Consider the following 54,966-nt stretch of genomic DNA (forward strand, 5'->3'; position numbering starts at 1 on the left):
GAGTATTAGGATAGGCGACCGTAATAAAATAAGCGATGAGCAGTACGTGCAGAGCGTTTACCACCGGGTTGAGAAGGCGCTCCGCCCAAAACATAACCGCTGGGCGTACTTGGGCGAGACACCAATGAAGATAAAGCGGCAAGGCCGCACACACGGCGTCGTTGAGCAGCCTCGGAATACGAACAAAAAGTCGATTGCGATTGGCCTGAATGGCTCGAATGAGGAAGGTATGCACCGTGTGGTCCGTTCCTATCGCTGCGCCAAGGAACGATTGCCGGGCCGCCATGCCGAAAGCCAAACCTACGACGATAATGAGCGCGAGCCCTGTTGATGTGACTGCCATCATCCGTATCGGCCTAGCACAAACATTCGCAGCAATGCGATGTCATTGGGGTAGAACAGCTTCAAGAGCGGCGCGCTCAGGGAAACTGACTAAAACTCCAAAATCTTTCTTCTGAAAGACCACCATGCTGCCGAGGGCAACGGACGAAGCACCCCCTTCACGCACTGCACACCCTATGTGTTCGACGCTCCCCCCACCGCCATGCGCTATCACGGGAATGGAAACGGCATCGCTCACCCGTCTTATCAAATCAAGATCAAAGCCTGCCCAAGTTCCTTCGCGATCAACAGACGTAAGCAATATCTCCCCTGCGCCGCGTCGCTCCATCTCAATCGCCCATGCCACTGGGTCAACAAGCTGTTGTCGCCGCCCGCCGTGCGTTACGACCTTTTCACGACGGAAGATCGTACGCTTCACGTCAATTGAGGCAACAACCGCTTGAGTTCCGTAAACTCTTGCAATCTCGTTGATAAGTTGGGGCTGCTCGAATGCGGCGCTATTAATGACTACTTTTTCGAACCCTGTCTCAAATATGCGAGCCGCATCCTCAAAGTTGTGAATCCCGCCCCCGTAAGAGAGCGGCATGAAACATTCGGTAGCAATCTCCGCTAAGAGCGCAAAATTAGGCCCTCTCCGCTCGCGAGTTGCACTGATATCGAGAAAGGCCAACTCGTCGACCTCCAGCTCGTTGAAGATACGAACGGTATTGCAAGGGTCACCCACATAGGTGAAACGATCGAAGCGGATCGTTTTCACCAGGCTCTCGCCACGCAGCAGCAGGACGGGAATGATTCTTGTCCGAAGCATGTTAGAGGCTCGCAAAATTGGTCAGGAACTGCAATCCAAAGCGATGGCTCTTTTCAGGATGAAACTGCGCTCCATAGATATTCCCACGATGAATCGCCGCATCAAAATCGATGCCGTAGGTCGTCCGCAGTAAGGAGTGCCTAGGGTCCTCGACATGAACCGCATAGCTGTGGACGAAGTAAAAGCGTGAATTCAGCGGCAAGTCAGCGATCAATGGACCATGGCCTGTGGACCGAACGACGTTCCATCCCATATGAGGGACCTTGAGCCCATCTACTGCGGGAATGCGGCGTGCATGGCCCGCTATCCAGCCCAATCCAGGCAAATTCCCTTCCTCGCTGCCATTTGTAAGGAGCTGCATTCCCAGGCAGATGCCAAGTATAGGTGTGCCCTGAGAAGCCTGCTCGTCGAGAACGTCCCGGAAGCCATTCTCGTTAATCCGCTTCATCGCATTGTCAAAAGCACCAACACCCGGAAGCAACAGCTTTTCGGCGGACGCAATTTGCGACAGGTCGGACGTCACATGAGAAAGAACGCCAGCCCTTTTAAACATGTTACGAATAGAGCCTAGATTTCCAATCCCGTAGTCAACTATGGTGATCATCAAGCAACCTTCGCAGGGAAACAATATTTTATATAGAAGCTCGTTGGAACAAGGTTAGCTTTTGCAAGCAATGCAAACAAAGGCCGGAATCTCTCGAACCTTCTCTTATAAGTTGAGAATTCCCACCACGAACGCGGCGGCTCATCCATCTTCATTTTATACTCTTCTTCAGATAGCCCGAGCCTTTTCTGAAAATAAGAAAGGAGCTCGTCCTCAACCACCGGAGGGCTGTTATATTCAACCCAAGCTTCTTCCCTATCTAGCACACCTTCTCGAGCGAGGGCGGCCAGAGTATTATTACGCATATCTGTGGTAAACTTAGTGGGAAGATATATCCCGTGCAGAAAGGCTGTCATCCGATTCTCGAGATGATGCCCACCATAATATTTCCAGCCAAACCGCTGTTCCAAAAATGAACGGGCGTTCTCCTTGGAATAGTCGAGATACCAAAAAGGGCGTATTTTCCGAATGCGCGCAGCGGTCGTCCACCAGATCATTCTTAGAAAAGTCATCAACGGATATGATCTCATCGGCCGACGGCCAAATCGGGTATGAATAGATCGTATATACTTCCCGTCGAAATAATTTCGTCCAACCGGTGTGATCCCCTCAGTAACGAAAGAATGACCCTCAAGAACGTACTTGACGCCATATTTCCATGCAGCGCGATACATGGTTTCCGCTAACGCCAAGTCGGTTGAAGCTTCTATTTCAGCTACGCCGGCGGTAAAGAAAGACAGGAAGATATCATCTGCCTCTTTATTGTCGACCACGTGAGTATACAGATCTACATCCAGAGCGCTCAGGACTTTCCTGATGTTCTCCGTCGCGATGGCCGAGTTCCATGTATTATCATAGTGGACAGCAAGCGGACGCAGCCCCCACTCTTTGGCGAGGTAAACCATATAGGAGGAGTCGGTGCCACCGCTCACTCCAATGACGCAATCATATGGCTTGCCCCGCCCGGCGGCCTTAATTTCGTCGATAATCTCCTGGAGCTTTGCTTCGCCAGCTGGGGATGCAGTGCCGAATTCCTGCTTCAACCGGTCCACCTGATGGCAGTAATTGCACACGCCATACTCATCGAACTCGATGCCGTTAACGCGTTCGTCGTAGATGCAGCGCGAGCACACGCGCACTTCCGCCTCGTCAATAGAAGAAGAAAGCAACATCCCTTAATCCTGAAGCCTGAATGGAACACCAAAGCCGCGCCCTCCTGAGGGCACGTCACGATTGACGAAGCTCATAGCGCCCACGACGGAATCGTCACCGATTGACGTGCCCATCTGCACGACCGAATTCGGACCGATATAGACTCCATTCCCAATCTGCGTGGATCGTTTTTCAACCGGCGCTTCCCCGCGGCTGGTGGACCAGGCAACCGTGTGGTGGGAATAGATTTGGACGCCCGCTGATATGGAACAATGATCCCCAATCTCCAGTCCACCGGAACCATCAAGAACGACGTTTGGGCCAATCCAAGTATTTCGCCCAACCTTAACATCGCCTAAAATCAAGACATTATTATAGCAGGATGTCCCCTCACCAAATCCATAGAATCTTGCTGTCTCCCAGCGGTCAGACAGGAGGTCAGGAATGGATACGTGACGGTTGAACTTCGTGCGCATGGACGCGCGAAGGCTATTGATCAGATCCTGTAACAGACGGAGCTGAGATCTCGTCGTCATTTCCGACGGCCCCTCGCTCATGCTCGAATCGTTTTAATCGAACTGGCTATCCGTTCGGCGACAATGTCGACCGGCACGCCCTCGTAGCAAGGAAGGGTAATGGTCCTAGCATCGAGGTGTAACGCCGTGGGCTGAACATCGGCATAGCGATGCCGAAAATAGGTGGTGCCGCTTAAGCAGTAGGTTCCCAACGTCGCCTCTACCTCGAAATCTTTCAGGGAGTGCACGAGGGCGTCTCGATCAACGGTTTCGGGTACACGGAAAACCAGCGATTGAACATTATATCGCACATCCCTTCCAACATCCTGCGGAATGAAGCCGAGAGGCATTAGGTGTTCGATGTAGGACGCGCGGACCGCAGACCTCCTGTCGATGACTTCATCCATACGCGTAAGTTGCTTGCGCCCCATGATGGCCTGCAATTCAGGAAGTCGGAAATTATAGCCATAGTCCACAAAATCGAGACCCAAGCCCTGCGTCCCCTTCGCACCGTGGGCGAGCTTGACACGGAGCCATTCGGCCCAGTCATCTCGACGGGTGGTGATAGCGCCCCCTTCACCTGTGCTGAGCAATTTGCGCGGATGGAAGCTAAAACAGGTTAGGTCGGCGATCGCACCGCACTTTTGCCCAGCTTCCATACTGCCGATTGCGCAAGCGGCATCCTCGATCAACGGTATACCGCGACGCTCACAAATGGCCTTGATTTGATGCAACCCCGTGGGATTTCCGAGTGCATCCACAAAAATGACCGCCTTGGTTCGTTCGTTGATCTTGGCTTCAAGATCATCCGGTCGCATATTGAACGTTGCCAGATCGACATCGATGAAAACGGGGTGAGCGCCGACATCTTCGACGACATTGGCCGTAGCGGGAAATGAGAAGTCGGAAACCGCCACTTCGTCCCCGGGGCTGATCTTAAGGAGGCGAAGGCAGACCCACAGCGCCGTCGTTGCCGAAGTAGCAAAAAAAGCATGCTTGGCGCCGACATACTCGGCGAACTCCGCAGAGAAGGCCTCAACGTTCCGGCCGCGCGTGAAAATACCGCTTTCAAAGACTTCGCGGAAATCCTGCTCCATGTCCTCGTAACGGAGATATGGCTTCATCAAGCGGATCACGCCCACTGCTCCTTCCGCGCCAAGTCTCTATAATAGTCTAAGGTGCGGCTTAGACCGGCCTCGAACGGCGTCAGCGTATAATCGATAAGTTGGCGCACCTTCGCATTGCTGGCGTTGTGGCACAGCACGTCCGATGGGCGAGCGGGGCGCCGGAGAATTTCCCCGTCATAGCCAAGTTCCTTCGAAATCCTGTCAACCAGCTCCTTAATCGTTATCTGGTTGTCGGTCGAAATATTGACCGTTTCGCCGGCCGGCAGTCGCTCGTGCAGCTTCAGGACCGCATCCACTGTATCACTTACATAGATGAAGTCGCGGCTTTGCTGCCCATCCCCATGGATTTCGGGCTTTCCGCCAGTCAGCACACGCTTGGCTGTAATCGGGATTATTCCGGCCAGCAGTCCGTTATGATTTTGCCTGGGGCCATAATTGTTGAATGGCCGGACAATATAGGCGTCGACATCGAACATCCTGACATAACTTTCCACCGCCAGATCGGCAGCGGCCTTTCCGGCCGCATAAGTTGTAGTCGGACTACGCGGATGCTCTTCATCCATGGGCTCGTACACTGCAGTGCCGTATACTTCCGATGTCGAGAAATGACAGAGTGTATGGAACTTCCCCCGCCGTTGTAATTCGAGCAAATTGAGCGCTACCGTCACATTAGTTGAGAAAGCATTCGACGGGTTATGAAATGAATAATTGAGCGCCTTAGTCGCACAATTAAACACCGTGCCCACGTCATGCATCTCAAAGATGTAATCAAGACTCGTGGTTAGCTCTGCATCATCGCGATAAAAAACAACCCGGCCGGTCCCCCGTGCTGCGGCAAGATTCTCTTCAGCTCCGACGAATAGGTTGTCGATCACGACAACTTCTCGGGCACCTTCGGAAAGCAATCGATCGACGAGGTGACTTCCGATAAAGCCAGCGCCACCAGTAACCAAAACACATTGTCCAGAAATAGGATCACGACTCGTCATGAGAGCACCGCCTGTTGAACCTGGTGGCAAATTTCCGCAGCCCGGAGCCCATCCGTTTCATCAGGACCCTGAGCCTGACCCGTGCGGCACATAGTCACGAATGCCTGAAGCTCGTTAAGCAGTGCTTCCTGCTGTCGCACTTCAATCGTCTGCTCAATGGCTGTGATCGTGAATGGACCACCATCCTTCTGCCGAATCTCCGATTGCCGGCTGATCACCAATTCTTTTCTGACCAGCTCACAGTCAATGAACATGTCGACGCATGTCGCCTGAATAGATCGCATCTTCTTATCGGTGATGCGGCTGGCTTGCACTCGCGAGAAGCGGCCATTCCCATGCGTTAATAGCGCAGAAGCGAAATTGATCATTTCACCTTCGGCTAACCCGTGGGCCGAAACATCCACCACAGGTCCATTAAGGTGCAGCGCCAAGTCAATGTCATGGATCATTAGATCTGTGACGACATCTACATCGGTGATACGCGCGCTCAACTTATTTGTTCTTGTAAAATCAACACTGACCACGCCAGCGGATTCACCAAGCACACTTTTTAGCTGCTGCACAGCCGGGTTGAATCGTTCAATGAAGCCAATCTGGACCCTCAGCCCTTCGTCCGCCGCATACGTGGCGAGGGCCTGGGTCTCCGCCAAACTATGGGCCAGGGGCTTCTCGACAAAGATATTCTGCACCTTTGACGCAACAAGACGAAGATAGTCGCCGTGAGTAATGGTCGGCGTACAGATCACCACTGCATCGACAAGATCCAGAAGCGAATCAAGATCTGACCCCGTTTTCACCCCATTTTGCAGTGCCAGCTGCGCAGCTGCGGCACCGTCGAGATCGTAGACGAAGGCAAGATCCGTATCTTTCATCAAGGAAAGAACCCGCAGATGATTCTGCCCCATCTTCCCAAGGCCAATTAGCCCTATCTTTACAGGAGGCAGCGTCACAAAAACTCTCCTGCCACCTTGTTGCCAGCTTGATCAATCCGCGCAACTGGCCGGGCGGGGCTACCCATCACAAGTGTCAAAGGCGGAACATCTTTTGTCACGACGCTCCCTGCGGCCACCATTGCATATTCCCCGATTGTAAGGCCGCAAACGATGGTCGCATTAGCGCCGATGCTACACCCCTTGCCAAGGTGCGTCTGAGTTATCTGCCAGTCATCATTGAAGGCACGTGGCACCTTGTCATTGGTGAAAGCGGCATTGGGGCCCACAAAAACATCATCTTCTATCGTGACGCCATTATAAATGGACACGCCATTCTGTATCTTGCAGCGGGAGCCGATCCTGACTCCGTGATCAATATAGCTGTCCTTGGATAGGATGCAGCCGTCACCGATCACTGCGCCCTCTCTCACCTGGACATTCATCCATACTTTCGTACCGCTGCCAATTTCCGCATCAGGAGACACCACTGCCGTTGGATGAATGTAGATATCGGACACCTTAAACCTCCACGCTTGCGATGGATTCAAGGACATAGGCGATCTCCGCCTCAGTGATGTACGGAAAGAGCGGCAAGTTCAGTACCTGGCTACAAAGAAGCTCCGCCTGCCCCCCTCCATAATGGGCCTTAAGATAAGCACGTGCGCCGGGCTGTGAGGACATGGTGCCAGGATAGATATTGCCAAAGCCGACGCCCCGCTTCCGAAGCCGAGCTTCAACCGCAGCCTTGCGCTCCGCATTCTCTATCAAGCAGACGTTGCAGTAGCCATTTTCGGTGTAGCCGGCAGGAACGGCCATAACATCGATCCCAAATGCGGGCAGCTCATTGCGATACCGATCCGCAGCCCGCCGGCGGGAAGCAATCCGCGCATCCAATTTATCCAGGGAAAGATTCAAAAAAGCCGCCTGGAGCGTATCCAAACGAGAATTCCAACCGACATCCCCGTAACCATAGTGAGCAGTCCGACCATGATTGCCGAGGCGGCGAACGGTGTCGGCCAGCTGCGCATCGCGCGTGAATACGGCTCCAGCATCACCGGCAGCTCCAAGTACCTTGGCCGGGTAAAAGGATGTGGTGGCGATATGCGCGCCCTGTAGAACAGGCTCGTCGTCGAGAAAGGCGCCGAAACATTGCGCTCCATCTTCCAAAAGAGCCACACCAGCACGCTCGCAGAGCTCACGAAGAGCGCGCAAGTGCTTTGCCCCCCAACCATAAAGATGGACTGCAATCACTGCCTTAAGGCGCTCCTCACGAAGTGAGTCTTCCAGAGCATTAAGATCCATTCCGCCATCGGCAAGGCAAATATCGACGGTAATGGGCGTAGCACCCACATTCACGACTGCCTCGAACGTAGCCCAGAACGTGGCATTTGGAATAGCTACCGTATCGCCTGGACCAACTCCCAATGCCCTTAGCGCAAGCTGAAGGGCGTCCGTTCCATTCGCACAACTGACGACGTTTGCAGCCCCACTACGGAGACTCAGCCGGTCTTCGAGAGCCGCAACCTCAGGCCCGCCGATGAACTGGGCGGCGGCACTCAGGGTGGTGACCTTATCGATCCAACTTTCCAGGAAACCCGGTTCGAAGCGGGCGATGTCGATAAACGGCACCTTCATGAATTTTCCTATCTGATGAACCACTTTAATGAAGCGGTGAATGTTGATCTTCGACCAAGATGGGTGCCTAAAGCCTCAAATCCGAAGCTGACCCAGGAAGCGTATATTTGAGATCGTATAGAACATGGTCTTGTTTGCCATAATTTCGAATGGCCTCCCCACCCATGTCCACAAATTGACGATGCGCGACAGCCAAAACAATGCCATCGTAGGAGCCTATTTCTGGCTCAACAAGCGGCGTTATGCCATATTCTTCCCGTGCCTCATGCTCACTTACCCAAGGGTCGAACACCTCGACCTCTACGCCAAATTCCTTAAGCTCCCAAATGATGTCCACTACGCGCGTGTTCCGAAGATCCGGGCAGTTTTCTTTAAAGGCAAGCCCCATGATCAAAACCCTGGAACCATCAACGGGGATCTTCCGCTTCAGCATCGCCTTTACAAGCTGACTGGCTACGTAGGCACCCATACCGTCGTTCAGCCGGCGCCCCGCCAAGATTATTTCTGGATGGTAGCCAAGGGATTGGGCCTTATGCGTAAGGTAATAGGGGTCGATTCCGATGCAATGCCCGCCCACGAGGCCAGGACGAAAAGGAAGGAAGTTCCATTTCGTACCGGCGGCGAGCAGGACCTGCTCAGTGTCTATTTTCATCCGATTAAAGATGATTGCCAATTCATTGACGAGTGCGATGTTTAGGTCCCGCTGAGTATTCTCGATTACCTTGGCCGCCTCCGCGACCCGGATCGACTGCGTCTTGTACGTACCCGCCGTAATTATCCGAGCATACAGCGCGTCGATAAAATCCGCCACCTCGGGCGTCGAGCCCGACGTCACCTTAAGAATATTAGGCAACCGATGTTCCCGATCGCCGGGATTGATACGTTCGGGGCTGTAGCCGACGAAGAAATCCTCATTGAAGATTAGACCCGAGGCTCGTTCGAGGACAGGGACACAATCGTCCTCCGTGGCACCGGGGTAAACGGTCGATTCATAAACGACGATGTCGCCGCGCTTCAACACCTTACCCACTGTTTCGGAAGCGCGAAGGAGCGGCCCCAGGTCTGGTCGCTTATGGGCATCTATCGGCGTGGGAACCGTCACGATAAAAACGTTGCAGCATGCTATGTCGGCCACATCGGCCGTGTAGGTCAGATGCGCCGATAATCTAAGCTCGGCGCTGTCCAGTTCACATGTTTTGTCCCAACCTTCTCGCAACTCTGCGATGCGTTTCTCTTGGATGTCAAAGCCAACAACTGGAAGTTGCTTTCCAAACTCGACAGCCAGAGGCAAGCCGACATAACCGAGGCCAATGACGGCGAGCTTCACTTCATTCACCGAGCGCATGGAAACTAGTCCCCCAATAACTATCTTGTCTCGCATCGTGAGTTCAGCTCATTGATCCGGCATGTGGCGCGCATGCCTAGACGAGTGGGGCTCCATCCTCCAGACGATTTTTGTAGTATACTCATATTGCATCCACTCTGAGGCGCGCTCGTTACCGTGACGCTCCCCAGGAATGGTGTTCAGGGCTGTCGATTGACATCTTGGCTGGTCGACTTCTAGCCGGACCTATCGCGCTCCAGCATAACCTGAGCGCGTTAAAGTTTATGATAGTCGCGATACCAGCTAACAAACTTGGCAACACCTTCCCGATAGTTCGTATGGGGCGCGTAGCCGGTCAAACGCTTCAATAAAGTAGCATTGGCCCATGTGGCAGGAACGTCCCCCTTCTGCATGGGCATGTAGTTTCGCGCCGCCGGCATACCAACTTCCGCCTCAATCGCGTCGATGAAATCGAGCAGGCGCACCTTATCCGAGTTGCCAATGTTGACGATCCGAAATGGGGCGACCGGGCTCAGACTGTCGCCTTCCTCAATTTCCTCTGCCGAGACGGGCCGCACGGGAGGCGTATCGATCAACAACTCGATCGCTCGAACCAAGTCTTCTACGTAGGTGAAATCCCGCCATAACTCACCGTGATTATAAATATCTATCGGCTGCCCCTTCAAGATAGCTTCCACGAACCTGAAAAGGGCCATATCCGGCCTACCCCAAGGTCCGTAAACCGTAAAAAACCGAAACATGGTAGTCGGCAAATTCCACAGGTGCGCATAGGCATGCGCCATCGACTCATTTGCCTTTTTTGTTGCTGCATAAATGGTCAGCTGTGTATCTGCCTTCTCTGTTTCCTGAAAAGGCATCTCTTCGTTGGCACCATAGACCGATGAGGTGGATGCCATGAGAAGGTGCGACACCGAATGCTGCCGCGCGGCTTCCATGACATTGAGAGTGCCAATTATATTGCTGTCCAGATAAGCGCGGGGATTTTCTAAGCTGTACCGAACTCCGGCTTGGGCGGCGAGGTGAACAATCACGTCAGGTTGAAAGCTATCCACGGCATCTGTGACGGATCTACCATCTTCAAGCATACCGATTTGCGCTTGAAAAAGAGGGTGAGCTGCTAACATTTCGTGGCGACGGCGCTTTAGATTGACGTCGTAATAGTCCGTCATGCCGTCGTATCCATACACGGCCGATCCACCCTTGAGAAGAAGATCAGCGAGATGATATCCGATGAATCCAGCACTTCCCGTGACAAAAACTCGTGCCATATTTATTTTCCGCACTTATACTAGATATGCAGCGAGGCAGAAATGCCGCGCTACTTACTGAGCCTCAGCTCATCTACAGTGAATTCCAAGCCTTGCCCTGCGTCACCGCCTACAGCGTGAAGCTGAATGAGTTGCACCTTACAATCCTTGGGAACCGAGAATCTTTCTTCAGAAACTTGTCGGATGGTATGTGTAGAGCTCACCCAAAGAGAATTAAACGCTCCATTTCTATTACACTTAAGTTCCCAGTAGCTTTCCGAGAATTCTTCGGCCTCAACGATCGACCTTCTCGTTGTGAGTTTATATGCGCCTGCAGCAAGTGATAAATAGCGTTGCAGGACGATCCCACGTTCACCGGCGTTGGCAAAGATGCGAATTTTCAAGTCACTGCCAGACCCATCAGCCTCAAATATAGCCCCGCTCCCCGCGGAGCTATTCGGTGTCCAAGAAATGAGGCCATATCGGGGGTCTGTGGTAGACTTCGAGAAGGGCACCCGCGTCGGCAGGTCAGATTGTCCTTCGGCGATTTGGCCTAGGAGGCGCCGAGCTACCTCGGGCTCGTTCTGTTCCATGAGCCCGCCTAGTAGATTGGGCCCGAGCTTATCCATCAGTTGCCGATCTCGCCCTGCTTCGGCCGCGACAATTAGCTTTGCTATTGGTCGAAGGTCAGCCGATTTACGCCGCATTGCAAAATCCAGAAATTCCGGGATCCATTCCGCCTGCTGCCGCACATAGGGTGCAAGTGCGCTCCTTATCGCATCGATGGTGATAGCTTGTGATAGAATAGGGAAGAGTAGAGAATAGCTCTCATCCTTGGTTCTTAGAACCTTGTCATAGTGCCTAAGAGCCAGTTCGTGATCGGATGCCTGGACCGCCTGCTCGATCAAGAAGAATTGCGTTAACATATCCCGGCGTGAAACTCTCTCGGAAAGGTGGGCAAGAGAGGATGCCTTTTCCGGACTGCCCGAAAGTTCGGCGTGGAGGGCGAGCATTCGAAGCGCAGAAGGCGTCAACGGCTCGCGCTCTAAGGCGTCGCGAGCAACATCTAGGATGGCCGGTTGTGCGGCCAGCTTGGGAGATCGGCGTGTCTCGCGCTCCATTATCACGAGCGAGGCCAGCGGATCCCCGGTCATCTGCTCGACGAGTGCGGGGTTTCTGCTGCGAAGGACAGTCGAAGTTGCCGACCATCCGGCCATGCCCGCAAGCCCCAGACAAGCCACGGCAAGTCCGATTAGGCCGAAGATGCGTTTTGGCGTTAGCTTACGTCGGTTGTTCGCGCGGAACTCACGCCTCTTCATCTCTATTCCCGTAACCATAGCCGTATCCGTAACCGTAGCTGACCTGCCTTTGGCTGACCTTGGTCACAATTACGCCATACACCCGGGCCTGAACTTGATGAAGCCTAGCGAGTACCGACCTAAGCCCTCTAACGGGCACCCCGCCCGCCTCAACTACGAATACGCAACCTTCTACAGCGCGGCTAAGCAGGGGAGCATCTGCAAGACCCATTACAGGCGCACTATCGATGATAACATGGTCATAGACCTCTTGGAGATGCTTGACGAACGACACTATCCGTTCTCCGCTAAGCAACTCGGCAGCACTCGGAGGAGTAGGACCAGCAGTCATTATCTCCAAGCCGCTATGCTTCGTGGGAAGCACCATGCCTTTCCAATCTTCATCGCCAACAAGATAATTGCTGAGACCGCGATCATTCGAGTGCCCAAAGAAATGGTGGACTGACGGGGATCGCATATCAGCATCAATCAACAATACCTTCTTTCCAGTACGGCCCAATACGCTTGCAAGGGCGAGTGATGATGTCGTTTTCCCCTCCGCCGGCCGTGAACTCGTGACGAGTAGCGAGCGGGGGAATCCATGCTCGGTGGAAAAGGCCAGATTGGATTGAACGCTCAAATATGCCTCGACCATCTCTGACTTGACGTCGGAAAGCACTTCGCTGGCAGACTCGTACTCGAACTGGGGAACGGCCCCCAAGAACGGAACGTGGAGCAATGTCGTCGCGCTAGAGGGATCCTTTAGCCCTTCATCAATCTGCTCGAGCGCCAGAACAACTACAAACGCCAATGCAAGACCGCCAACCAGGGCCAGAGCTAAATTGATCATGAGCTTTGGCGAGGATGGAACATCTGGAATCCTCGCGGTATCAACCACGGATATATTGCTAAGCGCTACGCCTGCAACGCCAATTTCTTTGTACCGCTGGAGAAGACTATCAAATAGCTCTCGGTTGGTATCCGCCTCACGTTGGAATATGTTGTACTGAATTGCATCACGTTGCTGCTGGTTCAACTGCACCTTCAGCTGCTCCACCTCTTGGCGCAAGGTTGCCTCACGTCGAGCAGCGTCGGAATATGCCCTTGCACGACCAGCAGGCAGGCGCGCCTCCTCGCGCGCGATGCTCGCGTCCAATGTGCGGATTTGCTCCGCCAACGCCTGTGCGGTTGGATATTCAGGCTCATATTGCACGAGTGATTTCGCGTACTCCGCTGCCGCCTCAGCCCGTTTCTGCCGCAGGCCGGCCAGCGCAGGGTTTGAAATCCCGCCATCGGCCGCCCCGGCAGCACCGCCCAGACGGCTGGCGGCCTCGATCCGCTCGGCCGTTGCCTTGCCCAGCTCGGCGTTAAGCGTCTGGAGATCAGCCGCGACGAGGGTTTGCTCGGCGCCTATCCGGCCGTCTGGCCCCTGTTGGCGGCCAAGACTCACGATACCCTTCTCGGTAGCGTATCGTACCACGGCACGCTCAGATGCCTCAAGGCGGCCCCCGAGTGTGGCCAGACGCTCTTCCAAAAACTTTCTTGCGTTGGCGGTGGACGCAAATCGTCGATCGATTGTGGCTTCGATGAACTGCTGGGTCCAAGTATTGGCGATCTCGGCCGAAAGACCAGGGGAGGCACTGGTATAGCGAACATCAACCAAGCGCGAGCGAGTGATCGGGCTGATAGTTACGTGATCGAGTAGCAAGTCAACGGCAAGGGCCTCTCTTTTAGCACGCTCGGCCTGACTAAGAGTCTGCCGACGATCGCTATCGAAAAATATGCCCCGATCCGGGTCGACCCCGTGCGCATCGAAAAAGCCGTCATTTGTTGCAAGACGCAATTGCTTTGCTACGCGCTCTGCCAAGGATCGAGCAGATAGCAGCGAGTATTGAGTTTGATAGAACTCATCGTCTTGACCGGCTTGAGGCGACTCTAGCCCTTCCACCTTTGTGACATTCTGCTGCTCGCGGCTAATCTCAATCCGAGCCGTGGCCGTGTATACCGGAGTGGTCAGCAGAGTGGTTAAAAGGCCGATCGCGAGAGCGCCGACAAAGATCGTCAATACCGCCCATTTACGACGATATATAATGTTCCAATACTGAACGAGCATTGGAGGAGCTCCGCCCTCCCCGGCGGCAACACCCTCACCGATCGAGGCCTCCGACGCAACGGCGCCATTAGCTTTGACGATTTCATGTATCATCAAGATAGTACTCTTTCGTGGGTGTTTGATCAGTTTGTTAACGCCACAACTAGCGGCGTCGAGATTACAGGAATAATCTGCAGGAGATCCCGGAACATTCTACGTGCTCGAGATTCTCCTACCACTATTACATCATTGGCAAAAATGTCCGGATCATCGTAGATGCCGCGTCGTATGGCGTCCAGATTGTACAGCGCCGCATATTTACGCCCACCCGCGGTTCTGAACACGACAACCTCGTTAACAGCGGCGTCATCCGTCAACCCCTCCGCTCGCGCCATCGCCTTTAGCAGGCTCATACGATTGACGACGGGGTATAAGCCCGGCTTATTTACCTCGCCTTCCACAGATACAACCTGACTGACTGTTTCCGTTAGATTGACCGTAACCTGAGGTGCTCGGACATGATTTTGCCTAAGCGCCGCCTCCAGGATCAATGAAAGCTCCTGTGGGGACTTGCCTGCCGCCCGAACTGCACCTGCAAACGGAAAAGATATTCTTCCCGCCCCATCAACTTGCAGCTCTTTGTCACTTAGCTCGCTGATGCCCAATACATCAATTGAGAGCTTATCGTAGGGACCTATGACAACCTCTCCCGCCCGGCTGAGAAAGTCCGTGCTCTGGGGCGCCGGCAACTGCGCGCTGTTTACGACCTCCACGCTCGACGTAAGGTCATTGGTTCCAGGTCGGCTAAGCGGCCCAATGGAGGGTGAGCCGCAGCTAGCGCTCATACAGCACATTGCCAACAAAACTGCCCGCTTCATCATCTTAGTCTCAACCACTTATTCTGTGCGACGAAGCTACGCCTCCGACGCTTTCCTCGGCTTCGCTCGTTCGTCTAATAGGGTCGCCGCGGAGCCACACGACGAATAATGTTGCCGCGCATGCCACGCTCGGCACACGAAGCGGATAGTCGAAGATGCTAGCAAGGCCAACCAATAAAACAAGGACGGAACCAAGGCGCTGATATGCCAATCCCCGAGTAAGCGGGCGAGAGCGGCACCAGCACTTGATTGTGGGTACTAACCAAGCAATGAAAGCCGCCAATATCAATGCTAATGCCAATGCACCCCCGCCAAGGAAAAATTCCAACCAGTCATTATGCGCGTGATTCAGATAAGTCGAAGTGAGCAAAGCATCCGCCTCATCAATCTTGTAGCTTTCAACAAACGCTCCCAAACCCGACCCCACAGGAAAATACTTCGAAGCCATATCGGCTATCGGCCCCCAAATCTGAAAACGGGTGTCGTCGAAAACGTCAGGGGCCAGAACGCGGAGCAACGCGTCAGCTCGACCTTGCGATACCGCAACGATCATAATTCCCAGAAGGCTCAAAATTCCGAATATAAGCGGAGCATAGCGCCTCGTCCGCGGCAGGCCGCGACCGTCAGCCGAGGCGAGCAATAGAGGTATCGATACCAGGCCGATCATTCCCATCACCAACCCAGATCGCGAGCCGGTCAGCAGGATGAGGACCACGAATATTGCACCAACTGCGGCGACCACCATCGTACGCAAAACCGACAGCCCGAGAAATTTGCCGAACTTTGCATACACAGCGAGCATGGGAATTAGGCAGGCCAGTAATAGGCCGTGGTGATTCCGGTTAGCGAAAAGCCCAACCGCCCAACCATAATTTGTGACCCTGTGGAAATAGAAAGGGCCTTGCTCGGGGCCAATCGTCTGAAGCAGCCCCAGCGCGGCAGAAAGCAGACCAATTCCTATCAATCCAGGCAAGAGAGCGAACCGCTCTTCGCGATTTAGCTGTATAGCTAGGAGCAACACCCCAAGTGGAACGAACAAAGCAAACAGGGAATTTAAAGTTGCCGATGGAGCCATGCTTATTGGTCTCCAGACCCCACCCAAGGACACTGCATGATCAATGTCTGCAATCAGCGTACGACCCGGAAGATGCTGCCAGACCTCGGGAGGGAGCGGAACAAGGTGCAACGCAGTCAAAAAGAACAGGGCCGCAAAAAGACTGAATATCAGGGCATTGTCTCTAAAATGCTCTAGTCGAATAGATGCCAGGCCAATCGCGCAGACAATGATCGAAAGAGGGCGCAATATTATTAGAGACATCGAGTCAGCGCGACTACTTCCACCTAGGACGAAGACGATCATAATATAGATCAGCAGAACCCAGAACGCGCGCGTCTGCGGGAAAACTTTTGCTAGGCGGATTGGCACCAACGACCCCGATACGAATGCAATTAGGATAAGAAGGGGCGGAGGTGGTGCCCCCCCTAGCCGCTTCTGTCGCGTCAGAGAATTAGAGTCAAATACCTTAGCGCCTTATCGCTGCCATACCCGCCTTAAGTGTTTAGATACCAACGCCGCTCTTCCTCGAGCGCAACTGCGGTTAGGCGCCCACTCGCCCACGCTCCTGTATCGATTCCGATCCGGTTGGATTGCTCATCGACATATTGGCAGACACTGTGGCCGTGCACGACCATCAATCCATGGGATTCTCGATGTTCCAAAAATTCTCGGCGAATCCAACGAAGATCACTTTGCCTCTGAGACGTAAGCGGGACATGCGGCCGCAATCCCGCGTGAACGAACACGTATTCATTGCTAACGTGCCAATCTTCAAAGGCCTCGATAAAATTGATATGATTTTCGGGTATGTATTTCGCTAGAAGAATTAGCAAATCCCCAAGATCTGCATGATCATACTCCTCGGGTGTTACCCCGTAACTTAGCAGGGTTTCGCGCCCCCCCACCCTGTTTAAGACACTCGCCGCACGCCTGTCCCCGCGGTATGCCTTGATGAACAATTCCTCATGATTTCCCTTAAGAAAAATGATTTTATACTTGGAATTTGCCAGTGCCATGGCCCGCTCTATCACCCGTCGAGAGTCGGGGCCGCGGTCAATAAGGTCGCCGAGAAAGATTATTTTGGTTTGAGCGAGTAAACGGCCGTTGTTATCCTGCTCAATCTTTTGCAGCAATTTCTCGAGTAAATCTAATCGGCCATGCACGTCACCGATCGCATAAATGCGCTCGCCAGTTTCGACCGAAGGCAAAGCACGTGCTCCAGCACGAATTTTCCGCAAGCGATTCAGGATCATCGATTTACCATGTTGAAGCCTTAACAGACCCCTTTTTTAAAGCTCACGGAATCATGCATTGAATTGCGCATATCTACGCTCGCCGCTATGCTCATCACTACGAAATGAATTCGCCTTCTCACCGCCTGAGAAATCTGGCCGTCAAATGTCATAGACATTCAAAACTTAGCCAGGATTTTGAGTTTCCCTTTACCCGGCGGTTTTGCAAGGGCTTTCCAAGGGATCAGAGGATCCTGAACAGCCATATCTGCAGGGTGAAGGCTCCATCCCTCACGTTCGAGCATGCGACATGCTGGCAATGAGGGCAGAACATAGCCCGACAGCAATTTTTGAATTGCTGTTTTGGTATAACGCGAAGCCAAATAAATGACAGCTCCCTACAGAAGTGGTGCTCGATCAACGTTTTCGATACTAGGATAAAGTATAGACTAGCCTATGCTTCTCGACGCATTGCAACGCCTCCGCATGAAAATACCATCTGAACAAAATCTATAAGATAAGCGAATTTATACATCAGGGCAGGTGCCCCTGATCCATATCAGCGCTTTCTACAAATGGTGCCTAGGGACGGGATCGAACCGCCGACACTGCGATTTTCAGTCGCATGCTCTACCAACTGAGCTACCTAGGCATGTCCGGCGAAGCGGAAGCCGCGCCTATAGAGGGCGGCGGCGGCGGCTGTCCAGCTTATTTATCGCTGAAATCGTCTATCCCCGGATCAGCGGCGGGGCCGGGAACGCGATAGCCCTCGCCGAGCCATTTGAGGAGATCGCGATCCTTGCAGCCGCGGCTGCAGAATGGCGTGTGGTCTGACGCTTCGGGCTTGCCGCAAAGGGGGCAGTCGGTGCGGCGTTGGCTAGAGGGGGCGGCAGTGGACATGGCCCGCCGATATGGCGAGGCCGGGCTCCGCGCGCAAGACGACCGGAGCACCGGTTCTAGCCACCAGCGCCTCCGTCCAGGCGGGATGGACTTCAAGGCAGGCGATGACGGCCGGGTGAGCGCTGATTTCGCGCGGGCCCGTCCCTTCCGATCGTTCGGCGCGGCGGAGGAGTGCGCGGGCGGCCGCAGAAACAGGATCGCCCTGTAAAAGCTCGGGGATGGACGGGCGTTCGCGGCGTCGGATGATCTGGATGAAGCCGAAGCCGTTCATCGCGGTGCGTTCGAAAGGCTGGGACAGTTCCGCATCCAGAGCCGCTGTCACAGCCTGACGGTCCGCCTTGGCGGCCAGGGTCGGGAGATCGATGCCGATGGAGCCCGTAACGCTCATACGCCGTATGGCGCGCCCGGCAGCGGCTGCACCAGCGATGGCGAGTTCGCGCGGCGAGACGGGCCCATCGACGTCGAACAGGGTCATTGCGGGCGTAAGGCTCATGCGCAGGCCGCCGCCGCGGAAGGCGATTTCGCCGGTTGCCGCTTCCTCGAGGAGCTCGGACCAGCCCGCATCCTCGAACCGGTCTGTACGCTCAGCTGCATGCATCCGGACGGTGTGGCCCGCCGCGATAAGGCGGTCTCGTAGGGCGGGGCCACGACGAGGCGGATCCTCGGTGACGCGGACGCGAGGACGCTTGGCGCGGCCTTTTTCGGGTAGTGCTTCCCGACTGATTTCGACGCGGAGGGCGGCACCTTCGGTCAGCTTGGGAGGAAGCGGTTCGAGCAGGGCTTCCGCGCCGCCCTCCAATGTGACGAGGCCGCGCCGGCACGGAATAAGGATTGCGGCGAGGCGGGCAGGAAGGACGGTGCCGGTGGTGAGCGTGCCTTCCAGTTCGATCGCCGCCTCGACGATCACGCCGCCTTCGATCCGCACGGCGCGGCTTTCACCGATGCCGGCTTCGACGCACCACTCAGCCAAATGGATATCCGGCCGCTTCGAGCAGCGCGCGGGTTTCGAACAGGGGAAGGCCGACCACCCCCGAATGGCTGCCGCTCAGTGAGCGGATCAGGGCTTCGGCGCGGCCCTGGATCGCATAGCCCCCCGCTTTGCCCAGCCCCTCGCCGCACGCGACATAAAGGTCGATTTCCGCCGCGGACAGGCGCTTGAAGGTGACGATCGTGTCGGCAAGGCGGGTGCGGGCCCGCCCTTCGCGATCGATAACGCAAATGGCGGACAGGGCGCGATGGCGGCGGCCGGACAGAAGCCCGAGCAGATTGCGCTGGGTCTCTTCCGTTTCGGCAGGCGGCAATATGCGGCGGCCAAGCGCGATCGTGGTGTCGCCAGCGATAACGATCGTGCCCGGATCATGCGGAACGGCGCGCGCTTTCTCCTCGGCCAGGCGCAGGGCGTAGGCGCGGGGCAGCTCGCCCTTCAAGGGGCTTTCGTCGATATCGGGGCTATGGACGGCATCCGGCACGACGCCGATCCGCGCGAGCAGATCGAGGCGTCTCTGACTGGACGAAGCGAGGATGAGCCGCACGGGCCTTCCTCGCTTATTTGAAGCGGTAGGTAATCCGACCCTTGGTCAGATCATAAGGGGTGAGTTCGACGAGCACCTCGTCGCCCACGAGCACGCGAATGCGGTTCTTGCGCATCTTGCCCGCGGTGTGACCGAGAATTTCATGATCATTCTCAAGCTTCACACGGAACATGGCGTTGGGGAGAAGCTCCACAACCTGCCCGCGCATTTCCAGAAGTTCTTCCTTGGCCATTCAAATCCTGACGTGAAAAGGTTTGCGCGCCCTTAGCGTTTCAAGCGGCAAAATGAAACCCCGCCCGAATTGCTCCGGGCGGGGTGACATCAACTTCGGCTATCGAGATCAACCGCCGTGACCTGCCAATGCGGCGAGCAGCAGCAGTGCGACGATGTTGGTGATCTTGATCATCGGATTGACCGCCGGGCCCGCCGTGTCCTTGTAGGGATCGCCGACCGTGTCGCCGGTGACGGCGGCCTTGTGGGCTTCCGAGCCCTTGCCGCCATAATTGCCGTCCTCGATATATTTCTTGGCATTATCCCAGGCGCCGCCGCCGCTCGTCATCGACAGAGCGACGAAGAGGCCGGAGACGATGACGCCAAGGAGAAGGGCGCCAAGGGCCGCAAAGCCGTTGGCCTGGCCCGCCGTCGCGGTGATGACGTAATAGACGACGATCGGGGCCAGTACGGGGAGCAGCGATGGGATGATCATTTCCTTGATCGCCGCCTTTGTCACCAGGTCCACCGTCCGCGCATAATTGGGGCGGCTGGTGCCCTGCATGATGCCGGGATTGTCGCGGAACTGGCCGCGTACTTCTTCCACCACCGCGCCGCCTGCCCGGCCGACGGCGGTCATGCCCATGGCTCCGAAGAGATAGGGGAGAAGCGCGCCCAGCAGCAGGCCGACGATGACGTACGGATTGCTCAGGCTGAAATCGACCGCGACGCCCGGGAAATAGAGACCGAGATCGGTCGTATAGGCGCCGAACAGCACGAGCGCCGCCAAGCCCGCCGAACCGATCGCATAGCCCTTCGTGACCGCCTTGGTGGTGTTGCCGACTGCGTCCAGCGCATCGGTGCGGACGCGAACGGCATCCTCAAGACCCGCCATTTCGGCGATGCCGCCCGCATTGTCGGTGACAGGCCCGTAGGCGTCGAGGGCCACGACCATACCCGCAAGCGCCAGCATCGCGGTGGCAGCGAAGCCGATGCCGATCAGGCCGGCGAGCTGATAGGCAATGACGATGCCGACACAGATGACGAGCGTCGGAAGCGCCGTCGCTTCCAGGCTGATGGCGAGGCCCTGGATCACATTGGTGCCGTGGCCCGTCTGCGAAGCCTTGGCGATCGATTTGACCGGACGGTAATTGGTGCCGGTATAATATTCGGTGATCCAGACGATGAGGGCGGTGACGCCAAGGCCGACGAGCATCGCATAGAAGAGATCCCAGCCGGTAAAGCCGCCTGCCCCGGCCGCGACCTGCGGCTCGACGTCGAAGCCGGCGGCTTCCTGCGGTCCGCCGATCACAGCGTTCATGTCGCCAAGCGTCCATTGCGTGACGAGGAACAATGCCGGGATGGACAGGATCGCGGTGGTCCAAAAGCCCTTGTAGAGCGCGCCCATAATCGATTCGTTGCGGCCAAGGCGCACCATATAGGTGCCGATGATCGAAGTGATGATGCAGACGCCGCCGATGATAAGCGGCAGCGACATGAGGCTGAGAATATTCGCCGCGCCGCTGCCGACGAGAAGCGCGACGAGCACCATGGTCGCGCCGACGGTGACGACATAGGTTTCGAAAAGGTCGGCGGCCATGCCGGCGCAATCGCCGACATTGTCGCCGACATTGTCCGCGATAACGGCCGGGTTGCGGGGATCATCCTCCGGAATGCCCGCTTCCACCTTGCCGACGAGGTCGGCGCCGACGTCCGCGGCTTTGGTGAAGATACCGCCGCCGAGACGCGCGAAGATGGAGATGAGCGAAGCGCCAAAAGCGAGGGCGACGAGCGCGTCCACGACTTCACGGCTTTCCGGCGCCGCGCCGCCATCCACCAGCACGTAGAAGAAGATGGCGATGGCGAGGAGCGCGAGGCCCGCGACCAACATGCCGGTGATGGCGCCAGCGCGAAAGGCGACGGTCAGGCCCTTTTGCAGGCTCGTCCGTGCAGCTTCGGCGGTGCGCACGTTAGCGCGTACCGAAATGTTCATGCCGATATAGCCAGCGACGCCGGACAAGAGCGCGCCGATCACGAAGCCGATCGCTTCGGTGCCGCCGAGGAAGAAGAAGACAAGCGCCGCGACGACGACGCCGACCACGGCGATGGCGGTATATTGGCGGCCGAGATAGGCCTTGGCGCCTTCCTGAATGGCACCGGCGATTTCGATCATCCGTTCATTGCCGGCGGGCGCGGACAAGACCTGCCGCGACGTCACAAAGCCATAGAGTACGGCAATGATGCCGCAAACGATGGCGACTAGCACAACCTCCATAAAGCCTTCCTTCCCCTATTATCCGGGCAGGATTGAACTCATTTTGTCGTTGGGCATGCCCGGTATAGGCCAAGGTGTAACAGCGGAAAGGCAGGTTGCAAGCCGCGAGGTTCAGGCGCCGTGTTCGTAACCGAGACGGTCGGGCAGCGGCATATCTTCGCCATCATCTTGCAGGACAAGACCCGATCCTTCGCAGACCTTGCCGATCATGGTGATGGGAAGGCCGAGATCGGCGGCAATCGCTTCGATGCTGTCCCGCGCAGACGGTGGCGCCGCGAAGAGCAGTTCATAATCATCGCCCGCCTGTGCGGCATAGATCCGCGCCGACCGGTCCGCACCATTCATGCTGAGATAGGCGGCTGACAGAGGAACCTGGGCGAGATCGATCAGCAGCCTGGCCTTGCTGGCTTGCCCCATACGAAACGCATCGATCAGCAGGCCGTCCGACACATCCATCATCGCATGGACAATCGGCGCGAGCCTCTGCCCCGCCGCCAATCGAGGCTGCGGGCGGCGATAGCGCTCGGCGAGAAGAGCGGGCCCTTCCCGTTCGCCCCGCGCAACGGCGAGCCCCGCGCCTGCATCGCCGATCGTGCCCGTTACGAAGAGAAGATCGCCGGGCCGGGCACCGGAGCGCGCGGGCGCCGCATTGCTTTCCCCGATCGCGGTCAGCCCCAAAACCCGCGCCGAACCGGACGGCACCGCCACGGTATCGCCGCCCAGCAAAGGCGCGTCGAAAGCCGTCGCCGCCTCAGCCAACCCGCCGATGAAGGCGCGATCCCATTCCGCATCGCCGGACAGGCAATAGCCGGTCAGCAACCCAACGGGCCGCGCACCCTTCGCCGCAAGATCGGAAAGGTTCACCGCGACCAACTTCCACGCAATGTCGGCGGGCGGATCGGTGGGGAGGTAGTGGACGCCCTCCACGACCATGTCGTGGGTCAAGACAAGGTGCCTGCCCCCGATTTCCAACACTGCCGCATCGTCGAAAAGCCCGCGCGCGGCGGAATGGAAGGAGATCGACCGCAAGGATTGAATAAAGTCGCGTTCTAAAGCCCTCCCCCTCGATGGGGGAGGGTTGGGTGGGGGTGATGCCGGGCGTAGAGCGGCGGAGATCGTCGTGGCCACACCTGTCCTGTTCCCAAGCACCTCATTGTTCCAGAAGCGAAGAACACGATAGCCCTCAGCTTCGATCACACGCGTGCGTTCGGCATCCACTTCGTCCGAATGCTGCCCACCATCTACTTCCACAACCAGCTTTGCCCGATGACTGGCGAAGTCTGCAATATAATGCCGGATAGGGACCTGCCGTCGAAATCGCTGCTCAGGGAAATCCTCCCGCAGCAAGCGCCACATGGCCTTCTCAGCTTCTGTGGGATTGCAGCGAAGTTCTCGCGACCTCTTCGTCACCTCTGATGGAGGATGATTTTTCACAGGGGCACCTTACGCCAACCATCACCCCCACCCAACCCTCCCCCATCGAGGGGGAGGGCGATAGGCGTAGGGCACTTAGCCCCTCACATCCTTCGCGATCGCGTCGAGGAGGCCGTTCACGAAGGCGGACTCCTTTTTGTCGTAGAAAGCGTGTGCAACATCGACATATTCGGAAATGACGCTGCCGGTGGGCACGTCGATGCGGGCGGCAAGTTCATAGGCGCCGGCGCGGAGGATCTGGCGCATGGGCTTGTCGAGGCGGGAGAGGCTCCAGCCGTCCGCGAGGCGCTTTTCGATCATCGCGTCCAACTCTTCGCGGCGCGCGTCGACGCCGGTCACGACATCGTCGAAGAAGTCCACCTCCGCATCGGTATATTCGACCTCCTCGATCGTCGCGCCGAGCCGATGTTGGTGGAATTCGTGGAGCAGAGTGCGGAGCGGCGTCTTCTCCATTTCCAGCTGATAAAGGGCCTGCACGGCGGCAAGCCGGGCGGCGGAGCGGGATTTCGAACGGGCGGGAGTCGCGGACATGGGCGCGGCATAAAGATGTGATGCGAAAAACGCCACACCCCCCGCCCGTCATTCCGGCGCAAACCGGAATCTCTTCGAGGCATAGGCGTCTTTTCGTCATGAGATCCCGGCTTTCGCCGGGATGACGTCGGGGGCCGTTCATTCCGTGTTCGCTCTCGCCTTGTCACTTAGCCTCGGCTAGCGTCCGATCCATGCCGAAACTCTTGCCCTTTCTCGCGCTGCTCGCGCTCGCTGCCCCGGTCGAGGCGCAGCCGGGCGCGCCTTTGCTCGCCTTGCAGGCCATGGATCAACGCGTCGCCACCATCGGCCATCGCATCGCCATCGCCAATCGCGAAATCTGCCCGAAGGTGGAGCCGGTGCCCGGCTTTTCGGTTCACGTCCTCGATCAATATGATCGCAAGGCGCGGAAGATCGTCGCCGCAACCTTCGGCTTCACCGACACGCCCGTCATACTTCTCGTCGCGCCGGGCTCCGCCGCCGAGCGTGCGGGGCTGAAGGTCGGCGATCAGATTGCGGCGATGGGCGGGCAATCACTCGCCGCGCCGCCTTCCAAGAAGCGCGGCTATGCGCGGGTGAAGGCTTTCGAGGAACGGCTGGAAAGCCTGCTCGCGGCTGGCCCCGTGGCGCTCACCATCGTTCGGGGCGGTCAAAGCGAACCAGTCACCCTTGAGCCCGAAACCGGCTGTGCATCGCGCGTGCAGCTCATCCCGGCCCGGCGCCTCAACGCGGCGGCGGACGGCACTTATGCGCAGCTCACCACCGGCATCGTCGAATTCACCAAGAATGACGACGAGCTCGCAATTATCGTCGCGCATGAAATGGCGCACAATATTCTCGATCACCGCGCCCGGCTCGACGCGCAGAACGTCTCGCGGGGGCTGCTCAAGGTGATCGACGGCAGCGCGGGCAAGATCAAGGTGACGGAGGAAGAGGCCGATTATCTCGCCCTCTATCTGATGGCCCGCGCCGGCTTCGACATCGGTGCCGCGCCCGGCTTCTGGGACCGTTATGGCCGCGCGATGGGTCCGGGCTTCCTGTCCGACGGCACCCATCCCGGCCGCGGCGCGCGGATGAAGGGCGCGCGGGCCGCGATCGTCGAGATTCAAGCCAAGCAAGCGGCTGGATTGCCGCTCACCCCGGAACTGCCGGTTATCTTCCCTTAAATCTTATCGTCATTGCGAGAAGCGAAGCGACGAAGCAATCCAGCGGCACCGGTCTGGATTGCTTCGCTCACGCTCGCCATGACGACGAGTGGATCAGGGATAGCTGACCGTCATCGGCACTTCGGGAAGCGGGATGCGATCCTCGGCATCGTCTGGCACCAGCGGAAAACGCTCGGCCTTCCAGTCCTGACGCGCCTGGCGGATGCGCTCCCGGTCGGAAGACACGAAATTCCACCATACGTGACGCGGCCCATCCATCGTCGCACCGCCGCAGAGCATCACGCGCCCGCCTCTTTCAGAGCGGAGCGACGCGCTGATGCCGGGCCGCAAGACATATAATGTTTGAGGAGCGAGCGGCATTCCATCGAGGTTCGCCTCGCCTTCCGCGAGATAAAGCGCACGTTCGTCGGCGGCGGGATCGATCGGGATCGCGCCGCCTGCTCCCAGGGCGATGTCGGCATAGATGGTTTCGCTGTGGCATGTGACCGGCGCGGTGCGACCCCACAGGCTTCCCATCACGATGCGGGCCTGGACGCAGCTATCCTCAATGATCGGCAAGGCGTCCTTCGCGACATGTTCGAAAGCCGGATCCATTTCCTCCTTCGCCTGCGGAAGGGCGAGCCAGGTCTGGATGCCCGACAGTTCCGGTCCGCCCGGGCGAACGGACGCTGGCGAGCGTTCGGAATGGACGATGCCCTTTCCCGCCGTCATCAGATTAACCGCGCCCGGCTCGATCGTGCGGAAGGTGCCGAGCGAATCCCGGTGATCCATCGCGCCCGCGAACAGATAAGTGACGGTGGCGAGATTGATGTGCGGATGCGGACGGACGTCGACCCCTTGGCCCGGCGGCAGATGCGCGGGGCCCATCTGATCGAAGAAGATGAACGGCCCCACCATTGTCCGCTCCTTATGCGGCAGGGTGCGATGCACCTTGAACCCGCCGAGATCGTGGGTGGTGGGGAGGAGAGTCTGGAGAATGAGATCGTCGGTCATGGCGGGGCTCCGTTTCACCACCACTTTATCCCCCACCCCACTGATCGTCACCCTGAACTTGTTTCAGGGTCCATGTCGAAGACAGTCATGTTGTCCGCAGTATGGATGCTGAAACAAGCTGAGCATGACGGGCGGGGTTATTCGCCGGGCGCCCGCGCCTTGATTGCAAGCGCATGGACGCGCTCCTTCAACAACTCGGCAAGCGCCTGATTGACGAGGCGCTGGCGCTGGACGCGGTTTAGCCCCTCGAAACGCGTTGAGACGATCTCCACGGTGAAATGGCTCTCGCCGCGCGGATCGTGCCCGGCATGGCCGCGATGCTGTTCGCTGTCGTCCCGGACGATGAGGTGCGACGGGTCGAGGCTTTCCTCGAGGCGCTTCGTGATTTCTGCGGCAACGGGGCCGGTGAAAGTGTCTGACATATTCCCCATATAGGCCGTTTGCTTGGCGAAAGGCAGCAGGGTTTTGAGCGACGGACGGGTAAGGCACACGCGATTCCACGGGCGGATGGAAACGGATGGCCGCGCCTGCTCCGCGCCGGGCTGCCGGGAACCGGGCGAGTTTCGCGCGCCGGCCGGCCGCGGCGCCAATTTCGACGGCCCGGGCGCATGGCGCTGGCTCTGCCTCGACCATGTCCGGGCATTCAACAGCGGTTACAATTATTTCGAAGGCATGAGCACCGACGAGATCGAGGCGGCACAGACGCCTTATGGCGGCTGGGACCGCGAAACCCGCGCCTTCGCGACGGCGGGCACCACGCCCCCGCCCAAATGGGCCGACTTTGCCGATCCGCTCGACGCCATCGGCGCCCGCTTCAAACGCCGCACGGGTGATCGCAAGGACGGCAAGGAATTGAGCGAGCAGGACCGGAAATCGCTGCGTGTTCTGGGCCTCGACGTCGACGCCGACCGCAAGGCGCTCCGCCAGCGCTACACGGAGCTCGTCCACAAATTCCATCCCGATCGCAATGGCGGCGACCGCAGTCACGAACGCGCGTTGCAGGCGGTGATCGAAGCCTATCAGCAGCTGAAAGGCCGACCTGCTTTTGCGTGAGTCAAAAACGTCATCCTGAACTTGTTTCAGGATCGATTTTGTCGGTAACGCGACGTCATCGGCATGGATGCCGAAACAAGTTCAGCATGACGGGAAAGGTTAGCCTCTGGCCATGCCTTCCGCGATCTCCGCGAGCTGGCTTATCACCTGTCCCCAACCGGCCTCGAACCCCATCTTCTGATGCTGCTCCACCGCCTCTTCCGTCCAATGCCGCGCCGCCACCTTGTAGCGCGTCTTGCCAGTCCCTGCGTCCTCGAACGTGCAGATTCCGACCATGAACGGTCCCTGCGGCATCCAGCCCGCCTTGAATGCGTCGGTGAAGACGATCCGTTCATTCGGCGTCACTTCCAGGAACACGCCGTCCCCTTCCGACGTCTCGCCATTCGGCCCGGTCATCACCACGGCCGAGCGGCCGCCGGCGCGGAAATCCTGCTCGATCACCCGGGTCGTCCAAGGCCTGGGCGCGAACCATTCTTCCAACCGCTCTGTCCAGGCGCGGTAGACGATCTCGCGCGGGGCATCGATGATGCGGGTGATCGACAATTCCAATCCGTTCGTATCGGTCATCTTGCGGATATCCTTAATCGCGGTCCGGTGCGCCGGGCGGGAAGAGGTCACGATAGGGCCGCGCCTCATCCACCGCTCGGGCGAAAGCAGGCCGAGCCAGCAATCTCGCGCGATAGGATTTGAGATTTCCGCAAGCCTCCGGGATCGGATGCACCCAATCGGCATAGAAGAGCGAGGGCGCGGCGGCACAATCGGCAAGGGTGAAGGCTTCACCCGCCCCCCACTCCCGGCCATCGAGCCGCTGGTCGAGCCAGGCATAGCTCCGGTCGAGCAGCGCCTTTGCCTCCGCGACGTTGATGGGATCGCGATCCGCTTCGAGCCGGATGAAATCGGCGACGATACGCTGCATCGGCGTCATCACATAATTGTCGAAGACGCGGTCCATCATGCGAATCTCGAGCGCGGCCTCGCGGTCTTCCGGCACGAAGCGCACCGGCCCGGCATGATGAAGATCGAGATATTCGACGATCACGCTCGCTTCGGCGACCATGCGACCATCGTCCACCAGCATCGGAAACTTGCCGATCGGCCAGAGCGCCGCGAAGCGCGCGCCATTGTCCGGCTCGTCCGGCCCGAGCGCGCGATAGTCGAACGGCGTGCCATTCTCGTAAAGAGCGGTCAGAACCTTCTGGCAGTAGGAGGAAAAAGGGTGGGCGAAGAGTTCAAGCGCCATGTGCCGCCGCCTCCAGCGCCGCGATGTCGAGCTTCTTCATGCCCATCATCGCCTTGAAGGCGCGCTGAGAACGGGAGGGGTCGGGATCCCCCAGCAATTCGTTCATTCGCTTTGGAACGATCTGCCACGAAAAGCCGTATCTGTCCTTCACCCAGCCGCATTGCTCCGATTCCGGAACCGCCGACAGCGCGCCCCACAGCCTGTCCACTTCCGCTTGGTCGTCGCACATGATTTGGAGGGACACGGCCTCGTTGGGCGTGAAATAGGGACCGCCGTTGAGCGCGGTGTAAGACTGACCGGCCAGGGTGAATTCCACCATCAGCACGTCGCCTTGTTTCCCCGCCGGATAATCGTCCGGCGCGCGATGAACCTTATCGATCCGGCTGTCGGGGAGAAGGGAGACATAGAATTTCGCCGCTTCCTCGGCCTGCTTGTCGAACCACAGGCAGGGAATGATCTTGTCGCTCATGCCGTCTCTCCTTTGAAATTCGGGCGCATCCCGACCAAGGCGAACATCGCGCCTCGCGGATCCTTGGCCTGAACGATCCACGCGCCGCCAGGCACTTCGACCGGCCCCATCAGGATCGTGCCGCCGCCCGCCTTGATCCGATCGATCCCGGCATCGACGTCGGGGACGGAGAAATAGAAGAGCCAGGCTGGATGCGGCATGTTGGGATTGTTCATCATCGCGCCGGTTGCCTGCGCCCCGCCGGTCGCGAAGAGCTGGTATGTCCCCATCGCGCCCATGTCCATCGCCTCATCCTTCGTCCAACCATAATGGCCCGAATAGAAGGTGAAGGCCTTCTCCCAATCGATCGTGTGAAGCTCGTTCCAGCCCACATGGCCGGGCGCCATGAAGGGCGCGGGATCGGCATTGCCGTCCGATCCTGCGAAGAGGACGAAAACCGCGCCTTGCGGGTCGGCGACGACCGCGAAACGGCCGATGCCGGGAATGTCGGCGGCGCTCTTGTGAACCGTCCCGCGATCCCGTTCCAGCCGCGCCGCTTCCTCGTCCACATCGTCGACGCCGACATAGCCGAGCCAGACCGGCTCCATTCCGGCGCCTTCGGGCGGGAAGGGCATGACGCCGCCCATCGCCCGGCCGTTCGCGGAAAGGACGACGTAGCGGGGCCCACCCATGTCCATTTCCTCATATGTCCAGCCGACCACGTCGCCGTAGAAGCCGAGCGCGCCGTCCACGTCGGTGGTGACAAGCTCATGCCAGATGAATTGGCCCGCCATAACGCCTCTCCTTATTGATCGACGAGTGTCGAACAGCCGCCATAGATCATGCGTTTGCCATCGAACGGCATTGGCTTGTCGCCCTGCATGCCGGGGTCTTCCATCACTTTCTTCCAGCCCGCGTCCCGCGCTTCTTTGTCCGGCCATTCGATCCAGGAATAAGCGATGGTCTCGCCATCCTGTGCTTCGATTGCTTTCTTATAGTCGGTGACCTTGCCGTCCATGATGTCGTCGCCAAACGTCTCCACGACGCGGGTGGCGCCATAGCGCAGGAACATGTCGGAGTTCTTTTCGGCCAGGTCGCGATAGGCGTCCTCGCTTCCGGCCGGAACCGGAGCGATGAAGCCGTCGATATAGCCGCCCTTGCCCGCCTCACCCTTGTCGAGGATCGGCGAAAAGCCCGACCAGATCATCCGCACCCCGTCGAAGGGCATGTCGGACATGTTCTGCATGGCGGGATGTTCCATCATGTTCTTGTTGGCAGCGTCGCGCACGTCCTTCGACGGATATTCGATGAAGGAGAAAAGGACGGTTTCATCCTCTTTCGCCTGCACCGCCCGCTTGAAATCGGTCTGCTTGCCATCCGGTACATCGTCGCCCCAGCCTTCGTAGAGACGGGTGGCGCCGAGATCCTTGAACATGGCCGAAGCGTCTTCGGCATGCTTCTTATAAGCGTCCTTGTTGGCGTTGGGGACGGGGGTCAAAAAGCCTTCGATATAGGTCATCGTCTCTCTCCCTTTTCCGGCCTCGGGGCTCAGGCTGCGGGTTCCGCCGTCGCCCGGGCGATCATGTCCTGCGTGAAATACATCATCTGCCAGCCGTGGCCGTCCGGATCCTCGAACGCGCGTTCGTACATGAAGCCGTGGTCAGTCGGGCCGTCGAGATGGCGCCCGCCCGCTGCCAGGGCCGCCTCGCCGATCCGGTCGACATCCTCGCGATTGTCCACCGTCAGGCAAAGCAAGGCCTGGCTGGTTTCCCGCGCGTCGGCGATGCGCTTCGACGTAAACTGGCGATATTTGTCGTGTGTCAGCAGCATCACGTAGATGGCGTCGGAAAACACCATCCCGCACGCCGTCTCATCGGAAAAATTCGGGTTCTTTCTCGCGCCCAGTGCTTCGTAGAAAGCAACCGATTTGTGCAGATCGGCGACCGGCAAATTCACGAAAATCATCTTCGTCACCGGATTTCTCCCTTTTTCCGACTCGATGGTTGCAGCCTAAGTCCACGAGTCATATATTACAACTATGGAGTTAGAAAAGATAACCGAAAGTAAATCCTCTCGCCGCCGATACAATGACGCGTGCGGCGCGGCGCATGCGCTGGACATCGTGGGCGAGCGTTGGGCTCTGCTCGTCATCCGCGAGCTTATGTTCGGTCCAAAGCGATTCAGCGACATTCGGGCCAGCCTGCCCGGAATCAGCGCCAATGTGTTGACGCAGCGGCTGGAAGGGCTTGAGACATTTGGTGTCCTCACCCGCAAACGCCTGCCGCCGCCTGCATCTGCCTGGGCCTATGAACTGACGCCGTGGGGTTATCAGGCCGAGCCGATCTTTCAGGTGTTCGGCCGTTGGGGCGCATCATCGCCCCTCCACGATCCGACGCTCCCTTTAAGCGCCGCATCGATCCTCCTCTCCTTCCGCACCATGATCGATGCGAACCGAGCCGAAGGGTTTTCCGCGCGGATCGGCTTCACCATTGGGCAGGAAGATTTCGTCGCGACTGTCGCGGATGGCGAAATTTCCATCGTCCGCGAAGAGGTGCGGGATGTCGCCGCTCACTTCATCGGCCGGGCCGAAGCCCTCGCCGCTGCCGCTTATGGCGCCGTTCCTCTCGAGACCTTGGAGCAGGACGGCGCGCTCCGCGTTGAAGGGGATAGAGCGCTTGCACGCGGCTTCCTCACCCTCTTCGTGCTTCCGGACAAAGCGGGCTGAAGGATTGCGGGATAAAGGCTGACGTTCTACCGAGCGGCGAGACGCCAAAGGCCAGGATTTCCGATGACCGACATCCCGAACGTGAACCCCGACAGCCGCGCGACCACGGTGATGGACGCACCCGACAAGATCGTGAAGGTGCGCGATTTGTTCGGCGTCGACACGGACATGGAGGTTCCGGCCTTTTCGGAAGCCGACGAACGGGTGCCGGATATCGATCCCACCTATGTCTTCGATCCCGATACCACGCTCGCCATCGTCGCGGGCTTCGCCAAAAACCGCCGCGTCATGGTGCAGGGCTATCACGGCACCGGCAAGTCGAGCCATATCGAACAGGTCGCCGCCCGGCTCAACTGGCCGCTCATCCGCATCAACCTCGACGCGCATATCAGTCGCATCGACCTGATCGGCCGCGACGCCATCGTGCTGAAGGACGGGCAGCAGGTGACGGAGTTCAAGGAAGGCCTCCTCCCCTGGGCGCTGCAGACGCCGACCGCCCTTGTTTTCGACGAATATGATGCGGGCCGTCCGGACGTGATGTTCGTCATCCAGCGCGTGCTGGAAACGGAAGGGAAACTGACCCTCCTCGACCAGAATCGCGTGATCCGCCCCAACCCCTGGTTCCGCTTGTTCGCGACGACCAACACGGTCGGCCTTGGCGACACGAGCGGCCTTTATCATGGCATCCAGCAGATCAACCAGGCGCAGATGGACCGCTGGAACATCGTCGTCACGCTGAACTATCTCCCGGCCGAGACCGAGGCGCGCATCGTCCTCGCCAAATCTGGCGAATACGACCATGAAGGCGGTCGCCAGGAAGTCGAACGGATGATCAAGGTCGCGGACTTGACGCGCCAGGGCTTCGTCAACGGCGACATCTCCACCGTCATGAGCCCGCGCACCGTCATCAGCTGGGCCCAGAATGCCCTACTCTTCGGCGACGTCGGTTTCGCCTTCCGCCTATCCTTCCTCAACAAATGCGACGAAGCCGAACGCCCGCTGGTCGCCGAATATTATCAACGCGTGTTTGGAAAAGATCTCCCCGAGAGCATCGTGGGACGCGCGGGATGATCCCGTCCCGTCGCCTCCTAGCCCTCCCCCTGGATGGGGGAGGGTTGGGTGGGGGTGATGGTCGGCGCAGGGCAGCAATCTTCCCCGGCATCACCCCACCCCAACCCCTCCTCATCGAGGGGAGGGGCTTTAAGATCGAAGGGCTGGGCTAAAATATGCCCCAGGACAACAATCCCCTCGAAACCTTCCGCCAGGCGCTGGCCGGCGCCTCGCGCGCCCTCGCGCATGAGCCGGAGCTGGAGTTAAGCTTCACCGCGGACGGATCCGGCGCGTCGGGCAAGACCGTGCGCGTACCCGTCCCCAGCCGCACCCTCCCGGCGCGCGATGTCGCCGAAGCGCGGGGTTATGCGGACGCCGCGGCACTCAAGCTCCGCCACCATGACGTCATCCTCCACAGCAGGAACGCCCCTGCCGACGACATCGCCCGCGCCGTCTTCGACGCCGCCGAGCAGGCCCGGGTCGAGGCCCTAGGCGCCCGCGCAATGGAGGGGATCCGCGCCAATCTCGCCAGCGCATTGGACCTCAAGGTCCGCACCGATCCCATCACCCGCGCCCGCAGCAAGGCTGAAGTGCCGCTGGCTACCGCCGTCCAGCTCCTTGTCCGCGAACGCCTGACCGGCGACGCGCCTCCCCAAGCCGCGCGCGAGGGGCTGAAGCTCGTTTCCGACTGGATCGAGGAGAAAGCGGGCGCCGATCTCGACGCGCTGGGCCTCGCTCTCGACGATCAGGCCGCCTTTGCCAGCCTCGCCACCAAGATGCTCCGCGACCTCGAACTCATTGAGGCCGAGCCCGAATCCGAGCGCCCCGAAGAGGAAGGCGAGGAGGACGAGGAAGGCGACACCTCTGAAACCGGCGAAGGCGAGGAAGAGGAAGAAGACGAATCCGGCGGCGGCGAGGGCCAGTCGGAAATACGCGGCGAGCCGGAAAAGGGCGAAGAGGAAGAGAGCGAAACCGATTGGTCCGAAGAGGACATGTCGGAAGCCGCCGAGGGCATGGCCGAGGATGCGGAGGAAGGCATGATGCCCGTCCGTCCCAACCGCCAGCTGTCGGATCTCACGCCGCAATTCGATTATCAGGTCTATACCGACCGCTTCGACGAGATGGTCGAGGCCACCGAGCTTTGCGACGAGGAGGAGCTAACGCGCCTCCGGTCCTATCTCGACCAACAGCTCGTCCACCTGCAGGGCGCGGTGACCAAGCTCGCCAACCGGCTCCAGCGCCGCCTGATGGCGCAGCAGGCCCGCTCCTGGGATTTCGACCAGGAAGAGGGGCTGCTCGACGCCGCCCGCCTCGCCCGCGTGGTCATCAACCCCGCACAGAGCCTGTCCTACAAGATCGAGCGCGATACCGAGTTCAAGGACACGGTCGTCAGCCTGCTCATCGACAATAGCGGTTCGATGCGCGGCCGCCCCATTTCGATCGCCGCCATCTCCGCCGACATCCTCGCCCGCACGCTCGAACGTTGCGGCGTGAAGGTGGAGATATTGGGCTTCACCACCCGCGCGTGGAAAGGCGGCCAGTCCCGCGAGAAATGGCTGAGCCAAGGCCGCCCGCCATTGCCTGGCCGCCTCAACGACCTGCGCCACATTCTCTACAAGAAAGCCGACGAACCCTGGCGCCGCGCGCGCAAGAATCTCGGCCTGATGATGCGCGAGGGGCTCTTAAAGGAAAATATCGACGGCGAAGCTCTGCTCTGGGCCCATAACCGCCTGCTCGCCAGGGCCGAAGAACGCCGCATTCTCATGGTCATTTCGGACGGGGCCCCGGTCGACGATTCAACCTTGTCGGTGAACAGCGGCACCTATCTCGAGCGCCATCTGCGCCAGGTCATCGGCTGGATCGAAAGCCGCTCGCCCGTCGAGCTCGCCGCGATCGGCATCGGCCATGACGTCACCCGCTATTACGAGCGCGCCGTCACCATCATGGATGCCGAACAATTGGGCGGGACGATGATCGAACAGCTGGCGGGATTGTTCGACGCTCGCACATAGCCGTCACCCTGAACTTGGTTCAGGGTCCATGCCTTTAGCCGTGGAGCTGTCACCGGAATGGATGCTGAAACAAGTTCAGCATGACGGATAAATGGCCCGAATACATTTGGGGCCGGCGTTCCAGTGCGGAACGCCAGCCCCTCCCTCGCTACGCGACTCGAGGGATACTTTTAGCAGCGGTTACCGCCGCTATTTTTGTCGATCGCGCGGCCGGCGAGGGCGCCCGCGGCGCCGCCGATGATCGCGCCGACCGCCCGGTCGCCACGCCCGGCAACCTCATGTCCAAGAAGGCCGCCCGCAATCGCGCCGACGATAGTGCCGGTCGTGCCCTTGTCGCAGCGCTGGCTGTTATAGCGGCCCTGATAGCTGCGGTTGGCATAGCGGCGATCGTAGCCACCGTAACGGTCGTTGCGGCTATAGCGGTCATAGCGGTCGCCACGGTATGACTGGCTGTAATAGCCATTGTCGTAATAGCCCCTACGCGGTGCCGCTTCGGCGGCCGCCGGAAGGGCGGTGAAAGCGGTCGCGGCGGCGAGGACTCCGAGGGTCATCTTCTTGAACATGTTACGCACTCCTGAAAACTCGATACAGGCACCGGGATGCCCGGCACGTCCCCCTTTTGCGCTGATTCGCTTGAGCCATGTCTGAATGCGCCCGTCAGGGATCGTTAATCGTGGTTAACGACTTTCCCCGGGCAGTCAGGCGGGCGCGCTTAATTCTCCCGCTCCTTGCCCTGCCGCTGTTGGCAAGCTTCATCCAGCCGCCGCTTTATGGCGATGAACTCCTTCCCCGCGCCGCACGGCTCAGCGTCACGTCCGTCACGCTCGATGAGGACAATCCCACTCGAAGGCGCATTGGCCGATTGCTCTTCCTGAATGGCTGGGCGATCCGCAGCAACGACCGGCGCTTTGGCGGCCTTTCCGCTCTGCATGTTGAGAACGGCATTGCGCTGGCGCTGAGCGATTCAGGCGACCTCATCCGCTTCCGCCTAGACGACATGACGACGGCAACGATCCACCCGCTGGCCGCAGGGCCCGGCGCTTCGTTCACCAAGCACATGCGGGACAGCGAATCCCTCGTCATTGGCGAAGGGCGCCTGTGGATCGGCTTTGAACGCTATAATGAAGTCTGGGCCTATGCCCGCGACACGCTTGTCCCGCTATCGAAGGCCGCGCCGCAAGCTATGGCGGAATGGGGCCGAAATGCGGGCGCCGAGGCCATGGCCCGCCTGCCAGGCGGCCGCTTTCTGATTTTGGAAGAGGCCGAGGTGAGGGACGAAAAGGGCGTCGCGGCGGCGCTGTTTGACGGCGATCCCGCAGGTCCGGCGACGAAAGCCCGAACATTGCGCTACCGCCCGCCCGCCGGATACCGGCCCGTGGACGCCGCCGCTTTGGCGGATGGCCGTATCCTGATCCTCAATCGCCGCTTCACATTGTTCGGTGGTTTCACCGCGAAACTGGTCGCCGCGCGAATCGCGGGAAACGATGTGATGATCGAGGAAGATCTGGCGTACTTCGCCCCGCCGGTTACCACCGACAATTATGAGGCGCTGGGCGTCACACACGAAAACGGACGCCAGATCCTGTGGCTGGCGTCCGACGATAATTTCAATCCGCTGCAGCGGACTTTGATCCTGAAGTTCGCTCTGGAACCCTGAAAGGTGCGCTGGCGGACAAGGTGCCCGCCAGTTCGCAAGAATCAGGCCGCGGCCTTCGCCTTCTTGGCGATTTCGCGCTTCAGGCGCTGTGCCTTCAGGCTCAGCTTTTCGTCCGACGTCTTGGTCAGCCAATTGTCGAGGCCGCCAACATGTTCGACCGAACGCAGGCCGTTCATCGACACGCGAAGCTTCACGCCGCGCTCCAGCGAATCCGACATCAAGGTCACCGTCTGCAGATTCGGCAGGAAGGTGCGCTTCGTCTTGTTGTTGGCGTGGGAAACATTGTGGCCCACCTGCCGGCCCTTGCCGGTCAGCTCGCAAATACGCGACATGATCGAATCTCTTCTTTTGGGTTGGGGATAATGTCCCCGTTAAAGCGTGCGCCGATAACGGGCGGGGCGGATTTCGTCAACCGTCCCCGCCGTTTCGCCGGATGCAGTAATCGTTCCGCCCGTGCAACCCTTCGCCGCCGACTTTCGTTGTCCCGCGCATAATCCCGACCCAAATGGAGGAAAACATGCGCAAAGTCCTGGTTCTCTTGGCGATCGTTGTCATCGTCGCGATCGTTCTGTTCGCCACCGGTTTCTGGAAAGTCGATCAGACGAAGGAAGGCGCACTGCCGGACGTAAACATCAGCGCGGAAGGCGGCCAGCTTCCCGCTTTCGACGTCGATTCGAAGGAAGTCGTTGTCGGCACCACCGAAACCAATGTCGAAGTGCCGAAGATCGAAACCAAGACCGAGACGGTTGAAGTGCCGACCGTCGGCGTCAAGGACAATGGCGAAGAATAAGACGTCCGCCACTTCGAAGAAGGCCGCGTTGTCCATGAGGGCCAGCGCGGCCTTTTCATATCGCCTAGCGATTCCCCCTCGCGATTCGTACGCTTAAGCTTTTCCGCGCGACTCTCGCCCGTTAGGGAGGCTGATGCCTTCCACCAACCGTTCCTCCGCACTCCGCGCCTTTCTCAAAAATGAGGCTGCGGGCGGCATCCTGCTCATCGCCGCTGCCGCGCTGGCGCTGATCGTCGCGAACAGCCCGCTTGGCGAGGCCTATCACCACATGCTTCACGCGCCCTTGGGCCCCGAACTGACGCCGAAGCTCGGGCCGATGACCTTGCATCTGTGGATCAATGACGGGCTAATGGCGATCTTCTTCCTGCTCGTCGGGCTCGAGATCAAACGCGAATTCCTCGACGGCCACCTCGCCACCTGGGAAGAAAGACGCCTGCCGATCGTCGCGGCGGCGAGCGGCATGGCTGTACCCGCTTTGCTCTACCTTCTGTTCGCGGGATCCGATCCCGAGCTCGTCGGAGGTTGGGCGATACCAGCCGCCACGGACATCGCCTTCGCCATCGGTGTTCTTGCTCTCCTTGGCAGCCGCGCACCCGCGTCGCTGAAGCTATTCCTCACCACTGTGGCCATAGTCGACGATATGGGTGCGGTCGCGATCATCGCGCTCGCTTATACCGCCTCCATCAACACGCTCGCGCTTGGCGCCGCCGCCGCGATCTTTCTCATCCTCTATGTAATGGGGAAAAGCGGTGTCCGCGCCCTGACGCCCTATCTCATCGGCGCCGCGGCTCTCTGGTATGCAATTCTGCTCTCCGGCGTCCACGCGACGATTGCGGGCGTGCTCGCCGCCATCGTCATCCCGATCGTGCCGAGCCCCGCCGCGCCCGATGCCGCCGGTTCGCCGCTCCACCGCCTCGAACATGCCTTGAGCCCTTGGGTCGCCTTTCTGATCGTTCCCTTGTTCGGTTTCGCCAATACGGGCGTGTCGCTCTTCGGCCTCGGATTTGACGATCTGTTCGCGCCGCTGCCGCTCGGCATCGCGGCGGGCCTCTTCCTCGGCAAGCAGCTTGGTGTGTTCGGCGCGATCCTGCTCTGCGTGAAAACCGGCGTCGCTCCCAAGCTCAACGGGGCAAGCTGGCTCCAGATTTACGGCGTCTGCATCCTCTGCGGCATCGGCTTCACGATGAGCCTGTTCATCGGTGCGCTCGCCTTCCCGGGCCAGCCGCAGCTCGTGGAGGAGGCGAAAATCGGCATTCTCGCAGGCTCCCTTCTTTCCGCCCTTGCCGGTTTCGCGATTCTGCGCTTTGCTCCGCGTCCGAAACGGCCCGCCGATATCGGCCCCATCACGCAGGACCGCTCTTTATGAAGCTCTCCGCTTTTCTCCTGTCTTTTGTCTTCCTTGCCGCCTGCGTGTCGAGTGACGGCGCACATCACAGCCTTGACGAGATCGCCGCCGATTACGTCCAGATGACGCTGGAAATCGGCGAGCGCGAACCCGGCTATGTCGACGCTTATTATGGGCCCAAGGAATGGCAGGATGCCGCCAAGGCAGCGCCCCGCTCGCTCGCCGATCTGGCAGAGGAAGCCAGCCGCCTCACCGGCCGCATCAACAGCCTCGACACCAAAGGCCTCGATACGATGAGCCTTAGACGCCGCGATTTTCTCCTCGCACAATTGACCGCCGCCACGACGCGGCTTCGCATGCTGCAGGGCGAGAAGCTCTCCTTCGCCGAAGAAGCGAAGGGGCTGTTCGGCGTCGCGCCGGAATTGAAGGAACTCTCCGCCTACGATTCCGTCCTCGCCCGCATCGAAACCCTCGTCCCCGGCACCGGCCCGCTCGCCGAGCGCGTCGATGCCTTTCAGGATCGCTTCACGATTCCCAAGGACCGGTTGCGGCCTGTCTTGGATGCCGCCATCGCCGAATGCCGCCGCCGCACGGCGCAGCATATCGCCATGCCCGCCGACGAGAGCTTCAGGATGGAATTCGTGACCGGCAAGAGCTGGTCTGGCTATAATTATTATCAGGGCAACGCCCACAGCCTCATCCAGATCAATACCGACCTGCCGATCCGCATCAGCCGCGCCGTCGATCTTGGCTGTCACGAAGGCTATCCCGGCCACCATGCATTGAACATGCTACTCGAACAGCGGCTGACAAAGGAGAAGGGCTGGATCGAATTCAGCGTCTATCCGCTTTATTCGCCACAATCTTTGATCGCCGAAGGGTCCGCCAATTACGGCATCGACCTCGCTTTCCCGGGCGCCGAGCGCGTCTCTTATGAAGCGGACTTTCTCTATCCGCTCGCGGGCCTGCCCACTGCGGACGCCGCCAAATATCTGGAACTGCTCCACGCCATCAACGACCTGTCAGGCGCCCGCTTCACCATCGCCCGCGATTTCCTCGAAGGCCGCATCCACCGCGCCAAGGCAGTCGAACTCACCCAGAAATATCAGCTCGTCTCAAAAGCCCGCGCTGAGCAGTCGATCGACTTCACCAGCCAATATCGCAGCTACGTGATCAATTACGGCCTCGGCCAGGACATGGTCCGCGCCTATGTCGAAGCCGCCGGTCCAAGCCCGGAAGCCCGCTGGAAACGGATGGAACAGGTCATCTCCGAACCCACCCTGCCCAGCGACCTGCTGAGGCGGTAAGGACTTAAGAGGTTCCGTTCGCCTGAGTAGCCGTTGAGCCTGCCGAAGCGGCGTATCGAAGGGCCTGAGCTCGCTTCGATACGCGCCTTCGACAAGCTCAGGCCCTACTCAGCACGAACGGACTGGATATCTTCAATCCCCGTTGCGGGGCATCATAACTTATCCGTCAGCTCCGGCACGATCTTGAACAGATCACCCACCAAACCGATGTCCGCGACCTGGAAGATCGGTGCGTCCTCATCCTTGTTGATCGCGACGATCGTCTTGGAATCCTTGATGCCCGCAAGGTGCTGGATCGCGCCGGAAATGCCGATGGCGATATAGACTTCCGGGGCGACGATCTTGCCGGTTTGGCCAACCTGATAGTCGTTCGGCACATAGCCCGCATCCACCGCCGCGCGGCTTGCGCCGACCGCGGCGCCGAGCTTGTCGGCGAGCGGCTCGATATATTCGTGGAAGGCTTCGCCCGACCCAAGCGCGCGGCCGCCCGACACGATGATCTTCGCGCTGGTCAGTTCCGGCCGCTCGTTCGCCGACACTTCCGCGCCGACGAAGGAGGAGAGCCCCGTGTCGCCAGTCGCGGAAACCGCCTCGACAACGCCCGAACCGCCTTCCGCAGCCGCCTTTTCAAAGGCAGTGCCGCGCACCGTGATCACCTTCTTCGCGTCAGACGACTGAACGGTCGCGATGGCGTTGCCCGCATAAATGGGCCGCGTGAAGGTATCGGCACTTTCGACCGACAGGATATCGGAAATCTGCATGACGTCGAGCAGAGCGGCGACGCGCGGCGCGATATTCTTGCCGGTCGTCGTCGCGGGCGCGACGAACGCATCGTGGCTCGCCATCAGATCGACGGCGAGCGGCGCGACATTTTCGGCCAGGCCATGCGCATAAGCCGCATCGTCCGCGACATGCACCTTCTGCACGCCCGCGATCTTCGCGGCTTGCTCGGCAACGCCGCCGACATTCTGGCCCGCGACGAGCAGGTGCACTTCGCCCAATTTCGAAGCGGCGGTGACGGCGGCGAGGGTGGCGTCCTTCACTTGGCCATTGTCATGTTCGACAAGAACTAGCGTCTTCATGCCACCACTCCCAGCGTCTTGAGTTTGCCGATCAATTCGTCGACCGATCCCACCTTCACCCCCGCCTGGCGCTTGGCCGGCTCGACCACCTTCAGCGTCTTCAAACGCGGCGCGGTGTCGACGCCGTAATCGGCGGGCGCCTTGGTCGCCAGTGGCTTCGACTTCGCCTTCATGATGTTCGGCAGCGAGGCATAACGCGGCTCGTTCAAACGCAGGTCGGTGGTGACCACCGCCGGGACGTTCAATTTCACCGTCTCAAGCCCGCCATCGACTTCGCGGGTCACGTTGACGCTGTCGCCATTCACCTCGACCTTGGAAGCGAATGTGCCCTGGCCCCAGCCGAGCAAAGCAGCGAGCATCTGGCCGGTCTGGTTCGAATCATCGTCGATCGCCTGCTTGCCCATGATGACGAGGCCGGGCGCTTCTTCCTCGACCACCTTCTTCAGGATCTTGGCGACAGCGAGCGGCTCCACCTCATCGTCGGTCTGGACCAGAATCGCGCGGTCGGCACCCATGGCGAGCGCGGTGCGGAGCGTCTCCTGCGCCTTGGCCGGGCCGATCGAAACGACGACGATCTCGGTCGCGGCGCCCTTTTCCTTCAGGCGGATGGCTTCCTCGACGGCGATTTCGTCGAACGGGTTCATGCTCATCTTGACGTTGGCAAGATCGACGCCCGTTCCATCCGCCTTCACGCGCGGCTTCACATTATAGTCGATGACCCGCTTCACGGGGACCAGCAGCTTCATGCTCTTTCCTCTCCATCCTCCGTTCGCCTGAGCTTATCGAAGGGCTGCCCTTCACTTTCCAGCGCTGGAAAAAGGACAGGGCTTCGACAGGCTCAGCCCGAACGGCAAAGGTTTTCGACAGCCCTTGCCTCGACCTTTACGTTAACGTCAAGCCCTCGTCGTCATTCCGGCGAAAGCCGGAATCTCGGAACGAGAACGCACTTCTTCGTCACGAGACCCCGGCTTGCGCCGGGGTGACAAGAAAAATCAGGCCGCCTTCACCTGCGCGACGATCTTCTGCGCGGCATCGCCCAGATCGTTGGCCGCGACGATCGGCAGGCCGCTCTCGGCGAGGATGCGCTTGCCTTCCTCGACGTTCGTGCCTTCCAGACGCACGACCAAGGGCACGCCAAGATTCACTTCCTTCGCCGCGGCGATGATGCCTTCAGCGATGATGTCGCAGCGCATGATGCCGCCGAAGATGTTGACGAGGATGCCCTTCACCGCCGGATCAGAGAGGATGATCTTGAACGCCGCCGTCACCTTTTCCTTGTTGGCGCCGCCGCCGACGTCGAGGAAGTTGGCCGGGAAAGCGCCATTCAGCTTGATGATGTCCATCGTCGCCATGGCGAGGCCAGCGCCATTCACCATGCAGCCGATATCGCCGTCCAATTTGATGTAAGCCAGGTCGTATTTGGACGCCTCGACTTCCATCGGATCTTCTTCGGTGAGGTCGCGAAGCTCGGCCAAATCCTTGTGGCGGAACATCGCGTTCGAATCGAAGCCGACCTTGGCGTCGAGCACCATCAGCTCGTTCTTGTCGGTTACCGCGAGCGGATTGATCTCGATCTGCGAGGCGTCCGTGCCGATGAAGGCATTGTAAAGACCCTGCAGCACCTTCGCCGCCTGCTTGGCGAGATCGCCGTCCAGCTTCAGCGCAGCGGCCACGGCGCGCCCATGATGCGGCATCAGGCCGGTCGCAGGGTCGATGGTGATCGTCGTGATCTTTTCCGGCGTGTTGTGCGCGACATCCTCGATGTCCATGCCGCCTTCGGTCGAGGCGACGACGGCGATGCGGCCGGTCGCGCGGTCGACGAGGAGGGCGAGATAATATTCCTTGGCGATGTCGACACCGTCAGTGACGTAGAGGCGCTGCACCTGCTTGCCTTCCGCGCCGGTCTGGATGGTGACGAGCGTGTTGCCGAGCATTTCGGAAGCCGCGTGGCGCACTTCATCCTCGGTGCGGGCGAGGCGGACGCCGCCCTTCGCATCCGGGCCCAATTCCTTGAACTTGCCCTTGCCGCGGCCGCCGGCATGGATTTGCGCCTTCACCACATAAAGCGGCCCGGGCAGCTTCTTCGAAGCCTCGACGGCTTCCTCGACGCTCATCGCGGCAAAGCCCTGCGGCACGGCGACGCCGAACTTGGCGAGCAATTCCTTGGCCTGATATTCATGGATATTCATGGAAAGGCAGTCCCTTCGGCAAAGAGTTTGCGCGCCCTAAAGCACAGACGGCCCCGCTTTGGAAGGGTTGCGCGGCGAAGAGCCTTCTAAGCAGCCCGACGCTTTGCTATGGAACAAGGCGTGAACGACGCACTACCCCTTCGCAAGATTATCCATGTCGACATGGACGCTTTCTATGCGTCGGTCGAACAGCGCGATAATCCGGCGCTTCGCGGCAAGCCTTTGGCCGTGGGCGGCATGCATCGCGGCGTCGTCGCCGCGGCATCTTACGAAGCGCGCACGTTCGGCGTCCGCTCGGCCATGCCGTCCGTCACCGCCCTTCGCAAATGTCCGGACCTCATCTTCGTCAAACCCCGTTTCGACGCCTATCGTGAGGTATCGGGGCAAATTCGCGCCATCTTCCTCGATTATACGCCGCAAGTCGAACCGCTCAGCCTCGACGAAGCCTATCTCGACGTGACGGAGGATTTGAAGGGCATCGGCATCGCGACCGAAATCGCCAAGGAAATCCGCGCGCGCATCAGGCAGGAAACCGGCCTCACCGCGTCGGCGGGCGTCTCCTACAACAAGTTCCTCGCCAAATTGGCGTCGGATCAGAACAAGCCCGACGGCCTCTGCATCATTCCGCCCGCCAAGGGCCCCGCCTTCGTCGCCTCGCTTCCGGTCAGCCGCTTCCACGGCGTGGGGCCCAAGACGGCGGCGAAGATGGCGCGGCTCGGCATCGAAACTGGCGCCGACCTGCGCGACTGCACCCGCGAGTTCCTCTCGGAGAATTTCGGCAGCAGCGCGGATTATTATTACGATCTCGCGCGCGGTATCTGCCACCGTCAGGTCCGCGCGAACCGCGAGCGCAAGTCGATCGGCGCCGAAGACACATTCTTCGCGGACCTGGCCGAAGAAGCCGAGATGGTCGCCGAACTCGATCGCATCAGTCAGACTGTCTGGCGCCGCATCGGCGAAAAAGGCGACATCTCCGGCCGCACCGTGACGCTGAAGGTCAAATATCAGGATTTCCAGATCGTCACCCGCGCCAAGAGCCTCGACCGCCCGGTCAGCGACCGCGAGGAATTCCTCGCCATCGGCTGCGCTTTGCTGCGCACCCTGCTGCCCGTACCCAAGGGTGTGCGGCTGTTGGGGCTGACCCTCTCCAATTTGGGCGAGGCTGAACCCGCACCCGGCATTGCGGAACCAGCCCTACCTCTCTAACCCGCCCGTTACCCCGGCGAAAGCCGGGGTCTCATGACGAAAAGGCGCCCCGTCTCCACGAGATTCCGGCTTCCGCCGGAATGACGATCAGTTCGGGCTATAACCCCAGGCCCCAGGCGGCACCGCAACGGGCTTGGTCAAGTCGAACTCGACCCGAAAGAACCGCCCCTCCGGCCTCCGCAGTTCATAAGCGAAAGTTCGTCCCGGATGGACCTCCATCGCCCAGACATTGGTGACGGACGCCGGAATACTCCCCGCCACGAACATCTCCTTGGAGAAAGGATCGGCCGGAAACTCCTGCCGATCCACCATGCCCCCGCTTACCGTGTCGCCGCCATATTGAGTGAGCTTGTCCTCGCTCCCATCCTCATGCCGATGGTCGTGCTTCAGCCGCAGGCCGGTTTCCGTCCGCGACACCACCCAGGTGCGCGACCGGTCTTCGCCGACATGGAAGGGGATGCGCACCACATCCGCTTTGCAGTCCCGCACATGCATGACGAGCGCCTTGCCCGCAAAAGCATCGTCGCCGCTCGCCGCCGGACTGACGATCCGCCCCTCATAAGCCTTGCCGCAAAGGGCGGAGAGGGCCTCGACAAACTGGTCGGCGGGCTGCGGCGCCGCCCTTAAGGCGGAGAAGGCGAGGGCGGAGAGGCCCAGGATCATCATGCTCATGGCCCGACGCTAGCGCTTCCATCAGGTGCCGCCAAGCCGCCGCCGATTCCGCTTCCGCTCGAATGGCGATCGGAGTAGAAGGCGCGCTTCCCCGGGGGACCGCTGACGCAGCGGTTGAGAGGAGGGCCGCAGCCCTCGACCCGTAGAACCTGATCCGGCTCAAACCGGCGTAGGGAGCGGAGTGCGGCCATCATCCCCGTGCTCCCTCCAATGGAGAGGAGATATTACGATGGCCGACGTCAACGCGCGCACCGAACTCAAGGTCACTACCGGCCCCATGCGCGGCAGCCGCAAGATTTACGTGGGCGAGCATCGCGTCGCCATGCGCGAGATCGATCTCGAACCCTCTTCAGGCGAGCCGCCTTTGCGCGTCTACGACTGCTCCGGCCCCTACACAGATCCCGCCGCCAGCATCGACATCATGGCCGGCCTGCCTGAGCTTCGCCGCGACTGGATCCGTGCGCGCGGCGATGTCGAGGAAGTCGCCCAGCGCGAAGTCCGCCCCGAGGATAACGGCCAGCTCGGCCCCGACCGCTCCGGCGGCGTCCAGCCCTTCCCCAACGTCCGCAAGCAGGTTCTGCGCGCCAAGCCGGGCATGAACGTCACCCAGATGCACTATGCCAAGCGCGGCATCATCACCCCCGAAATGGAATATGTCGCGATCCGTGAAAATCTTGGCCGCGAGCAACTGCGCGAACACATACGCGACGGCCAGGATTTCGGCGCCGCGATCCCGGACTATGTCACCCCCGAATTCGTCCGCGATGAAATCGCCCGCGGCCGCGCGATCATCCCCAACAATATCAACCACCCGGAATCCGAGCCGATGGCGATCGGCCGCAATTTCCTGGTGAAGATCAACGCCAATATCGGCAACAGTGCCGTCGCATCCGACGTCGCGTCCGAAGTCGACAAGATGGTCTGGGCGATCCGCTGGGGCGCGGACACGGTGATGGACCTCTCCACCGGCCGCAACATCCACGACACGCGCGAATGGATATTGCGCAATTCGCCCGTCCCGATCGGCACCGTCCCGATCTATCAGGCGCTGGAAAAGGTCGGCGGCATCGCGGAAGACCTCACCTGGGACATCTTCCGCGACACGCTCATCGAGCAGGCCGAACAGGGCGTCGACTATTTCACCATCCACGCCGGCGTCCGCCTTCCCTACGTGCCGATGACCGCGAAGCGCGTGACCGGCATCGTCTCGCGCGGCGGATCGATCATGGCCAAATGGTGCCTCGCCCACCACAAGGAAAGCTTCCTCTACGAGAGGTTCGACGAAATCTGCGAGATCATGAAGGCCTATGACATCGCCTTCAGTCTCGGCGACGGCCTCCGCCCCGGCAGCATCGCCGACGCGAATGACGAAGCCCAGTTCGCCGAACTCGCCACCCTTGGCGAGCTCACCCAAATCGCCTGGAAACACGACTGCCAGGTGATGATCGAAGGCCCCGGCCACGTGCCGATGCACAAGATCAAGGCGAATATGGACAAACAATTGGAGGCGTGCGGCGAGGCTCCCTTCTACACGCTCGGGCCGCTCACCACCGACATCGCGCCGGGCTATGATCACATCACCAGCGCGATCGGCGCGGCGATGATCGGCTGGTTCGGCACCGCCATGCTCTGCTACGTGACGCCGAAGGAGCATTTGGGCCTCCCCGACCGCGACGACGTGAAGGTCGGCGTCGTCACCTACAAGCTCGCCGCCCACGCCGCCGATCTGGCCAAGGGCCACCCGGCGGCCAAAATGCGCGACGACGCCCTAAGCCGCGCCCGCTTCGAATTCCGCTGGCGCGACCAGTTCAACCTCAGCCTCGATCCCGACACCGCCGAACAATATCACGACCAGACTCTTCCGGCCGAAGGCGCCAAGACCGCCCACTTCTGCTCCATGTGCGGCCCCAAATTCTGCTCGATGAAGATCACGCAGGAAGTGCGCGATTTCGCCGCCAAGCAGAACACCAGCGCCGACAATTTCCTCGCCGCAAACACCACTCCCACCGTTCGCCCTGAGCCTGTCGAAGGGCTGTCCTTCTCTTCCGATGTCGAAGGAAAGGGCAGGGCTTCTGCAAGCTCAGCCCAAACGGGCATGGAGACAGAAGAAGAAGCCGAAAAGGGCATGGCGCAAATGAGCGAGAAATTCCGCGAAGGCGGCGGCGAACTCTATGTCGGCTCCGGCGGGCGGGAGCATAGCTAAAAGTCACGTCACGCGCTCAACGCCTGTTCTTCAATGGAAGGGCCCCGCAATGTCCGATCATTCGACCGATTTCGATTTTCAGCAGGGCCGCTGGCGGGTGAAGCATCGCCGCCTCAAGGCCCGGCTCGCCGGCTGCACCGAATGGGAGGAGTTCGAAGGAACCAGCGAACAGCGCCCGCTGCTGGGCGGCAACGGCAATGTCGAGGATAATCTGCTCCACCTGCCCGGCGGCGATTATCGCGCGGTGGCGCTCCCCTCCTTCGATTCGGCGAGCGGCACCTGGGCGATCTGGTGGCTCGACGCGCGTCAGCCGCACCAGCTCGACGTGCCGGTGATCGGCCGCTTTGAAGATGGCGTCGGCAGCTTCTTCGCCGAAGACATGCATGAAGGCCGCCCGGTCCGCCTCCGCTTCCAATGGCACACGGCCAACCCGCAAGCGCCCCGCTGGGAACAGGCGCTGTCCGATGATGGCGGGGCGACCTGGGAAACGAACTGGGTGATGGACTTCACCCGGGCCTAGGGACCGCGCCCAGCCGCGCGCACGCTTGACGCCAGTCCCGCGCGTCAGTCACCATGCCCGCATGAACGAAGACAAAGTCAAAGGGCCGGCCTCCTACTTCCCGTCGATCGAGAAGACCTACGGCCGCCCCATCCCCGACTGGAAAGCCCTCCTCCGCGCCCGCGCTCCCGCTAAGCATTGGAGCTGGTCAACTGGCTGAAGCAGGACCACAATATGGGCCACGGCCACGCCAACGCGTTAGTGGCGCATATGCTGAGTGAGGATAAGGGGTTGAGCCTTCCTTGTTTTCGAGTTGCCGGCCAACGCCCGCCCCGTCGGCCTCCCGACGGGAGAATCCGCAGAAAACTGCGAATATAAAGCTTTCCTTATGTGTTGACTTGTTCCGATTTTCGGAACAGAATCTGGCTACAGTGACGGTAGTGGCCGCGCTGCCTAGTTACGTCAGACTCTGGGATTAGAAATCAAACGATAGCTGGGGCCAGCGCCGGGTGTGAGCACAGACATGCTCCTCCCGGCCAAAGCGCCAGCGGCGATATGCACGGACAAACACCCGAGGCATATTTCACCACCTTTCTCGCTACCGGAAGTAAGTCCGGTTCTCCGAAGAGCCCCTTGCCCTTCGCCCCATTCAAAGGATCTCAGGGGTCGGAGTGAGAAAAGGCGGCAGCGCGACCGTGACGTCATTATCGAGTCGCCAGCCGTAATGAGTCAAGACGATGTTCTCGTTTTTCTGTTGGAAAACAAAAACAGGGAATAAGAAGAACAGACCAATGGCCGGCGGTCATCGATCGCTTGTCCGGCTAGCAACTGGACGCCGCAGATCGCGCAGTGATCGCGCGCCCGCTCCTGCTTAGCCCGCCCGTCGCTCTGGATAGGAGAACAAGTGTACATAGGGCGTATACTGATACATCCGGTACCGATCTTGCCCCGTAATTTCGACGAGAATGTCCGCCTCCACCATCCGCTGTACCAGTTCGCTGGCTGGCGGGAAGCTAATACCGAGCTGATCGCGTACATTGCTCACGGTGATATAAGGTCTGCGATAAAGCGTCTCTAAGATGCGCAAGCCATTGCCCGCCGCGCGGCCAAAATTCTCCGTGATGCGGTTGCGATGAGTTTCCCTCAGCGACACGATCGCCCGGGCTGTTTCCGTAGCTTCAAGGCTGACGGTCGCCACGCCCTGCAAGAAGAACTTGATCCACTCCTCCCACTCGCCTTCGTCTCGGACTTTTTGAAGCAGCTCATAATAGCGCTGCCGGTTCGCCTTGAAATAGTGCGAGAGGTACAGCACAGGCTTGATCAGAATCTCCTTTAAACAAAGGAAGAAGGTGATTAGCAGCCGACCAATACGTCCATTGCCGTCGAGAAACGGGTGGATCGTCTCGAATTGCGCGTGGATCAGACCGATCTTGATCAACGGCGGGATCGGATCGTCGCCATGGATAAACCTCTCCAGATCGGAAAGCAGGCGCTCCACTTCGTGCGGAGGGGGAGGTACGAAGACCGCCTCGTTCAGCGTCGATCCGGGCGGGCCAATCCAGTTTTGGCTTCGACGAATTTCCCCAGGATTCATGTGGCGACCGCGTACGCCATGAAGCAGTTTCTCATGAATTTCACGGATGAGACGTACTGAGATCGGCAGATCGCGCAGCCGCGCCAGCCCGTGGTTCATCGCATTTACGTAATTCAGTACTTCATCAACATCCTTTGGTCGGTGGCTGTCTGTTATCGAGGCTTCGGCCTCAAGAACATCGTTGAGCGAAGATTGGGTTCCCTCAATCTGGCTCGACAGCACTGCTTCTTTGCGAACGTACATAAAGACGAAAAGATCGGGGTCAGGTAATGTTTGGATCGATCCATCTAACCGGCCCAGCGCCCGATCTGCCCTTGAAAGCAACGTCTGTAGCTCGTCATCCATGCGGATTGACGGCCTAGGAGGCAGGGGTTCAGGGATAAACGCCGCATAACGGCTATCTTGCCGCATATATCGTCCGGCACGATGACTAGCGTTCTCTGGCATTCGCCACCTATAATTTAAGACAGCCCTTAATCTCTAGCCCTTGCAGGCCTTAGTCAAGGACTACCTTTAATCAACCTGGCGCATCGGCCTCTTATTCAGCGTTACCCTTGAGCCTGCCTGATCATATGCCGCTAGCTATAGGCTGCCCTATCTAACCCCTCTTCGCGACCAAGCTATTAAGCCTTGGCCTTCACCCCACCCGCAAAATCTTGTCCATCGTCCTGCCCTTGGCCAGGTCATCGATCAGCTTGTCCAAATACCGTATCCCCCGCATCGTCTCCTCCTCGATCGCCTCGATCCGGACGCCGCAGATCGTGCCGGTGATCGCGGCCCGCGCGGGGTTCATCGCGGGTGCCTGCGCGAAGAAAGTCTCGAAATCCGTGCCCGCGTCGAGTTCCGCCTGCAAGGCGTCCGCTGAATAGCCGGTCAGCCAGCCGATGATCGCATCGACCTCCGCTCGTGTGCGCCCCTTCTTCTCCGCCTTGGCGACATAGAGCGGGTAAACGCTCGCGACGCTGGCCGTATAGATGCGGTGCCTGGCCATCATCTTTTCCCTTTCCAAACCTGTTCGACGTCATAATCCGGTCAGAATATATTTTCCTACTTCCGCCTTTTGTGATCCATCCTTCCGGATGACGCAGCGCCGCACTCCATCCCGCCGCCCTTTGCCCGCCACCCATATCCGCGTGCCCGCCTTCGCGCCGGTGCCGCTCCGCTATCGCGCCGACGGCTGGACGCCGGGGCGGCAGGCGGATTTTCTTGGGAAGCTTGCCGAAACCCGCTCCGTCGCCGCCGCCGCGCGCCATGTCGGCATGACTCGGGAAAGCGCCTATCGCCTGCGGGAGAAAGAGGGCGCGGGAAGCTTCGCCGCCGCCTGGGACGCGATCATGCCCCGCCTCGCCGCGCTCCAACTGGCCGGGCCCCGGAAGGTCACACCGTCACCCAATTTCCACCGCGCTTTTTATGGCACATTGAAACCCATCATGCGCGGCGGCAAACATGTCGCGACGCTCCATTCCACGAGCAACGACGCGGCCTTGCAGCTTTACCGGCAGGACATGGCCATTCGCCGCCTTCACCGCCGCAGGGCCGAAAGGTCACAGGTGAAATGATTTGAAGAAGCATCAACTTCTGGACGTTCACCGGCCGAGAAACGCGCGGCGGAGGCGTCGCCAGACGCCTGGCTTCGGCGGGGCCATATCCTCGACCGAACACCCGCTCGGCGCGATGAGGCGGCCTTCGATACCGAGCGCCTTGAACGCCGCGACGGACTCGCCCAGGCGGAACCGGCACCGGGTTCGCGAGGTGGCGCCGTCGGCCTGGAAGATGATGTCGAGCCCGACAAACCCGTCCCACTCCCATCCGGCAACATCGCCGATCCTCGCGGTCGCGCCGGGTGCGAGCAATATGGCCATCGCATCGGCGCCATGAGCCAGCGCCGCCCCCGTTTCTTCATCCACCGTCGTGAAGGACGCGCTCCGCACCTCCACGTGGAAAAGCGTGGGCGTGAGGTTCGCGCAATAAATGTCTGTGTCGATCTCGGTCGCGTCGGTCACGCCCTCACGCGACACACGCACGATGGCGGGCAGATCGGGCAGGGTATCGCGGTGTTGGACGGGGCTCTTCGGCATCGAACGCCTTCTATGCCCGGACGGTGGTCCGTACAAATCCGCCGCGCCGGTGTTCGTGCAATCTTTCCACGACCCCATGCCTGGCCGAGCATCAGGGACAAGCGGAAAGGCGCGGCGCATGACGAAGGCGAACGACGACGAAGGCCCCACCCTCCTGTCCGGCGGCAAACCGCAAATCGCCAAGGGTTATGGCGACGCTCCGGTCCAGGCCTATATCGCCGCCATGCCGGGCTGGAAGAGCGCGGCCGGTGCCCGCATCGACGCGATCATCACGGAAACCGTGCCGGGCGTCTGCAAGGCGGTGAAGTGGAATTCACCTTTCTATGGCGTCGAACAGGGCCTGTGGTTCTTAAGCTTCCACGTCTTTGCCAAATATATCAAATCGCCTTCTTCCGCGGCACCTCGCTCGATCCCGTCCCGCCTGTCGCGTCCAAAAGCGGAGACACGCGTTACTCCACATCAATGAAGGCGAAATGTGGGACGAAGCGCAATTCGCCGCCTGGGTCGCCGCCGCGAGCCAGCTACCGGGAGAAAAGATGTGAAGCCCCTGAAGACCAGCCTTGCCGCCGCCGCGCTCACCCTCAGCCTCGCCGCCTGTTCGTCCGAGCCATCGGACAATGAGGCGATGGCAGAGCCCGCAAATGTCGCAGCGCCCGCCGCTGACACTCCTCAGCCCGCGCAATCTTCGCCCGCCAACACCGCCGCCCCCGCGACGCCCGCCGCCGCCAACGTGCTGGCGCTGGAGGGCCTTGGTGCCCTCCGCATCGGCGAGGCTGTGCCCGCGAACAGCGGCTGGGCCGAACGCGGCGCGCAAATTTCCGACGCGTGCCGCACCGTCACCTCGCCCGATGTGCCCGGCGTCTATGCGATCGTCGAGGATAGCCGCGTCCGCCGCATCACGCTTGGCCAGCGCTCCACGGTGAAGCTCATCGAAGGGATCGGCGTCGGGGCCACCGAAGCGGACGTGCGCGCCGCCTTCCCCGGTTTCCGCGAGACGCCGCACAAATATGTCGAGGCGCCGGGCAAATACCTCACCGCCCCTAATGTGGAGAGCGGCGATCCCGCGCTGCGCTTCGAAATCGGCAAGGACGGCAAGGTCAGCCTCATCCATGTCGGCACCATGCCGGTCCTTGGCTATGTGGAGGGCTGCGCATGAGCAGTGATGAAAATCCCTCGGCGCTGATCGACGCCAAGATCGCGGCGTTGGGCGACTGGCGGGGCGAAACCCTCGCCCGCCTCCGCGCACTCATCCGCGCACTCATCCGCGCGGCCGATCCCGACGTCGTCGAAAGCGTGAAGTGGCGAAAGCCCACCAATCCCGCTGGCGTGCCGGTGTGGGACCATGCCGGCATCCTCTGCACGGGGGAGGTCTACAAAAATTATGTGAAGCTCACCTTCGCCCAAGGCGCCGCGCTGCCCGACCCCAATGGTCTGTTCAATGCCAGCCTGGAGGGCAATACCCGCCGCGCCATCGACATTCGCGAAGGAGAGACGAGCGACGAAGGCGCCTTCAAGGCCCTGATCCAGGCCGCCGCCGCCTTGAACAGCGCCCGCATGGCCGGAAAATAAAAGGAGGAATGAAGGAGACAGCGCAAACCGTCGCTCGGCGACGAGCCGGTTGAGATGATCTCGCAAATATCGGAAATCTGGAGCGGGCGAAGGGATTCGAACCCTCGACCCCAACCTTGGCAAGGTTGTGCTCTACCCCTGAGCTACGCCCGCTCTGGCGCCTGAAGCGCGATCGATGATCGGCTTGGGTGCGGGGCTGCTAGCAGGGAGTCGGGCGGGCGGCAAGCCCCCTTTGCCGCTTTTCTGGGCCTTGGCAGGAAGGGGCGCGATCCCACATAGAAAAGGCCGAATGGCAAGCATGGAGAGAATGACGTGGCGACATTGGGGATGAGCGCGGCCGAAAAGGAGGCTTTCGACGCTTTCACGAAGGACGTGATCGAACCGTCGATGACGCGCCTCGTCATCCTCGATTTCTGGGCCGAATGGTGCGGGCCGTGCAAGCAGCTTACGCCGGTGCTCGAAAAGGTCGCCGCGGATTACGCGGACAAGGGCGTGATGCTCGCCAAGATCAACGTCGATGAAAACAAGATCATCGCCGCGCAATTCCGCGTTCAGACCATCCCCACCGTCTATGCCGTATTCCAGGGTCAGCTTGTCGCGGACCTGACCCCGGCGCGAACCGAGGGGCAGTTGACCCGCGCGCTCGACCAGCTTCTCGCTCAATTGCCGGTGCAGGGCGAAGCGCAGCAGACCGAAGCTGAAATCGCGCCACTGATCGCGATGGGCGAGCAGGTTTTGGGCGAAGGCGACGCGCCGCGCGCCATCTCGATCTTTCGTCAGATCGCCGACATGGCGCCCGATCATGCCGAGATACTGAGCGGCCTCGCCCGCGCCCTGATCGCGAATGGAGAGGTGGACGAGGCGCGCACGACCCTCGACTCCGCGCCGGAAAAATCCGCGAGCGATCGCGCCATCCAGCGCGCCCGGGCGGCCCTCGACCTCGCGGCCTCGGCACCGGAACCCGGCGTCGACACAGCCGCGCTCGATGCGCGGATTGCTGCCGATCCCGACGATCACGACGCCCGCTATGAGCTGGCGGGCATCCTCATGAATGCCGGACAGCGCGATGCCGCGGCGGATCAGTTGCTGGAAAGCATCGCCCGGAACCGCGACTGGAATGACGGCGCGGCCCCCAAGCGCCTCCTCCAATTCCTCGAAGTCGTCGGCCTTGAAGATCCCTGGGCGGGCACCCAGCGGCGGCGGCTGTCCGCTATCCTCTTCACATGAGCGAGGGGCCGTTCCGCGTTCCGGTCTTCCCATTGGCCGGCGCCTTGCTGTTTCCGCACAGCCAATTGCCGCTCCACATCTTCGAGCCGCGCTATCGGGCAATGGTGAAGGATGCGCTGGAAGGCAAAGGGCTGATCGCCATGGTCCAGCCCAAAGGCGGCAGCGACGATCGGCCCGACTTGTTCGACATTGGCTGCCTTGGCCAGATCGTCGCATCCGATGCGCTGGACGATGGGCGCTACAATATCGTGCTGGAGGGGGTGAAACGGTTCCGCATCGCCCGCGAAGTGCCGGTTGATACGGCCTATCGCCAGCTCGAAATCGATCTGCGTCCCTTCGCGCGGGATGAGGATGAACCCGATCCGCTCGCCAGCATCCAGCGTGCCGATCTGGAGCGCGAATCGCGGCGCTATGCCGATGCGCTCGGCTATTCGGTGGATTGGAATGCGGTGAGCCGCCTTGACGATGAGATGCTGGTCAACGGGATCGCCCAGATCGCGCCGTTCGACGTCGGATCGAAACAGGCCCTGCTGGAGGCGAACACGATCGCCGATCGCGCAGACCTCATCGTCCAGTTCATGCAGTTTCAGGTGATGGTGCCGGGCGGGGCCGACATGCCCGAAACGCTCCAGTAACCGTCAGATGCTGAGGCCGCGAAGCAACAAGGGCAGGTCGCCGCTCTCACCCCGCGCCTCGGCCATCAGGCGATCCTTGAGCGGGCCGATGCGA

At 59.9% G+C, this 54,966-nt stretch carries 63 protein-coding genes, 2 tRNA genes, 1 pseudogene and 1 riboswitch (2 of these 67 cut by a window edge); of the genes and pseudogenes, 20 read left to right on the forward strand and 46 right to left on the reverse strand.

Annotated elements, in window-relative coordinates; genetic code table 11:
• The 27 genes and pseudogenes from C7I56_RS09230 to nusB form a co-directional block, all read right to left on the reverse strand.
• Positions 1–346 carry the 5' end (the start) of a hypothetical protein gene (locus C7I56_RS09230; RefSeq protein WP_106640332.1) on the reverse strand. It extends 1,259 nt beyond the left edge of the window, so 346 of the gene's 1,605 nt are visible here — the first part of the coding sequence; the start codon lies at positions 344–346; its stop codon lies off the left edge, out of view.
• 39 nt (positions 347–385) lie between these two features.
• Positions 386–1,150 (reverse strand): AglZ/HisF2 family acetamidino modification protein, encoded by a 765-nt coding sequence (locus C7I56_RS09235; protein WP_106640333.1) that lies wholly within the window; start codon positions 1,148–1,150, stop codon positions 386–388.
• Position 1,151: 1 nt separating this feature from the next.
• Positions 1,152–1,754 (reverse strand): imidazole glycerol phosphate synthase subunit HisH, encoded by a 603-nt coding sequence (gene hisH / locus C7I56_RS09240; protein WP_106640334.1) that lies wholly within the window; start codon positions 1,752–1,754, stop codon positions 1,152–1,154.
• Positions 1,754–2,926 carry an N-acetyl sugar amidotransferase gene (locus C7I56_RS09245; RefSeq protein WP_106640335.1) on the reverse strand — a complete coding sequence of 391 codons (1,173 nt, stop codon included), beginning with the start codon at positions 2,924–2,926 and terminating at the stop codon, positions 1,754–1,756. Before C7I56_RS09245 ends, hisH begins: the two co-directional genes overlap by 1 nt.
• A gap of 3 nt (positions 2,927–2,929) precedes the next feature.
• Entirely contained in the window at positions 2,930–3,442 is a 513-nt protein-coding gene (locus tag C7I56_RS09250; protein WP_199792378.1) for an acyltransferase, read from the reverse strand.
• Positions 3,443–3,459: 17 nt separating this feature from the next.
• On the reverse strand, positions 3,460–4,557 hold the full coding sequence (locus C7I56_RS09255; protein WP_106640678.1) for a DegT/DnrJ/EryC1/StrS family aminotransferase: 1,098 nt from the start codon (positions 4,555–4,557) through the stop codon (positions 3,460–3,462).
• On the reverse strand, positions 4,554–5,537 hold the full coding sequence (locus C7I56_RS09260) for a dTDP-glucose 4,6-dehydratase (protein ID WP_106640337.1): 984 nt from the start codon (positions 5,535–5,537) through the stop codon (positions 4,554–4,556). Before C7I56_RS09260 ends, C7I56_RS09255 begins: the two co-directional genes overlap by 4 nt.
• On the reverse strand, positions 5,534–6,487 hold the full coding sequence (locus C7I56_RS09265) for a Gfo/Idh/MocA family protein (protein WP_106640338.1): 954 nt from the start codon (positions 6,485–6,487) through the stop codon (positions 5,534–5,536). The genes C7I56_RS09260 and C7I56_RS09265 overlap by 4 nt, the downstream gene beginning before the upstream one ends.
• Positions 6,484–6,987, reverse strand: a complete 504-nt coding sequence (locus C7I56_RS12745; RefSeq protein WP_280951966.1) for an acyltransferase — start codon at positions 6,985–6,987, stop codon at positions 6,484–6,486. The genes C7I56_RS09265 and C7I56_RS12745 overlap by 4 nt, the downstream gene beginning before the upstream one ends.
• A 1-nt stretch (position 6,988) precedes the next feature.
• A complete protein-coding gene (locus C7I56_RS09275; RefSeq protein ID WP_106640340.1) occupies positions 6,989–8,104 on the reverse strand; it encodes a DegT/DnrJ/EryC1/StrS family aminotransferase in 1,116 nt (371 codons plus the stop codon).
• A 67-nt stretch (positions 8,105–8,171) separates the two neighbouring features.
• Positions 8,172–9,449 (reverse strand): Vi polysaccharide biosynthesis UDP-N-acetylglucosamine C-6 dehydrogenase TviB, encoded by a 1,278-nt coding sequence (tviB, locus tag C7I56_RS09280; protein ID WP_106640341.1) that lies wholly within the window; start codon positions 9,447–9,449, stop codon positions 8,172–8,174.
• 254 nt (positions 9,450–9,703) lie between these two features.
• Positions 9,704–10,717 (reverse strand): NAD-dependent epimerase/dehydratase family protein, encoded by a 1,014-nt coding sequence (locus tag C7I56_RS09285; protein ID WP_106640679.1) that lies wholly within the window; start codon positions 10,715–10,717, stop codon positions 9,704–9,706.
• A 50-nt stretch (positions 10,718–10,767) separates the two neighbouring features.
• Positions 10,768–12,015 carry a hypothetical protein gene (locus C7I56_RS09290; protein WP_106640342.1) on the reverse strand — a complete coding sequence of 416 codons (1,248 nt, stop codon included), beginning with the start codon at positions 12,013–12,015 and terminating at the stop codon, positions 10,768–10,770.
• On the reverse strand, positions 12,002–14,200 hold the full coding sequence (locus tag C7I56_RS09295; protein WP_106640343.1) for a GumC family protein: 2,199 nt from the start codon (positions 14,198–14,200) through the stop codon (positions 12,002–12,004). Before C7I56_RS09295 ends, C7I56_RS09290 begins: the two co-directional genes overlap by 14 nt.
• Before the next feature lie 29 nt (positions 14,201–14,229).
• Positions 14,230–14,859, reverse strand: coding sequence for a polysaccharide biosynthesis/export family protein (locus tag C7I56_RS09300; RefSeq protein ID WP_245409660.1), 630 nt, complete (start codon positions 14,857–14,859; stop codon positions 14,230–14,232).
• A gap of 115 nt (positions 14,860–14,974) precedes the next feature.
• Positions 14,975–16,390, reverse strand: coding sequence for an O-antigen ligase family protein (locus tag C7I56_RS09305; RefSeq protein ID WP_106640344.1), 1,416 nt, complete (start codon positions 16,388–16,390; stop codon positions 14,975–14,977).
• A 125-nt stretch (positions 16,391–16,515) separates the two neighbouring features.
• Positions 16,516–17,274 (reverse strand): metallophosphoesterase family protein, encoded by a 759-nt coding sequence (locus C7I56_RS09310; RefSeq protein WP_106640345.1) that lies wholly within the window; start codon positions 17,272–17,274, stop codon positions 16,516–16,518.
• Positions 17,275–17,432: 158 nt separating this feature from the next.
• Complete coding sequence (locus tag C7I56_RS12380; RefSeq protein WP_158703083.1) at positions 17,433–17,636, reverse strand: hypothetical protein; 204 nt, start codon at positions 17,634–17,636, stop codon at positions 17,433–17,435.
• A 193-nt stretch (positions 17,637–17,829) separates the two neighbouring features.
• A tRNA-Phe gene (locus C7I56_RS09315) sits at positions 17,830–17,905 on the reverse strand.
• 56 nt (positions 17,906–17,961) lie between these two features.
• The gene (locus C7I56_RS09320; protein WP_106640346.1) at positions 17,962–18,153 is read right to left on the reverse strand and encodes a DNA gyrase inhibitor YacG; all 192 of its coding nucleotides are present in this window, start codon (positions 18,151–18,153) and stop codon (positions 17,962–17,964) included.
• The gene (locus C7I56_RS09325; protein ID WP_106640347.1) at positions 18,131–19,123 is read right to left on the reverse strand and encodes a ribonuclease; all 993 of its coding nucleotides are present in this window, start codon (positions 19,121–19,123) and stop codon (positions 18,131–18,133) included. Before C7I56_RS09325 ends, C7I56_RS09320 begins: the two co-directional genes overlap by 23 nt.
• Entirely contained in the window at positions 19,116–19,685 is a 570-nt protein-coding gene (locus tag C7I56_RS09330) for a Maf family protein (RefSeq protein WP_106640348.1), read from the reverse strand. The genes C7I56_RS09325 and C7I56_RS09330 overlap by 8 nt, the downstream gene beginning before the upstream one ends.
• A gap of 13 nt (positions 19,686–19,698) precedes the next feature.
• Positions 19,699–19,917 carry a translation initiation factor IF-1 gene (gene infA / locus C7I56_RS09335; RefSeq protein WP_010162480.1) on the reverse strand — a complete coding sequence of 73 codons (219 nt, stop codon included), beginning with the start codon at positions 19,915–19,917 and terminating at the stop codon, positions 19,699–19,701.
• A 108-nt stretch (positions 19,918–20,025) separates the two neighbouring features.
• Positions 20,026–22,170, reverse strand: coding sequence for a sodium-translocating pyrophosphatase (locus C7I56_RS09340; RefSeq protein WP_106640349.1), 2,145 nt, complete (start codon positions 22,168–22,170; stop codon positions 20,026–20,028).
• Positions 22,171–22,281: 111 nt separating this feature from the next.
• Positions 22,282–23,208 (reverse strand): thiamine-phosphate kinase, encoded by a 927-nt coding sequence (gene thiL / locus C7I56_RS09345; protein ID WP_280951973.1) that lies wholly within the window; start codon positions 23,206–23,208, stop codon positions 22,282–22,284.
• A 75-nt stretch (positions 23,209–23,283) separates the two neighbouring features.
• Positions 23,284–23,604 (reverse strand): annotated as a pseudogene (locus tag C7I56_RS12615) (endonuclease domain-containing protein); the annotation flags it as partial.
• A gap of 75 nt (positions 23,605–23,679) precedes the next feature.
• Positions 23,680–24,135 (reverse strand): transcription antitermination factor NusB, encoded by a 456-nt coding sequence (gene nusB / locus C7I56_RS09350; protein WP_106640682.1) that lies wholly within the window; start codon positions 24,133–24,135, stop codon positions 23,680–23,682.
• A 191-nt stretch (positions 24,136–24,326) separates the two neighbouring features.
• On the opposite strand from nusB, the gene C7I56_RS09355 reads away from it, so the two are divergent.
• Positions 24,327–25,298, forward strand: coding sequence for a M48 family metallopeptidase (locus C7I56_RS09355; protein WP_106640350.1), 972 nt, complete (start codon positions 24,327–24,329; stop codon positions 25,296–25,298).
• A gap of 93 nt (positions 25,299–25,391) precedes the next feature.
• Here C7I56_RS09355 and C7I56_RS09360 read toward each other — a convergent pair whose 3' ends face one another.
• Both C7I56_RS09360 and C7I56_RS09365 read right to left on the reverse strand, forming a co-directional pair.
• Positions 25,392–26,291 (reverse strand): pirin family protein, encoded by a 900-nt coding sequence (locus C7I56_RS09360; protein WP_106640683.1) that lies wholly within the window; start codon positions 26,289–26,291, stop codon positions 25,392–25,394.
• A 137-nt stretch (positions 26,292–26,428) separates the two neighbouring features.
• On the reverse strand, positions 26,429–26,713 hold the full coding sequence (locus tag C7I56_RS09365; RefSeq protein ID WP_106640684.1) for a BolA family protein: 285 nt from the start codon (positions 26,711–26,713) through the stop codon (positions 26,429–26,431).
• Between the two features lie 85 nt (positions 26,714–26,798).
• On the opposite strand from C7I56_RS09365, the gene C7I56_RS09370 reads away from it, so the two are divergent.
• Complete coding sequence (locus C7I56_RS09370) at positions 26,799–27,344, forward strand: J domain-containing protein (RefSeq protein WP_106640351.1); 546 nt, start codon at positions 26,799–26,801, stop codon at positions 27,342–27,344.
• A 99-nt stretch (positions 27,345–27,443) separates the two neighbouring features.
• Here C7I56_RS09370 and C7I56_RS09375 read toward each other — a convergent pair whose 3' ends face one another.
• The 6 genes from C7I56_RS09375 to C7I56_RS09400 are packed head-to-tail and all read right to left on the reverse strand — an operon-like array spanning position 27,444 to position 30,997.
• The gene (locus C7I56_RS09375) at positions 27,444–27,911 is read right to left on the reverse strand and encodes an SRPBCC family protein (RefSeq protein ID WP_106640685.1); all 468 of its coding nucleotides are present in this window, start codon (positions 27,909–27,911) and stop codon (positions 27,444–27,446) included.
• Between the two features lie 13 nt (positions 27,912–27,924).
• Entirely contained in the window at positions 27,925–28,584 is a 660-nt protein-coding gene (locus C7I56_RS09380) for a glutathione S-transferase family protein (protein WP_106640352.1), read from the reverse strand.
• Positions 28,574–29,053, reverse strand: a complete 480-nt coding sequence (locus tag C7I56_RS09385; protein ID WP_106640353.1) for a VOC family protein — start codon at positions 29,051–29,053, stop codon at positions 28,574–28,576. The genes C7I56_RS09380 and C7I56_RS09385 overlap by 11 nt, the downstream gene beginning before the upstream one ends.
• The gene (locus C7I56_RS09390; RefSeq protein ID WP_106640354.1) at positions 29,050–29,826 is read right to left on the reverse strand and encodes a VOC family protein; all 777 of its coding nucleotides are present in this window, start codon (positions 29,824–29,826) and stop codon (positions 29,050–29,052) included. The genes C7I56_RS09385 and C7I56_RS09390 overlap by 4 nt, the downstream gene beginning before the upstream one ends.
• An 11-nt stretch (positions 29,827–29,837) precedes the next feature.
• Positions 29,838–30,551 (reverse strand): DUF1428 family protein, encoded by a 714-nt coding sequence (locus C7I56_RS12795; protein WP_106640355.1) that lies wholly within the window; start codon positions 30,549–30,551, stop codon positions 29,838–29,840.
• Positions 30,552–30,580: 29 nt separating this feature from the next.
• A complete protein-coding gene (locus C7I56_RS09400; RefSeq protein ID WP_199792388.1) occupies positions 30,581–30,997 on the reverse strand; it encodes a VOC family protein in 417 nt (138 codons plus the stop codon).
• 73 nt (positions 30,998–31,070) lie between these two features.
• Between C7I56_RS09400 and C7I56_RS09405 the strand changes: the two genes are divergently transcribed.
• The 3 genes from C7I56_RS09405 to cobT all read left to right on the forward strand — a co-directional run bounded on the left by C7I56_RS09405 (position 31,071) and on the right by cobT (position 34,819).
• Positions 31,071–31,757, forward strand: a complete 687-nt coding sequence (locus C7I56_RS09405; protein WP_106640357.1) for a winged helix-turn-helix transcriptional regulator — start codon at positions 31,071–31,073, stop codon at positions 31,755–31,757.
• Positions 31,758–31,820: 63 nt separating this feature from the next.
• Positions 31,821–32,828 carry a cobaltochelatase subunit CobS gene (cobS, locus tag C7I56_RS09410; protein WP_106640358.1) on the forward strand — a complete coding sequence of 336 codons (1,008 nt, stop codon included), beginning with the start codon at positions 31,821–31,823 and terminating at the stop codon, positions 32,826–32,828.
• A gap of 155 nt (positions 32,829–32,983) precedes the next feature.
• A complete protein-coding gene (gene cobT, locus C7I56_RS09415; RefSeq protein WP_106640359.1) occupies positions 32,984–34,819 on the forward strand; it encodes a cobaltochelatase subunit CobT in 1,836 nt (611 codons plus the stop codon).
• 170 nt (positions 34,820–34,989) lie between these two features.
• Here the strand turns inward: cobT and C7I56_RS09420 are convergent, their stop codons facing one another.
• Positions 34,990–35,382 carry a glycine zipper 2TM domain-containing protein gene (locus C7I56_RS09420; RefSeq protein ID WP_106640360.1) on the reverse strand — a complete coding sequence of 131 codons (393 nt, stop codon included), beginning with the start codon at positions 35,380–35,382 and terminating at the stop codon, positions 34,990–34,992.
• Positions 35,383–35,561: 179 nt separating this feature from the next.
• On the opposite strand from C7I56_RS09420, the gene C7I56_RS09425 reads away from it, so the two are divergent.
• Positions 35,562–36,476, forward strand: coding sequence for an esterase-like activity of phytase family protein (locus C7I56_RS09425; protein WP_158703085.1), 915 nt, complete (start codon positions 35,562–35,564; stop codon positions 36,474–36,476).
• 41 nt (positions 36,477–36,517) lie between these two features.
• Here C7I56_RS09425 and rpmB read toward each other — a convergent pair whose 3' ends face one another.
• On the reverse strand, positions 36,518–36,808 hold the full coding sequence (gene rpmB, locus C7I56_RS09430; protein ID WP_106640362.1) for a 50S ribosomal protein L28: 291 nt from the start codon (positions 36,806–36,808) through the stop codon (positions 36,518–36,520).
• A gap of 185 nt (positions 36,809–36,993) precedes the next feature.
• Here rpmB and C7I56_RS09435 point away from each other — a divergent pair, with 185 nt between their 5' ends.
• The 3 genes from C7I56_RS09435 to C7I56_RS09445 all read left to right on the forward strand — a co-directional run bounded on the left by C7I56_RS09435 (position 36,994) and on the right by C7I56_RS09445 (position 39,918).
• On the forward strand, positions 36,994–37,266 hold the full coding sequence (locus tag C7I56_RS09435) for a hypothetical protein (protein WP_245409661.1): 273 nt from the start codon (positions 36,994–36,996) through the stop codon (positions 37,264–37,266).
• Between the two features lie 133 nt (positions 37,267–37,399).
• Positions 37,400–38,632, forward strand: coding sequence for a Na+/H+ antiporter NhaA (gene nhaA, locus C7I56_RS09440; RefSeq protein ID WP_106640364.1), 1,233 nt, complete (start codon positions 37,400–37,402; stop codon positions 38,630–38,632).
• A complete protein-coding gene (locus C7I56_RS09445) occupies positions 38,629–39,918 on the forward strand; it encodes a hypothetical protein (protein ID WP_106640365.1) in 1,290 nt (429 codons plus the stop codon). The genes nhaA and C7I56_RS09445 overlap by 4 nt, the downstream gene beginning before the upstream one ends.
• 152 nt (positions 39,919–40,070) lie before the next feature.
• Here the strand turns inward: C7I56_RS09445 and C7I56_RS09450 are convergent, their stop codons facing one another.
• The 3 genes from C7I56_RS09450 to sucC form a co-directional block, all read right to left on the reverse strand.
• Positions 40,071–41,000 (reverse strand): electron transfer flavoprotein subunit alpha/FixB family protein, encoded by a 930-nt coding sequence (locus tag C7I56_RS09450; protein ID WP_106640366.1) that lies wholly within the window; start codon positions 40,998–41,000, stop codon positions 40,071–40,073.
• The gene (locus C7I56_RS09455; protein WP_106640367.1) at positions 40,997–41,746 is read right to left on the reverse strand and encodes an electron transfer flavoprotein subunit beta/FixA family protein; all 750 of its coding nucleotides are present in this window, start codon (positions 41,744–41,746) and stop codon (positions 40,997–40,999) included. Before C7I56_RS09455 ends, C7I56_RS09450 begins: the two co-directional genes overlap by 4 nt.
• Positions 41,747–41,992: 246 nt before the next feature.
• Complete coding sequence (gene sucC / locus C7I56_RS09460; protein ID WP_106640368.1) at positions 41,993–43,189, reverse strand: ADP-forming succinate--CoA ligase subunit beta; 1,197 nt, start codon at positions 43,187–43,189, stop codon at positions 41,993–41,995.
• A 108-nt stretch (positions 43,190–43,297) separates the two neighbouring features.
• Between sucC and dinB the strand changes: the two genes are divergently transcribed.
• Complete coding sequence (gene dinB / locus C7I56_RS09465; protein ID WP_106640369.1) at positions 43,298–44,395, forward strand: DNA polymerase IV; 1,098 nt, start codon at positions 43,298–43,300, stop codon at positions 44,393–44,395.
• Between the two features lie 87 nt (positions 44,396–44,482).
• Here dinB and C7I56_RS09470 read toward each other — a convergent pair whose 3' ends face one another.
• Positions 44,483–45,067: a hypothetical protein gene (locus C7I56_RS09470; RefSeq protein ID WP_106640370.1), complete on the reverse strand. Its 585-nt coding sequence runs from the start codon at positions 45,065–45,067 to the stop codon at positions 44,483–44,485.
• Between the two features lie 82 nt (positions 45,068–45,149).
• Positions 45,150–45,261, forward strand: a riboswitch (TPP riboswitch).
• A 35-nt stretch (positions 45,262–45,296) separates the two neighbouring features.
• Between C7I56_RS09470 and thiC the strand changes: the two genes are divergently transcribed.
• The 4 genes from thiC (at position 45,297) to C7I56_RS12755 (ending at position 48,147) form a co-directional block, all read left to right on the forward strand.
• A complete protein-coding gene (thiC, locus tag C7I56_RS09475; protein WP_106640371.1) occupies positions 45,297–47,270 on the forward strand; it encodes a phosphomethylpyrimidine synthase ThiC in 1,974 nt (657 codons plus the stop codon).
• A 49-nt stretch (positions 47,271–47,319) separates the two neighbouring features.
• Entirely contained in the window at positions 47,320–47,790 is a 471-nt protein-coding gene (locus C7I56_RS09480) for a DUF1579 domain-containing protein (protein WP_106640372.1), read from the forward strand.
• Between the two features lie 61 nt (positions 47,791–47,851).
• The gene (locus tag C7I56_RS12750; RefSeq protein ID WP_280951969.1) at positions 47,852–47,989 is read left to right on the forward strand and encodes a DUF4287 domain-containing protein; all 138 of its coding nucleotides are present in this window, start codon (positions 47,852–47,854) and stop codon (positions 47,987–47,989) included.
• Positions 47,990–48,003: 14 nt separating this feature from the next.
• Positions 48,004–48,147: a hypothetical protein gene (locus C7I56_RS12755; protein ID WP_280951974.1), complete on the forward strand. Its 144-nt coding sequence runs from the start codon at positions 48,004–48,006 to the stop codon at positions 48,145–48,147.
• A 493-nt stretch (positions 48,148–48,640) separates the two neighbouring features.
• Here the strand turns inward: C7I56_RS12755 and C7I56_RS09490 are convergent, their stop codons facing one another.
• Both C7I56_RS09490 and C7I56_RS09495 read right to left on the reverse strand, forming a co-directional pair.
• Complete coding sequence (locus tag C7I56_RS09490; protein WP_245409662.1) at positions 48,641–49,708, reverse strand: Fic family protein; 1,068 nt, start codon at positions 49,706–49,708, stop codon at positions 48,641–48,643.
• 292 nt (positions 49,709–50,000) lie between these two features.
• Complete coding sequence (locus C7I56_RS09495) at positions 50,001–50,357, reverse strand: DUF2200 domain-containing protein (protein WP_245409663.1); 357 nt, start codon at positions 50,355–50,357, stop codon at positions 50,001–50,003.
• Between the two features lie 85 nt (positions 50,358–50,442).
• Here C7I56_RS09495 and C7I56_RS09500 point away from each other — a divergent pair, with 85 nt between their 5' ends.
• Positions 50,443–50,922, forward strand: a complete 480-nt coding sequence (locus tag C7I56_RS09500; protein ID WP_106640374.1) for a hypothetical protein — start codon at positions 50,443–50,445, stop codon at positions 50,920–50,922.
• A 27-nt stretch (positions 50,923–50,949) separates the two neighbouring features.
• Here the strand turns inward: C7I56_RS09500 and C7I56_RS09505 are convergent, their stop codons facing one another.
• Positions 50,950–51,441, reverse strand: coding sequence for a hypothetical protein (locus C7I56_RS09505; protein WP_106640375.1), 492 nt, complete (start codon positions 51,439–51,441; stop codon positions 50,950–50,952).
• A 118-nt stretch (positions 51,442–51,559) separates the two neighbouring features.
• Between C7I56_RS09505 and C7I56_RS09510 the strand changes: the two genes are divergently transcribed.
• From C7I56_RS09510 to C7I56_RS09520, 3 genes are all read left to right on the forward strand, one after another.
• Positions 51,560–51,907: a DUF1801 domain-containing protein gene (locus tag C7I56_RS09510; RefSeq protein WP_199792379.1), complete on the forward strand. Its 348-nt coding sequence runs from the start codon at positions 51,560–51,562 to the stop codon at positions 51,905–51,907.
• A gap of 72 nt (positions 51,908–51,979) precedes the next feature.
• On the forward strand, positions 51,980–52,597 hold the full coding sequence (locus tag C7I56_RS09515) for a hypothetical protein (RefSeq protein WP_245409664.1): 618 nt from the start codon (positions 51,980–51,982) through the stop codon (positions 52,595–52,597).
• Positions 52,594–53,010 carry a DUF1801 domain-containing protein gene (locus C7I56_RS09520; protein ID WP_106640376.1) on the forward strand — a complete coding sequence of 139 codons (417 nt, stop codon included), beginning with the start codon at positions 52,594–52,596 and terminating at the stop codon, positions 53,008–53,010. Before C7I56_RS09515 ends, C7I56_RS09520 begins: the two co-directional genes overlap by 4 nt.
• A gap of 78 nt (positions 53,011–53,088) precedes the next feature.
• Here the strand turns inward: C7I56_RS09520 and C7I56_RS09525 are convergent.
• Positions 53,089–53,163 (reverse strand) — tRNA-Gly (locus C7I56_RS09525).
• 159 nt (positions 53,164–53,322) lie between these two features.
• On the opposite strand from C7I56_RS09525, the gene C7I56_RS09530 reads away from it, so the two are divergent.
• Positions 53,323–54,237, forward strand: a complete 915-nt coding sequence (locus C7I56_RS09530) for a tetratricopeptide repeat protein (RefSeq protein WP_245409665.1) — start codon at positions 53,323–53,325, stop codon at positions 54,235–54,237.
• Complete coding sequence (locus tag C7I56_RS09535) at positions 54,234–54,872, forward strand: LON peptidase substrate-binding domain-containing protein (protein WP_106640378.1); 639 nt, start codon at positions 54,234–54,236, stop codon at positions 54,870–54,872. Before C7I56_RS09530 ends, C7I56_RS09535 begins: the two co-directional genes overlap by 4 nt.
• A 3-nt stretch (positions 54,873–54,875) precedes the next feature.
• Here the strand turns inward: C7I56_RS09535 and C7I56_RS09540 are convergent, their stop codons facing one another.
• Positions 54,876–54,966: the end of a UbiH/UbiF/VisC/COQ6 family ubiquinone biosynthesis hydroxylase gene (locus C7I56_RS09540; protein WP_106640379.1), read on the reverse strand. 1,118 nt of this gene lie beyond the right edge of the window; 91 of the gene's 1,209 nt are visible here — the last part of the coding sequence; the start codon falls outside the window, past its right edge; its stop codon occupies positions 54,876–54,878.

The organism is Allosphingosinicella vermicomposti (genome assembly GCF_003012815.1).
GTDB classification, from domain to species: Bacteria; Pseudomonadota; Alphaproteobacteria; order Sphingomonadales; family Sphingomonadaceae; genus Allosphingosinicella; species Allosphingosinicella vermicomposti.

Bases quoted from the DNA above. Each gene is read 5' to 3' on its own strand.
- C7I56_RS09235 (WP_106640333.1), bottom strand. From the start codon at position 1,150: ATGCTTCGGACAAGAATCATTCCCGTCCTGCTGCTGCGTGGCGAGAGC.
- hisH (WP_106640334.1), bottom strand. From the start codon at position 1,754: ATGATCACCATAGTTGACTACGGGATTGGAAATCTAGGCTCTATTCGT.
- C7I56_RS09245 (WP_106640335.1), bottom strand. From the start codon at position 2,926: ATGTTGCTTTCTTCTTCTATTGACGAGGCGGAAGTGCGCGTGTGCTCG.
- C7I56_RS09250 (WP_199792378.1), bottom strand. From the start codon at position 3,442: ATGACGACGAGATCTCAGCTCCGTCTGTTACAGGATCTGATCAATAGC.
- C7I56_RS09260 (WP_106640337.1), bottom strand. From the start codon at position 5,537: ATGACGAGTCGTGATCCTATTTCTGGACAATGTGTTTTGGTTACTGGT.
- C7I56_RS09275 (WP_106640340.1), bottom strand. From the start codon at position 8,104: ATGAAGGTGCCGTTTATCGACATCGCCCGCTTCGAACCGGGTTTCCTG.
- tviB (WP_106640341.1), bottom strand. From the start codon at position 9,449: ATGCGCTCGGTGAATGAAGTGAAGCTCGCCGTCATTGGCCTCGGTTAT.
- C7I56_RS09285 (WP_106640679.1), bottom strand. From the start codon at position 10,717: ATGGCACGAGTTTTTGTCACGGGAAGTGCTGGATTCATCGGATATCAT.
- C7I56_RS09290 (WP_106640342.1), bottom strand. From the start codon at position 12,015: ATGAAGAGGCGTGAGTTCCGCGCGAACAACCGACGTAAGCTAACGCCA.
- C7I56_RS09295 (WP_106640343.1), bottom strand. From the start codon at position 14,200: ATGATACATGAAATCGTCAAAGCTAATGGCGCCGTTGCGTCGGAGGCC.
- C7I56_RS09310 (WP_106640345.1), bottom strand. From the start codon at position 17,274: ATGATCCTGAATCGCTTGCGGAAAATTCGTGCTGGAGCACGTGCTTTG.
- C7I56_RS09320 (WP_106640346.1), bottom strand. From the start codon at position 18,153: ATGTCCACTGCCGCCCCCTCTAGCCAACGCCGCACCGACTGCCCCCTT.
- infA (WP_010162480.1), bottom strand. From the start codon at position 19,917: ATGGCCAAGGAAGAACTTCTGGAAATGCGCGGGCAGGTTGTGGAGCTT.
- C7I56_RS09340 (WP_106640349.1), bottom strand. From the start codon at position 22,170: ATGGAGGTTGTGCTAGTCGCCATCGTTTGCGGCATCATTGCCGTACTC.
- nusB (WP_106640682.1), bottom strand. From the start codon at position 24,135: ATGTCCGCGACTCCCGCCCGTTCGAAATCCCGCTCCGCCGCCCGGCTT.
- C7I56_RS09355 (WP_106640350.1), top strand. From the start codon at position 24,327: ATGCCGAAACTCTTGCCCTTTCTCGCGCTGCTCGCGCTCGCTGCCCCG.
- C7I56_RS09360 (WP_106640683.1), bottom strand. From the start codon at position 26,291: ATGACCGACGATCTCATTCTCCAGACTCTCCTCCCCACCACCCACGAT.
- C7I56_RS09365 (WP_106640684.1), bottom strand. From the start codon at position 26,713: ATGTCAGACACTTTCACCGGCCCCGTTGCCGCAGAAATCACGAAGCGC.
- C7I56_RS09370 (WP_106640351.1), top strand. From the start codon at position 26,799: ATGGAAACGGATGGCCGCGCCTGCTCCGCGCCGGGCTGCCGGGAACCG.
- C7I56_RS09375 (WP_106640685.1), bottom strand. From the start codon at position 27,911: ATGACCGATACGAACGGATTGGAATTGTCGATCACCCGCATCATCGAT.
- C7I56_RS09380 (WP_106640352.1), bottom strand. From the start codon at position 28,584: ATGGCGCTTGAACTCTTCGCCCACCCTTTTTCCTCCTACTGCCAGAAG.
- C7I56_RS09385 (WP_106640353.1), bottom strand. From the start codon at position 29,053: ATGAGCGACAAGATCATTCCCTGCCTGTGGTTCGACAAGCAGGCCGAG.
- C7I56_RS09390 (WP_106640354.1), bottom strand. From the start codon at position 29,826: ATGGCGGGCCAATTCATCTGGCATGAGCTTGTCACCACCGACGTGGAC.
- C7I56_RS12795 (WP_106640355.1), bottom strand. From the start codon at position 30,551: ATGACCTATATCGAAGGCTTTTTGACCCCCGTCCCCAACGCCAACAAG.
- C7I56_RS09400 (WP_199792388.1), bottom strand. From the start codon at position 30,997: ATGATTTTCGTGAATTTGCCGGTCGCCGATCTGCACAAATCGGTTGCT.
- C7I56_RS09405 (WP_106640357.1), top strand. From the start codon at position 31,071: ATGGAGTTAGAAAAGATAACCGAAAGTAAATCCTCTCGCCGCCGATAC.
- cobS (WP_106640358.1), top strand. From the start codon at position 31,821: ATGACCGACATCCCGAACGTGAACCCCGACAGCCGCGCGACCACGGTG.
- cobT (WP_106640359.1), top strand. From the start codon at position 32,984: ATGCCCCAGGACAACAATCCCCTCGAAACCTTCCGCCAGGCGCTGGCC.
- C7I56_RS09420 (WP_106640360.1), bottom strand. From the start codon at position 35,382: ATGTTCAAGAAGATGACCCTCGGAGTCCTCGCCGCCGCGACCGCTTTC.
- rpmB (WP_106640362.1), bottom strand. From the start codon at position 36,808: ATGTCGCGTATTTGCGAGCTGACCGGCAAGGGCCGGCAGGTGGGCCAC.
- C7I56_RS09435 (WP_245409661.1), top strand. From the start codon at position 36,994: ATGCGCAAAGTCCTGGTTCTCTTGGCGATCGTTGTCATCGTCGCGATC.
- nhaA (WP_106640364.1), top strand. From the start codon at position 37,400: ATGCCTTCCACCAACCGTTCCTCCGCACTCCGCGCCTTTCTCAAAAAT.
- C7I56_RS09445 (WP_106640365.1), top strand. From the start codon at position 38,629: ATGAAGCTCTCCGCTTTTCTCCTGTCTTTTGTCTTCCTTGCCGCCTGC.
- C7I56_RS09450 (WP_106640366.1), bottom strand. From the start codon at position 41,000: ATGAAGACGCTAGTTCTTGTCGAACATGACAATGGCCAAGTGAAGGAC.
- C7I56_RS09455 (WP_106640367.1), bottom strand. From the start codon at position 41,746: ATGAAGCTGCTGGTCCCCGTGAAGCGGGTCATCGACTATAATGTGAAG.
- sucC (WP_106640368.1), bottom strand. From the start codon at position 43,189: ATGAATATCCATGAATATCAGGCCAAGGAATTGCTCGCCAAGTTCGGC.
- dinB (WP_106640369.1), top strand. From the start codon at position 43,298: ATGGAACAAGGCGTGAACGACGCACTACCCCTTCGCAAGATTATCCAT.
- C7I56_RS09470 (WP_106640370.1), bottom strand. From the start codon at position 45,067: ATGAGCATGATGATCCTGGGCCTCTCCGCCCTCGCCTTCTCCGCCTTA.
- thiC (WP_106640371.1), top strand. From the start codon at position 45,297: ATGGCCGACGTCAACGCGCGCACCGAACTCAAGGTCACTACCGGCCCC.
- C7I56_RS09480 (WP_106640372.1), top strand. From the start codon at position 47,320: ATGTCCGATCATTCGACCGATTTCGATTTTCAGCAGGGCCGCTGGCGG.
- C7I56_RS12750 (WP_280951969.1), top strand. From the start codon at position 47,852: ATGAACGAAGACAAAGTCAAAGGGCCGGCCTCCTACTTCCCGTCGATC.
- C7I56_RS12755 (WP_280951974.1), top strand. From the start codon at position 48,004: ATGGGCCACGGCCACGCCAACGCGTTAGTGGCGCATATGCTGAGTGAG.
- C7I56_RS09490 (WP_245409662.1), bottom strand. From the start codon at position 49,708: ATGGATGACGAGCTACAGACGTTGCTTTCAAGGGCAGATCGGGCGCTG.
- C7I56_RS09495 (WP_245409663.1), bottom strand. From the start codon at position 50,357: ATGATGGCCAGGCACCGCATCTATACGGCCAGCGTCGCGAGCGTTTAC.
- C7I56_RS09500 (WP_106640374.1), top strand. From the start codon at position 50,443: ATGACGCAGCGCCGCACTCCATCCCGCCGCCCTTTGCCCGCCACCCAT.
- C7I56_RS09505 (WP_106640375.1), bottom strand. From the start codon at position 51,441: ATGCCGAAGAGCCCCGTCCAACACCGCGATACCCTGCCCGATCTGCCC.
- C7I56_RS09510 (WP_199792379.1), top strand. From the start codon at position 51,560: ATGACGAAGGCGAACGACGACGAAGGCCCCACCCTCCTGTCCGGCGGC.
- C7I56_RS09520 (WP_106640376.1), top strand. From the start codon at position 52,594: ATGAGCAGTGATGAAAATCCCTCGGCGCTGATCGACGCCAAGATCGCG.
- C7I56_RS09535 (WP_106640378.1), top strand. From the start codon at position 54,234: ATGAGCGAGGGGCCGTTCCGCGTTCCGGTCTTCCCATTGGCCGGCGCC.